Consider the following 57,671-nt stretch of genomic DNA (forward strand, 5'->3'; position numbering starts at 1 on the left):
CCTCCTGGGGCTCCCGCTCGGCGGACACGTCGCGCGGCACGACGCGGAAGCCGGCCCGGGTGAGCACGGACTCGATCCAGTCGGCCCACATCCGGTTCTCCGCCACATAGCTGAGCAGGAGATCGGCGGGCAGGGCGGGCCTGCGCCGGGTGAAGGCGTCGCGGATGCGCAGCCGTACCTCTTCGCCGACCGCCGGCATCGAGGTGACCTGCTGGCCGGTGATGACGGAGGTGAGCCGCTCGAAGGCGGAGAGGAGGGAGTTGGTGAGGCCCGCCTCGTCGCCGAAGGTGGCCAGCGTCTCCTCGTACGCGTAGTAGGGGCGGTACGGGATCTCCACCGCGCCCCAGTAGGCGGTGAGTTCGTCCCCCGAGAGGTCGCGCGGCAGCCGGTCGAACTTCAGCCGGGCCAGCGCCCGGCCGGCGTCGGCCTTCTCCTTCTCGCCCTCGTCGATGCGCATCGGGACGGGGAAGATCGAGATGGGGCGGCCGGTGTAGCGCTCGGAGATCTGCCGGGCGACCGAGGCGGCGCCGTCGATGGACTGGTCGCTGAGGGTGAAGCAGTCGACGAGCACGTCGGGCAGGTGGACGGTGCAGATGTCGGCGATGTCGCTGAGGCCGGTGCGGCTGTCGATGAGGACGTAGTCGTAGTTGGCCTTCATGTCGTCGCGCAGGGCGTCGAAGAAGTGGCCGCCGCCGAGGCGGTCGTAGAAGTTGTCCCAGTCGAAGGTGGAGACGGTCGCGGAGTACTCGCGGTTCTGCCGTCCGGCGGAGACGAAGTCGAGCGTGCCGCCCTGCGGGAACTCCCAGCCGAGCGCCTCCGGGGTGAGCGAGACCGCGTGCGGCTGGATCCGGGCGTAGTCCCGGTGCCAGTCGTCGGCCCGCTGCACGGGGCTGGTCGCGGCCCAGGCGTACTCGGTGATCAGGTCGATGACCCCGGTGGTGGCGCCGAGCGTCGAGGGGTCGAGGAACGGGTGGAAGAACCGGTGGAGTCCGGGGGCCTCCAGGTCCCAGTCGACGGCCAGTACCCGTTTGCCGTTGGCGGCGAGGATCCAGGCGGTGTTGGCCAGGGCCATGGTGCGCCCGGTACCGCCCTTGTACGAGTAGAAGGTGACGATGCGCCCGTCACGACTGGCCGTCATCCGTGTCCTCCGCATCCGTCGAAGCGTCATGTGTCCCGGGGATGTACTGGGTCTGCGCCATCGGTCCCATCAGCCGTGTCCGTTCGGTGGGGCCTCCGCCGCCGGTGGCGGGCAGATAGACGGCCGCGTGTCTCAGATACTGCTGGGCGGCCACCTCGACCACCTGCGGCAGGATCTGGCCGAAGGCCTCCATGCTCGGCACGCCCTTGGCGGCCGCGCGGCAGTAGGCCCGGCCCTGGCGCATCTTGGTGGGCATGGTCCGTTCGAGCTTGGCGGTGAGTTCGGCCTCCGCGGCTCTGCTCTCGTGGTCGTCGCGGTTCCACGGCACGACCATCGTCACCCAGGGGCGGTTCTCCGCGTCGAAGGCGGCGAGCCGCCGGCACCGGTCCTCGTCCTGGAGCGCCCAGCGGTCGACGAGCAGGATCTCCGGGGTGGTCGGTGGCTGTTTGCCGCCCGGCAGGCCGGCCTCCTCGTCGAAGGAGGCGATGGTGGCCTGGTAGTTGAGGGAGCGCACCAGGTCCTCGGCCACGTAGGCGAGGGGGCGCGCGGCGTCCGGGTGGTAGGGGTTCCAGTCCTGCGGGTTGTCGCCGTAGTAGTCGGCGTTGCGCCCCTCGGGCAGGTCGTGGCGGGTGGCGGCGGCGATGGTCACCTGCATGGGGCGGGGGCCGCCGGCGGCCATGCTGCCCGGTGAGCCGAAGGCGCTGGGCGCGAGCCGGTAGTCGACGGGGCGGCCGGTGCCGATCCGTACGGTGTCGGCGACGCTGACGATGCGTTTGGCGAGCTCGTACACCGCACGCTCGTACTCCTCGTTGAAGAGTTTGAGCTTGATCAGCCCGTACAGTCCGTCGCTGACGTAACGGTCCCCGAAATCACGGTGGTTGAACTGTAATCGCTCGGCGGGCCCCGGCAGCTGGCTGGGCGGCACCGGCACCCAGAGCGCCGGCACGATCGCCTCGGCCGGCTGGTTGGAGCGGGCCCGGTAGTGGATGGCGCGCTGGGCGAAGGCGTACCACTCCTTGCCGCACATCTCGCTGGCGAAGTAGCGCGGCGAGAACAGCGGTACGAACACCCGGCAGGTGGCGAGCACTTCACCGAGCCGTTCGGACCAGCCCTCGCCGGAGCGTATCTCGCGGTCGATGAAGCCCGCGGGGGCGCCCGCGGGCAGATCGGTCATGGCCATCACATGGCCACACAGATCCTGGAAGAGCCGCTCGACCCACATGTCGGGGTCGGTGCCACCGCCGTACCCCGGTGTGTGGGCATAACTCAAGAAGAAGTACGGCCGATGGTCCGCCGCTCGCTGCTGCGTCGTCGCGTGCACACGACCCCCGTCCTGTGTGAGCACCCGCACCCGAGGAGTGAAGAGAATGCGAGCGAATTCATCATTCCGGAGCGGACCTTGCTCCACCCCCATGACGTTCGGTCAATCAACGCCACTTTTCAGTCATCTGTTCACGCGCTCCGCCGACTACACTCCTGATCGAATGCGGTCTGCGGTCGTTCCTCCCGGTTGTTCCTTCCGGTTCTCCCGCATCCGCCCCTTCCCATCGAACCGGAATCCAGGATTCAGAATTCTTTTCGCATCAGGGCCAGAAGCCGTTTTCCGCCGACGGTGAGTTCGGCGGCGCCTTCCAGCGTGTCGAGCGCCTGCGGCACTCCGTCCCGGTACCGGGGATCGAATGCCGCGAGCGCCAGTCGTTCATAGGTGCCGGCCAGCAGCCGGGAAAACGGAACCAATTCCTCCTGCCAGGGCATTCGATGTTCCCAGGAGCCGTCCGCCGCGTAAAGATCCGTGACGTCCGCAAGTGCCCGGAATCTCGCCCGCCGCACTCCGCGCAGCAGAGTGAGCGCCAGCGTGTCCGCGCGCTCGTCCGCGCCGATTCCCAGGGCGCCGTATCCGTGCCGCCCCACGGAGGGCTCGCCCGGCACGGAGCCGGTGAGCGGGGTGAAGGTGAGCGGGCCGTCGGCGGAGTCCGCGCCGTACGCCGGAGCCCGCCGCTCGATCAGCTCCCACGCCCCGGTGAGCGCGGCACCCAGCCGGCCGGCCGCGGCCGCGCCGAGGGTGGCCGCCGCGGGTCCGGTGAAGCAGTCGCGGTACGGGTCGAGGTCGTCGATCACGAAGCCGCGGTCCGCGGCCGGGCCGCCGGGCAGGGCGAACGCGCGCACCGGCAGCCAGCCGGGCTCGGCCGCGGCCCGCCGCCGGACCCGTCGGATCCGCCGCTCGGCCGGTCCGGCGGCGGCCCCGGCCAGGAACCCGTCCCCGGCGGCGCACACCAGCACCGTGCCGTGCTCCCCCGGGCCGCCGACCGTCAGCCGGCCGAGGGTGGGCAGGACCAGCGCGCCGTCCCGGTAGGTCACCGGTGCGCGGAGATCGAGGCCGGCCCGCACGGCGGCGGCCGCGAGCAGCGCCCGCAGGCCGTCGGCGGCGGCGGTCGCCGCTCCCGGGCGCTCGTCGTACAGGGCGTCCAGCGAGTCCAGCAGCCAGCTGCGGCTGTACGGATGGGCGAGTACGGCGTCCAGCTCCCGGGCCCCTTCCTCCGAGCCCTCCAGCACGGCCGCCAGTTCCCACCCGGCCGCCCAGGGATCGCCGCCCCTGCCGTCCAGGTCCGCGTGCAGCCGGGCCAGGAGCGTGCGGGTGAGGTCCTCCTGGGCGGCGAGCAGTTCGGCGGGTTCGGCCACCGCCGGTGCCACGGCGTCCGCGGACGTGCGGGCCTCGATGCCGTGCACCAGGGCGGCGAGATCGTGGCAGTAGACCGACGGGTTGTCGAAACCCTCGCCGGAGCCGGCGGAGCTGTAGCGGTGGGTGTACAGGCCTCCCCCGCACGAACGTACGACGGGGCAGGCGCGGCAGGTCTCGCTGACGCCCGCCAGACCGAGCTGCCTCGCCCGCACCCCGGGGTGCGCCGCGACCTCGTCGAAGGAGTGCGCGAAGACGTCGAAGCCGGTGTCCGCCGCGCCCTCGTAGGCGCTCTTCAGCGAGTCCACCTGCTCCAGCCGGCCGTCGGTCTCGACGACGACGAGGTCGGTCGGGGCCAGGCCCAGCGACTCGGTGAGACTGGGGCCGCCGTTCAGCGTGGAGGCGACCGAGGAGAAGATCCGTACCGGCACCGGACGCCCCTGCTCCTGCCAGCGGTCGAAGACCGCGAGGAGCCAGTCGGCGTAGGCGGTGGGCGATCCGTCCGGACGGGGCGGCGGGTCGTCCCAGGTGGCGTGCGGCAGCAGGAAGTCGATGAGCGGCGGTTCGAGCTCCGTGAGGGCGTCGAGGACCGCGTGCGGGTCGTTCTCGATGTCGATGGTGCACAGGAGGCCGAGGTTGAGATGGCGGTAGCGCTCCTGCCGGAGCAGTTCGACGGCCTTGAGCACCAGGGGGTGGCTGCTGCGCCCGTCGGCGAAGCGGCGGTGCCGGTCGTTGGCCGCGCGGTCGCCGTCGAGGGAGATGCCCACCCTGACGTCGTACTCGCTGAAGAGGTCGAGATAGCGCGGACTGAGTTGCAGCCCGTTGGTGTGGATGCGCAGGTCGAGGGCGGCGATGCCGTCGAAGGCGGAGGTCAGCTCTTCGCAGATGCGGCGCAGCCGGGCGGGGCCCGCCAGTAGAGGCTCCCCTCCGTGCAGGATCACTGACACGGAGGGCAGTGCGTGTGTCTTGGCATGCTCAGCCAGGCGCTGAGCAGTCCGGAAGATGACGTCGTCAGAGATTGTTTTCGGACGGGTTCGCCAGCTCTGATCGGCATGTTCGTAGACATAGCAATGGTCACAGGCAAGATCACACCTGCTGTGAACCTTGAGGACTACTTCACGGAAAGGGACCAGAAGTCCTGTCATTCCACCAGTCTAGCCAGCCCGGAAGGGTGATCCGGCAGACCGGCTGCCCCGGAGGAGTGATCCGCAATAAGGGATCAGAGGGAGGAGTTGAAGGTGGATGCCTGGCTGGGGCGACCGGCGGAGGCTACATGCACCCGACCGAGCTTCCTGGCTGCTTCGCCACCACGCGCGTCGATCGCGGCGAGCGGCACACGACTCTTCTTCGCAACGGCGAAGGAGAGGGAGGATTCAGTGGTCTTCACGGCCGTCCTTGAGGGGATTCGTTCCGATGGAATAGTTCCGGACAGGAAACCAGTGTTGGTACCTGCACCATTGCAGTGCCCGGCGGCACGACTTTACTCTCATGGCCTCGGTTGGCAACTGAGGACGCCCACTTGGAACAAGAGCGTCACACGGGACCGGCCAGGATCAAACGGAACTATAGATTCCGCCAACAGAGTGACAACATAACCGCAGACGGGAGTGAACATGACGGCGATTCCCGGACCACTGCAGAGCATGGTCTTCAGGAACGCTGATCTGCCGGATCTCTTTCACCACACGGACGCCATCGCGATCGCGCGTCAGCGCGAGGCGGTCAACACCACCAGGTGGCAGCTCATCCTGCTGGTCACGGGCTCGGTTCCGGCCGCGCTGCCCTGGCGTGCGGAGGTCGCGGGCACGCTCCAACTCACGGACGGTGTGGCGGTGTTGGCCTACCTCGGGGTGCTGATCACGACCTACCTCACCTCCCGGCGGAAAGCAAAGTCGCATTGGCAACTGAATCGCTCCGCGGCGGAGTTCATCAAATCGATGTGCTGGCGCTACTCGGTGCATGGCTCACCTTTCGACACCGGCACACATCACCCCGAAGCGGTGTTCGCCAATCGGCTCGAGGAGGGGCTGCAGGAGCTCCGTAAGGTGGGCTGGTCCGATCCCCGGGACCGGACGGCGGATTCCGGCGGGCTCATCACCGAATCCATGCGCGCATTGCGGGACAAGGCATTCACCGTGCGCAAGGAGACCTATGTGCGCGACCGGCTGATCGAACAGCGCAGCTGGTACCGCAGACGCCAGGAGGTGTCGCGGCGCGCCACGCTCGCCTGGTCGACCACGATCGCCGCACTGACGGCGCTCGCCCTGCTCCTCGCCCTGCTCAGGGCGTTCTCGGTCGGCCAGTCCTTCGCCCTGACCGGGGTGCTCTCCGCCGCGGGCGCCGCCTGTCTCGCCTGGGTCGAGATGCGCCGCCACCATCCGCTGATCTCGGCCCACTCCCTGGTGGAGAAGGACCTGGAGTCCATGCAGGTGGCGATGGAGACCACACTGAACGAGCGGCAGTGGCCGCGAGCGGTGTTCGAGACCGAGCGCATCGTCTCCCCCCAGCACACCGACTGGCTCGCCCGGCATCAGATGTGACGGCCGCCCACCCCGGCCCCTGACGATCCATCAGGCGCGCTCGACCCCGTCGAGCCAGATCACCGTGACCGGGCGGCCCAGCCCCCGGGCGTACGTCACGATGTCGCCGGTGCCGCCGAGGCCGCGGGCGGGGCGGCCGTCCCACACGGCGAGCAGGCGGTCGCAGTGGTCGGCGATGTAGGCGCCGGCCGCGTAGTACGCCTCGTCGGTGGAGTGCGGGTAGTCCAGCCTGACCTCGCGGACGGCGCGGGCCTTGAGGGAACGGTAGCGGGCGAGTTCGGCCTCGTCGGCGAAGCAGGCCTCGTAGTCGCCGCTGGGGATGACCACCGTCAGCTCGGCGCCGTGGGCGAGGGCCAGGTCGGCGAAGAGCTGGTCCGCGCCCACCGCCAGGCTGGACAGTGCCTCCACCGATCCGTCGAAGCCGCGGAGTGCCGTGCGCATCGCCGCCAGCACGTGGTCGTGGACTTCCCTTGGAATGCTGCGGTGACCGGTCACTCCGATGCGTTTCACGGACCTGGAACCCCCTGGGGTGTCTGCCGGGGGTTCCCGGAGGGCATCCCTCCGGGAGGCGCAGCATCCGCCCCCGTTGCTCCTGCGTGACCGTCCGTGTCACATCCTCTCAAAAGCCGCGGGGTCAGCGGGAGCCCCCGCCCCGAATTCGGGCGGGGGCTCGGCGTGTTCGACTTGCGCTTTCGAGGATCGGCCGGTCCCCGGGGACGGGACCAGCCGCCCGGTGCGTCAGTAGACGCTGACGCCGTACGCGCTGAGCGCCTCGGTGACCGGCTGGAAGAACGTCGTACCGCCGGAGCTGCAGTTGCCGCTGCCGCCCGAGGTGAGGCCGATCGCCCTGGAGCCGGAGTAGAGCGGACCGCCGGAGTCGCCGGGCTCCGCGCACACGTTGGTCTTGATCATGCCGTAGACGACGTCTCCGCCGCCGTAGTTGACCGTGGCGTTGAGCGCGGAGACGGTGCCGCTGTGGATGCCGGTGGTGGAGCCGCGGCGGGTGACGGACATCCCGACCGTGGCGTTGGCCGCACTGGTGATGTCGACGCTGCCGACGGTGCCCTCGTGGGAGACGGCGGCGTTGTCGTAGCGCACCAGACCGTAGTCGTTGGTCGGGAAGCTGGAGCCGACCGTCGGTCCGATGTAGGTGGTGTTCGAGGAGTTGGTGTACCAGGGCGGGTTGCCGTCGGTGCAGTGACCGGCGGTCAGGAAGTAGTAGGTGCTGCCGCTGCGGACGTTGAATCCGAGGGAGCAGCGCCAGCCGGGTGCGTAGATGGCGTCACCGCCGGAGAGCAGCTTGCTGAACTTCCCGGAGGTGCGCTCGATGCGCAGGGCGCCCGCGTTGGAGCCCGCGGAGTCCTTGATCTGCTGGATCTCCGAAGCGGAGACGGTGCTGTCGACCGTGACCACGAGCTTCTTCGTCGCGGGGTCGACGTTCCAGGCCGTGCCTGCCACGTCGGCGCCGAGGACGGCTTCGCTCGCGGCGGAGAGCTGGTTCGCGCTGTACGTTCCGGTGGAGCTGGCCTGTGCGCTGGGGACGGCGAGTGCGGCGACTGCCACGAGGCCTGCGGCGATGGCGACGGCCCTGCTGCGTCTCGCGTTGCCGCTGAGGGGGGTGGTGCGCTTGATCCTCACTTGTTTCCTCCCGAGGGGAGTCGGGGGTCCGCCTGTGGGGTGGCCGGACCCGTGAGGCGCAGTCAGGTGAACGGCCGGTGTCCGGATTCCGGATGTGCCGTGCCCCTGACAAGCGCTGCTCGGGAGTATTCAAGGCGTCAACTTCCGGCGCAAGAGCGCCTTTTGGCCTGAGCTTGCGGCGTGGCGACTTGCGCCGCGCAGCCGTCCGGCCCCGGCGGATCAGTTCCACCGGGGCCGGACGCGGTCGGTACGGGGGCTGTTCAGCCGTCGGTCCGCAGGCGCTCCCCCGCCTTGACGGCGACGGAGAGGGTGTTGCCGGGCGGCGGGAAGGGGCAGATGAAGTGGTCCGCGAAGGCGCAGGGCGGCAGCAGCGCCCGGTTGAGGTCGACCGTCACCGAGCCGTCGGCGGCCGGGGCCGCGGGCCGCAGGAACCGGAAGTGGTAGCTGGTGTCCCCGCTGGTGGCGTCGGCGAAGACCGCCCAGAGCGAACCGTCGTCCTCGACGGCCACCTGGAGGGTGTGCCGGGCACCGTCGAGCTCGAAGGCGATCTCCCCGCCGAGACCGAGTCCGCGCTCGACCCCGTCGGCGTTCTCCACCTGGATGGTCCGGGAGGTGTCGTACGCGCGGAAGGTGCCCGGCACGGCCCAGCGAGGGTCGTACGGCGTGGCCGCGATGGCGCGGAAGGCCCGCCGCGCCGCGGAGTCCGGGTCGAAGTCCCGTACCGCCCAGAGCCCTTCGCGGCTCAGCACGACGAGCCTGCGCTCCCCGTGCGCGATCCGCGAGGTGTGGATCGGGCCACGGTCGGCGCCGAGCCGGACCTCGCCGGTGAGGGGCTTGCCGTCGGCACTCAGCCCGTCCTCGGGAGCGGCGGTGAGCACCACCTCGTCGCCGTCCTCCCGCCAGTGGCCCGGGACGGCCGGAATTCGACCTTCCGGGTAGTCGGAGAGCCAGTGGGTGCCGGTGAGGGAGAGCGGCCCGTACGGCGCGGCGACCGTGGCCGTCCGCTCCTCGTGCCAGTGGTTCCAGTCCCGTGCCGCCTGCTGCTGTGCGTCCGTGCTCATGCGGTCAACCTTTCCATACCGGCTCGGCGAGCCCGAGGTGCGACCGCAGCGTGGAGCCGGTGTACGCGGTGCGGAACACCCCCCGTTCCTGGAGGAGCGGGACGACCAGGTCGACGAAGTCGTCGAGGCCGCCGGGGGTGAGATGGGGAACGAGGACGAAGCCGTCGGCGGCTCCCGCGGCGACGTACCCGGCCAGCTCGGCCGCGACGGTCGACGGGCTGCCGACGAACGACTGCCGGCCCGTCGCCTCGATGACCGTCTGCCGGATGGACAGCCCCTTCTGCCGGGACAGCTCGCGCCAGCGCGCCGCGACCGCGAGCGGGTCGGCGACCCGGACCCGGCCCTGGACCAGCGCCGACGCGGGGTCGGGGTCGCTCTCGGGCAGCGGTCCCTCGGGATCGTACGAGGACAGGTCGCGGCCCCAGACCTGCTCCAGGGCCAGGATGGCGTTCTGCGGCGAGACCTGCTGCCGACGGATTCCGGCCGCCCGCTCCTGCGCCTCGGCGTCGGTGTCGCCGAGCACCACACCGACGCCGGGCATGATCTTCAGGTCGTCGGGCTCCCGGCCGTACGCCGCGAGCCGCCCCTTGACGTCGGCGTAGAAGGCGCGTCCCGCGTCCAGGGTGCCGTGCCGGGTGAAGACGACGTCGGCGGTGGACGCGGCGAACTCGCGGCCCTCCGGCGAGTCCCCCGCCTGGATCACGACGGGGTGCCCCTGCGGGGAGCGCGGGACGGTGAACTCGCCCTCGACGGAGAAGTGCGGGCCGTGGTGGGCGAAGGGGCGCGGGGTGCCGTCGGGTGTCCAGGAGTCCCACAGCCCGCGGGCGGTGGCGACGAACTCGGCGGCGCGGGTGTACCTGTCGGCCCGGTCGAGGTAGCCGCCGCGCCGGAAGTTCTCGCCGGTGAAGGCGTCGGACGAGGTGACGACGTTCCACCCGGCCCGGCCGGCACTGAGGTGGTCGAGGGTGGCGAGCCGGCGGGCCAGTTCGTACGGCTCGTTGAAGGTGGCGTTGACGGTGGCGGCGAGGCCGAGCCGGTCGGTGACGGCGGCCAGCGCGGCCAGCACCGTGAGGGACTCGGGGCGGCCGACCACGTCCAGGTCGTGGATGCGTCCGTTGTGCTCGCGCAGCCGCAGCCCCTCGGCGAGGAAGAAGAAGTCGAACAGCCCGCGCTCGGCCGTGCGCGCGAGGTGTTCGAAGGAGGAGAACTCGATCTGGCTGCGGGAGCGGGGGTCCGCCCACACGGTCGTGTTGTTCACTCCCGGGAAGTGCGCGGCGAGATGCAGCTGTTTCGGGGCGGTCGTCATGCCGGTTCTCCTTGGAGGGCGTACCGGTTGGCCGGCCGGGCCAGGCCGAGGTGCTCGCGCAGGGTGCCGCCGGGATAGAAGGTGCGGAAGAGGCTGCGGTGCTGGAGTAGTGCCACCGTGCCGTTGACGATCCGCTCCAGGTCGCGCTCGGGGGTGATCGGGGTGAGGTGGAAGCCGTCGACGGCTCCGGCGCGGTGCCACTGGGTGATCAGGTCGGCGAGGTCGACCGGGCCGCCGCGGTAGTACGTGCCGTGCCCGGCCAGCGGCGGGCCGCTCTCCAGTCCCGGCTCCGGGGGCGATTCCGCGTCGCCGAGGTCGACGGTGAGCGCGGCGAGCACCCGCAGTGTGCCGGGGTCGCGGCCGTGGGCCGCGGCCCGGCGGTGCACGTCGTCGCGGATCTCGGCGGTCCGCTCGGGTGTGGTGGCCCGGACGAGTACGACGTCGGCGTGGCGGGCGGCGGTCTCCCGGGCCGGGTCCGCCGTGCCGTCGACGACGGTCACCGGGCGCCCCTGCGGGGGCCGCGGCACGATCGCGGGCCCGCGGACTCTGAAGGCGGCGCCCTCGAAGTCGACGTGGTGCAGCTTGTCCCGGTCGACGAAGCGTCCGGTGGCGGCGTCCCGGATCTCGGCGTCGTCCTCCCAGCTGTCCCACAGGCGCGCGCCCACGTCGGCGGCCTCGCCGGCCTCCCGCCACAGGTCGGCGGCGGGCGCGGCGGGGCGGCGGCCGAACAGCCTTGCCTCGGCACCGGTCGTCGACACGTCCACGCTCCAGCCCGCCCGGCCGCGGCTGACCCAGTCCAGGGTGGCCACGGCGGACGACACGTGGAAGGGCTCGGTGTGGGTGGTGGTGACCGTCGGGACGAGCCCGATCCTGCGGGTGGCGGGCGCCACCCGGGAGAGCACGGCGAGCGCGTCGGGTCCCGGCCGGGCGAACGAGTCGCCGAGGGTGACGAAGTCGAGGGCGCCGTGCTCCGCGAGCCGGGCGAGGCCGGTGTAGTGCGCGGGGTCGTAGCGGGGCGGGCCGCCGATCTCGGCGGCCAGGTGGAGGGGGCGGAGCGGGGGCATGGCGGGCTCTTTCGGGAAGGTTCGGGAACGGCTGCGGGGCGTGGGGCCACGGAGCCTCGGATCACCGGGCGGCGCTGCGGACCGGTGATCCTCGTGGGGTGGGCTCGGACGGCGCGGATCGCGGGTGCGCCGGCCGGTCAGTCATCGGGGCCCGCGGCATCACCCGGGACGGCAAGGTCGCGCAGGAAGGTGAGGGCGGCGCGCGCGGTGGCGTCGTTCTGGCCGAAGGCCGGGCCGCCGGTGCGCGGCCGGGTGAAGGCGCCGCTCGTCCGCGCCGCGGTGTGCGGGCCGAGGGCGAAGCGGCGGGGGTACGGGCGCCCGTCGCGGTCCAGGACCCTGCCGTCGCCGGGGTCGACCGCGAGCAGCCCGGTGGCGGTGGCGCCGGCCCCGTCCTCGTACAGGGCCCGGAGCAGGGTGCTGCGGGTGTGCCGGGGGGACGGGTCGGGCAGCCGGGCCTCGACGAGCGCGCGGGCCTCGGTCCGCTCCCCCGGCACGGTGGCGGCGGACGCCCGGAACACGCCCCGCTCCTCGTCGGTCTCGACCGTCGTCCCGGCGCCGAGGAAACGGACGACGCCGGCCCGGGAGAGGGCGAGCAGCTGCCGCAGCCGGGGGCCGGGCGGCCCGGAGGCGAGGTAGCTGAAGAAGCCGTGCCACCACTCCCCGATGTCGCCGAACCGGGTCAACTGGCCGTACACGGAGAGCAGTCCGAGGAACACGGCGAGGTCCTCGCTGTGTCCGGAGTCGTGCCGGCGTTCGAGGTCGGCGGTGATGTAGGCGCGCGTCGCCTCCTGGAACGCACCGGAGGAGTGGTGGCGTATCCCGTCCAGCGGGTGGTCGAGCGCCGCCAGGTCGAGCCGGTCGGCGGGGTCGGGGACGGCCGCGGCGACCAGGGCGCGCAGATCGGCGCTGCCCGGTTCGGCGGCCGCGTACTTCTCCTCGAAGACGGTCCAGTCGGCCGTGGTGCGCTCGGGGCGGGAGGCGAAGAGCCGGTGGTAGTGGGCGTAGCCGAGCTCCTTGTCGACATGGGGCCAGATGTCGCGCCGGAAGTCGGACGGCTCCGGCCGGTTCAGGAGTTCCTCGGCCAGGTCGGGGCCGAAGAAGCGCGGCAGCGGCGGCCGCTCGCCGGGCCGGACGTATCCGATCTTCGAGTGGTACGGGACGCCGCGCCGCGATCCGACGTACAGGACGGGTTCCTCGCCGGAGGGCAGGTACGCACCGTCCTCGTACCGCCCGCCGCGGCCCTCGGTGAGCAGCACCATCAGGTCGATGAAGGCGAGTCCGAAGCCCCGGACGATGACGGGTTCGCCCGGGCGCAGGGCGCTCAGGTCGGTGTCGGCGGTGAAGTCGGGCGGCAGGTGGACGAGTCCGTGCCGGCCGGCGAAGCCGGAGAGCCGGCGCTGTTCGTCGTCCGGTTCGGCGTCCAGGTGGCCGAGGGCGAGGACCACCAGGTCGGCGGCGAGCGGTTCGGCGCGGCCCTCCAGGTGGACGGACTGGCGGCCGCCGCGCGGACCGGTGACGCGCAGGGCCCGGCCGCGGTGTTCGTGGACGGTGACCGTGGGCGGGAGTGCGGCGACGGACCGCTCGTACACCCAGCGGAGATAGGCGCCCTGCAGCCGGCGGCTCGGGAAGTCGGCGGCCCCGAGGCCCTCGACCTCGCCGCGCAGCGCGGGGTCGGCCGCGACATCCGGGCCCGGATCGGTCCGTCCCTCGCGCACGTCGGCCGCCCAGGCGTCGAGGGCGGGTCCCGGCCGGACGGGTCCCGCCAGGCGGACGGTCTCGTCGGTGAACATCGTGACGTCCTCGGCCATGGAGTTCATCCACAGCAGCGGTGACTGGTCGTGGCGCCAGATCCGGCCGCCGCCGGGCGGGAACGGGTCGACGAGATGGATGTCCAGCGGGCCGTCGTACAGGCCGGCTGCGTTGGCGGCGATGCGCTCGATGAGGCCGGTGCCGCGTGGTCCCGCGCCGATGACGACCAGCGTCGGTACGGCGTTCACCGGAGGTCACCGGTGGCGCGTGCGGTGGGCGGCCGGTCGGCATCGTTGTCTTCGAGGGGCGGGGCCGGCGGGATCGGGGGGAGGGGCGTGGTCTGCGCGGACATGCGGGGGCTCCGTGGATGCGGCGATCGAACACGGGGCGCGCCCTCGGCACGGAACACAACGGTGGTGCACAACGGGGACCGGGCCCCTCAGCCCGATCCGCCTCCGAGGTAAGCGCTGTTCACGGCGGGTTGTCAAGCCTGTCCACACTGTGAGCCGTACGTCTCAGGTCGGTTGACGGGCCACCGGATGCCTGTTCCACTTGGGCCATGTATTCGCAGCAGTGGCTGGTCAAGCGCTCCCACATCGACTTCGGTCGCGTGTGGTCCTGTTCCTGTTGAGCCGACGCCCTGCTTCGTCCCGCACTGCCGCTCGCGCCGTGACCGGCGCCTGAGCCCTTCTCCCCGCGTGCCCTCGCGTACACAACACAGCACCACCCTCCCCTCGCTCCAGGTGACGCAGGCTCAGCAGCTGCAGTCACACCCGCAGTCGCAGCAGTCACAGCCATCGCAGCAGTCGCCACAGTTGCTGCAGCAGTCACAGGCGTCGCAGCAGTCGCCGCAGTCGCACTGGCTGCACAGCCCCTCACGCCGCTGATGGCTCCAGGGGTCGTCGAAGGTGCCGCAGCACATCTGGCAGGTGCAGGCGAGCCCGGCCCACACCAGGCACCCCATGATGAGCCCGCGCCGGTCGCGCGGGGGCTCGGGCGGCGGCTGCGGCGGACCGAAGGGTGCCCCGGGGCCGGTGGGGGCGTACGGATTGCCCGGCGGCGGCCCGAACGACCCTGCCGGCCCGCCTTCTGACGGATGGCCGGCTCCGGTCAGGAGCCCGCCGCCCTGATGCGAACAGGCGTCCGTGGCGAACGCGCGGTCCACCGACCGCCGCAGTTCGTGCGCCAGCAGCACGTGGGCCAGCTTGCCGTCGGCGAACTCCGCGTCGCGCAGCGCCAGCCGTACGCCGCGCAGCGCGTCGTCGCACAGCCGCCGGGCCTCGGCGCGCGAGGTGCCGGTCGCGGTGAGCGGGTTCCAGGCACCCGACGCGGCGTCAGCTTCCTGGTCCTCCACGGCATCCAGCAGATGCGCGAGGCGCCCGAAGAGGCGGCCGGCCTCGGCCAGCGGGGCGGCGTTCTGCGGCTTGCCCGCGAGTACGGCGGTGTGCGCGAAGGCCGCGGCGGTGGCGGTCTCGGTGGGCTCGGTGACCGTCAGCAGCGGGGTGCCGGGCCCCGCGAGCAGCTCGATGCCGGTCTGCCGGTCGACGGCGTCGACGAGCACCGCGGTGTCGAAGCCGAGCTGTGCGCCGGTGCGCGCCCCGGCCCGGTCCCAGCCCGCGGCGACCCGGCGCGCGGCCGCGGCCACCGGCCGGCGCGCCAACAGGCCGTCCCGGTCGGCGACGTGGTCACGCACCTTGGCGGAGGCCAGCACCAGCGAGACGGCGGCCGCGAGCCTGGCGCCCTCGCCGCGCGCGACCGGCGCGGTGCGCATGGCACGGAGCGGGCAGGGTCCGGCGGTACGCCGCTGCGCGGGGGTGCGCTCGGTCTGAGCCTCCGTCAGGACCGAGACGATCAGACCGTCGTAGTTGGTGACGATCCGGGCGAACTGCCCGTGATCGGAGCGAAGTGCCAGACAGAGCCCGCAGAGATGGGCCATCCACTCGGCCTTGAGCCCCTCCGACAGGCGGTGAGCGCAGGGCCTGACTATTCCGAACACGGCCGTCCCCCGGGAGTCGTTCAGCTGTGCGCGGCGCTCGGGCGCCCGCGCGACGTGCATCGTATCGAGTGACCCGTTCACCCGTACGTCCCCCATGTCACCCGTACGGACCGGAGGACCATATTTTCTTATCTCCAGGGCCCTTATGCAGGAGGAGCCTTGACGAATCGCCACATCTTCTGCACCAGTACCGTCACGAATGCCCTGCGCGCCGCCTATCCCCTTGGCGCACGATCCGCATCATGGACGACCATAGGGATACGAAAGGCATGCGGAACGCCAAGGAACCGCGGTGAGAGGAGGCGTCCATGGGATCGGTGCGCAAGGCGAGTGCCTGGCTGGGCCTCGTAGAGGACAACGACGAGCGGTACTACGACGACGACGAGTACGCCGAAGGTGCACGGACCGGGACCGGTCAGGCCTGGGTGACCGATCCGCGGGTGCGGGTGGCATCGGAGGCGGCAGAGGAGACGGGCCGCCGGATCGCCACCGTGACCCCGGACAGCTTCCGGGACGCCCGGAGCATCGGAGAGCTCTTCCGGGACGGCGTCCCGGTGATCATGAACCTCACGTCCATGGACTCCGCCGACGCCAAGCGCGTCGTGGACTTCGCCGCAGGGCTGATCTTCGGACTGCGCGGGTCGATCGACCGCGTGGCCACCCGGGTCTTCCTGCTGACCCCCGCCGACACCCAGGTCGTCAACGGCGAAGCCGCCGGCCGGCCGGCCGACGGCTTCTTCAACCAGAGCTGAGCGGGGCGCTCACCGATCGGTCGGGCCGTCGTTCCGGTTCACCGGAACGCGTCCAGGCCGGTGAGCGCCTTGCCCAGTACCAGCTGGTGCATCTCCACGGTTCCTTCGTAGGTGAGCACCGACTCCAGATTCGTCGCGTGACGCATCACCGGGTACTCCAGTGAGATCCCGTTGGCGCCGAGGATCGTCCGCGAGGTGCGGCAGATCTCGATGGCCTCACGCACGTTGTTCAGCTTTCCGAAACTGACCTGCTCCGGGCGGAGCCTGCCCGCGTCCATCCGACGGCCCAGGTGGTGGGCGAGCAGGATGCCCTTGTGCAGTTCGACGGCCATGTCGGCGAGCTTGGCCTGGGTGAGCTGGAAGCCGCCGATCGGCTTCCCGAACTGCTCACGGGTCCTCGCGTAGTCGACGGCTGCCTCGAAGCTGGCCCGGGCGGCTCCCATGGCTCCCCAGACGATGCCGTAGCGGGCGTGGCTGAGACAGCTGAGAGGGCCGCGCAGCCCGGTGACGCCGGGCAGTACGGCATCGCCGGGCAGCCGCACCTCGTCCAGGATCAGCTCACTGGTGACCGAGGCGCGCAGCGACCACTTGTGCCGGATCTCGGGGGCGGAGAAGCCGGGGGCGTCGGTCGGCACCACGAATCCGCGGATGCCGCTGCCCGCACTCCCCTCGTCGGTCTGCGCCCAGACGACGGCCACCCCGGCGACCGAGCCGTTGGTGATCCACATCTTGCGGCCGCTGAGCACCCAGTCCTCGCCGTCGCGCTTGGCGTACGTGCGCATGCCGGCCGGGTCGGAGCCGTGGTCGGGTTCGGTGAGGCCGAAGCAGCCGATGATCTCGCCGGCCGCCATGCCGGGCAGCCACTGCCGCTTCTGCTCCTCGGAGCCGAAGCGGTGGATGGCGTACATGGCGAGGGAGCCCTGTACGGAGACGAGGGAGCGGATCCCGGAGTCGGCGGCCTCCAGCTCCAGGCAGGCCAGTCCGTACTGGACCGCGGTCGCGCCCGCGCAGCCGTACCCCTGGAGGGACATGCCCAGGGCCCCGAGCGAACCGAGCTCGCGGGCCAGCTCGCGGATGCCGGGCAGCTCGCCGTTCTCGTACCACTCGGCGATGTGCGGCAGGACCCGGTCACCGGCCCAGGCCCGGACGGTGTCACGGATCGCGAGGTCGTCGGCGCCCAGGAGATCGTCGATGCCGATCGGGTCGCGGGGGTCGAAGGGCGGGAGTTTCGAGGACGGAGCGGTGGACACGAGGGGGTACCTCCGGCGGCTCGCACGGTACTGAGGTCGGTGGGGAACGGGTCGGTGGGAACACCAAAAACTAGCAGTGTTAGTTACGACGCCGTGCCGACGTTACGACTCAGTGTGCCGCGCGTCCAGAGCCCGTCGCCTCGGCCGGCCGGCGCCGCGCGGGCAGCCGCAGCAGCACCTCGGCCCGCTCCCGGTCCGGCAGCTCGCGCGGCTGCGGGAGCTCGTGGTGGCCGACCGCGTCACGCTGCCCGGGCACCTCCTGGCCGGCAGCGGACTCCGCGGGCTCGCAGATCAGCGGCGGGCACTCCATCACCCGCGGCAGCTTCAGCGCGGCGAGCGCCCCCAGCAGCAGCAGCCCGGCGCTGACCAGCAGTGTGATGTGCAGTCCGCCGATGAAGGCGTCCCGGGCCGTGGAGCGCAGCACGGTGCCCAGCGGACCGCCGAGCTGGGCGGCGACCTGGTAGGCCTCGCCGAGCGAGTGGGAGGCGGCGGCGCCCGCCGACGCGGGGACGCCCTCCTTGGGCAGCCCGGCCAGACCGGGGGTGTACGCGGCGTTCATGACGCTGCCGAGCAGAGCGATCCCCATGCCGGCGCCCAGCTGGTAGGAGGTCTCCCCTATCGCCGCCGCGCCTCCGGCCCGGTCGGCGGGGGCCTCGCTGAGCATCGACTCGTACGCCCCGAAGAGCGTGGACTGCAGGCCGAAGCCCAGGATGACGAAGGAGGCGGTCAGCAGGCCGGGCCGGTCGTGCTGGCCCATCGCGGTCAGCATCAGCACCGCGACGGCCGTCAGGACGAAGCCCCAGCCGACCATCCGGCGCGGCCCGATCCTGCGCAGCGTGTACGAGCCGGTGGCGCCCGCGGCCATGGCGGCGAAGGTGAGCGGCAGCAGCCGCAGACCGGTCTCCAGCGGGCTGAGGTCCAGAACGAGCTGGAGGTACTGGACGGCGATCAGCTCCAGGCCGACCAGGGCCAGCATGGCGAGGACGATGCAGCCCACCGCGGTGGAGAACGCGGGCCGGGCGAACATCCCGATGTCGATCAGCGGATGGGTCCGCCGCCTCTGCCGACGGACGAACGCGGTCAGCAGCGCGGCCCCGGCCAGCAGCGGCACCAGGGTGCCGGGACCGAGCAGCCCCTCGCCGGTCCCCGCCCGCTTCACGCCGAGGACCATGCCGAGCACCCCGGCGGCGGCCATCAGCGCGCCGAACACGTCCCAGGGTCCGTCGGCGCTGCCGCGGGACTCGGGGAGCAGCACCCGGGCGACCGGCAGGATCAGGGCCATCAGCGGGATGTTGATCAGGAAGACCGAACCCCACCAGAAGTGTTCGACGAGAAAGCCGCCGATGACCGGGCCGGTGGCGGCGCCGACGGCGGCGACGGCGGTCCACACGCCGATCGCCACGGCCCGCTCGCGGCGGTCGGGGAAGACCTGCCGCAGGATCGACAGGGTCGCCGGCATGATCATGGCGCCGCCGACGCCGAGCATGGCCCGCGCCGCTATGAGCACGCCCGCGCTGTCGGCCAGGGCGGCGACGGCGGAGGCGACCCCGAAGAGCGCGTAGCCGAGCAGCAGGATGCGCCGCCGCCCGACGCGGTCACCGAGGGTGCCGAAGAGGATCAGCAGGGAGGCACAGACCAGCGGGTAGGCGTCGACGATCCACAGCAGCCCGACGGCACTGGGCCGCAGGTCCTCGGTGACGGCGGGGACGGCGACGTGCAGCACCGTGGCGTCGAGCGCCACGAGCAGCAGACTGAGGCAGAGAACGACCAGGACGACCCATCGATTGGCTCCGTCGGCGGCTGCGCGCAGGCGGATTCGGGCTGTGGTCGTCCCGGACATGCATCTACCTCCCAAAAGGTCCCTCGCGCTCGGCAGGCCCCCCGGGGATCCAGCGTCCGCTGTCCCTCCGGGCCCGGCATCGACGGGCGAGTGATGCGCCAGCGTACGCGAGTTCGGCAGGGCCACACGTGGCCCATCTCATACCCCGTCGCGCCGTCGAGTGTGGCGTACGCCACTGCGGGCGCTCGCCCCGGGCCCCCTCATGGCCACCGCCTCGACCTGCGACGACCGGCCGGTGGGCCGCTGGGACACGGGTCCCCGGAGCGTTCACCGGGGTTCGCGGGGCCCGCGTCGGGTCCCCGCCGAAGGCGTCCAGTAACCGGACCGATACCGTCCGTTCGGCCCCGCGGGAGCCCGGGGCAATAGCACTTCGCCATCCGGTGCGCTTTTCCTTCAATCACCGAATTCGCTTGGGGAACGGCCGCCGAGTAAATGCGGGGGAAGCGCCCCGGGATTCTCCGGGCCGCGGGAAAATGCAACCGGACTGAGACATAGTCCACATCACATCGTCATCACAAAGCGGCCGGATCGACCGGGCCACCCACTCACTCGCTGTAACGTCGATTGGGTGCGTACCGACATCTTTGCCCGTCTGGACCGGGAGCCGGAACCGCCGAAGATAGAGACACCGCGGATGAGCCGTCACCGCATCGCTCTCTTCGGCGGGACGTTGGCGTTCTATGTGGCCATCGTCGTTGCCGTGCTCATGTCGTCCTGGCTGGTGACCCTCGACTGGAAGGTCATGCTCTTCCGGCCGTACCAGCAGTGGCCGGGCATCCACGCCTTCCTCGACTACTACGTCGTCCTCGGCCAGCGCGGACCGACGGCGGTCATGGTCGCCTGCTGGCTGGGCTGGCGCTCCTGGCGGCAGCACACCCTGCGGCCCCTGCTCACGCTGGGCGCCTCACTGCTGCTGCTCAACGTGACGGTGGGCGCGGTCAAGATCGGCCTCGGCCGGCTCGGACCGCACTACGCCACCCAGATCGGCTCGGCGGAGCTCTTCGCCGGCGGCGATATATTTCCCTCCGGCCACACCGCCAACGCCGTCGTGACCTGGGGAATCCTCGCCTACCTGGCGGCCACCCCGAGGGCCAGGCGGTACCTGTCGGCCATGTCGGCGATCGTCTCGCTCGGCGTCGGTCTGACCACGGTCTACCTCGGCACGCACTGGCTCAGCGACGTGGTCCTCGGCTGGGCGGCGGGACTGCTGATCCTGCTGGGCCTGCCCTGGGTGGAACCGCTGATCACCCGGGCCGAGAACTGGATCTTCGCCGCCCGCGAGCGCCTGGGCGCGCGCGGCGGGGCCCCTGCCCCGGCACCCGTCGCGGCGGACACCCCCCGGCCCGTGCCGGCCGCCGTGCCCTCCGTGGGCGAGGCGGCGGCGCAGAGCGAGGCCCGGGAGCCGGTCAGTGCGAGCGGACCCCCCACGGCCGTGGTCACGGCCGTCACCGGCCGCCCGCGCGCCCACAGCACGCCTCCGGCACACCAGGGCCATCCGGCGCGCTCCGAGCGGACACCGGTCACCCCGGCCGGCAGCCGCCGCCCGCCGCACGCGGACCGCACCCCGCGCGGCGGTACGGCTCCGGCCCGGCCGGTGGCCGGCGGCTGACCGCACAGCCTCGCGGGAGCGGCGCGCACCACCCCGTACAGCACGAAGGCCCCGACTCCGGTCGGGGCCTTCGCCGTGCGTCGGGGGCGGGGAGTCTCAGCCGGTCCAGCAGCGCCTGACGACGCCCCCGTCGACCTCGAAGTTGATGCGGCCGCCCAGGAACTCCATGGTGATGACGGTGCCCGGCGGCAGGGCTCGGACCGTGGTCCAGCCGCGCTCCCGGGCCCGCCGTTCGGCGGTCTCGGCGGCGAGGCCGACGTATGCGCCGGTGGCGTCGTCGGGCTGGGCGGAAGGAGTCGGTATGGGTGCCATGCCTCTCACCGTAGGCGGCCGCGCGCGGCGGCGGAAGCCGGGGCACCACCCCGCCGCAGCGCATCCTCACGTACCTCGCCGGTCACACTTGTGTCACAGGATCACCACAGGCGAACCCTTCGAACTTCTTCACCCGAACGTGCGATTCAGCATGGGACACACAGTAATCACACAGGACCGGAAACGATCATCGGCAGGGGTCGGAATGGGCCGGAAAACAAGCGGAATACTCACTACCGGGTGACGTCGAATTTTCGCCGCAATGACCCCCCGTAAATGAACACACCACCGGGAATTCACCCTTCCTTATCGCACCCTTATCCGGAGGTGACGATATCCACACCATCGCACCACCCCGCCGCTCCGGGCACCGGTCCGCCCGTATAGCGGACACCCGGATCATCCGCATTCCGGCACCGGCACCGCCCCTGGCAACCGCCCCGGCACGCGCGCACAGCGCGTCCGCCGGGGCCCGGCACACAGGCGGACACCGCCCCCTTCACGCGCAAGTGCGACTCCCTGGCATTCAGGGACGTGTCCACGCATATCGGGTGTGGCCGTCGTGCCCGGTTCGATTCTGTTCCCCTTCTCGCGTGACCCCGGCAGCGGCTCACCCGTTGTGTCCTTCATGAGCCGGGAACCGCCCGGCGCACGTACCGAGTTCGAGGAGCCACCCGTGCCGCGCATGCTCGACGTCAGCGAGGACGTACGCGCCGAGATCGGCGACGCCGAAGCCGACCGGCTGCTCGTCGGCGACAACGCCCCCGGCAGTTACGACTGCACCTCCTGCCGCACCCCCGGCGACTCCGAGCAGGAGCGCACCAGCACGGTGCTGTTCGTCGGCGACGAGACGGCCGTCCTCGCCTTCGCCCACGCGACCTGCATCCCCTCCCAGGTCGTCCAGGTCGCCGAGGAGCAGCTGCAGGGGGCCGTCCGCAGCATCACCGGCGGCGAGCAGGAGGAACAGGACCGGCTCACGCCCGATCAGGCGGTCCTGGGCATCACCAGCGGCCTCGTCCTGATCGACGACGAGCTGCACCCCGCCCTGGTCGTCGAGCCGACCGGGGCGATCGCCCGCCCCGGCACGGACGGCAGTGGCGGTGACGAGTTCCTCCAGCTGCTCCTGGAGCAGGGATTCCACCCGGTGCAGCGGATGGACCAGGTGCCCGAGGTGCTGCACGGCTGGTCGATCCTGCTGGCCATGGGGCAGCTGCACGCCGTGCTCCAGCCCGGCACGGGCGGCGGCTCCCCGGTGGCCTGGTGGCAGGCGCACGCGCCCCTCCAGGTCACCGAGGGCTGGCGGACGGCGGCCAACAAGTCGCAGACCGTGCTGGTCTACGCCGCACCGGCCGGCTCGATCGGCCAGCAGCCCCGCGAGGACCTGCTGCGCGACGCCCTGGAGAAGGCCGCGGCCGGCGGAATCCTGGTCGCCGCGGCGATGCCGCTGGCCGGGACCTGATCATGTCCGTGCACCCCGTGCACCCGCGGCGAACAGCTATTTCTCCCGCGGGACCGCATCCGACGGACGGCGGGGTCGTTGGCACATACGTGCACTCATACGACCCCTCCCACCAGCGTCCGAGCCCGATCCCTGCGATGCGTCCCGCGCAGGACCCATCGGGCGGCCCGTCCCACACCCCGATCTACGACGCGCTGTACTCCGAGTACCGCAGGTCGTTCCGGGCGTTGCCAGGTGACCGGAGCGGCGAGGAGAGTCTGGGCCTGCCGGCCTTCGGGGCCGGGCTCTTCGGCTCCCGGACCTCCCTGAGCAGCCACTCGGGGCACGGCGGGACGGGCAGCACGGCCGGTGGCACGGGCGGGCACGGCAGCGGGCCGAGCACCCACACCGGGAGCCTCGGCTCGTGGCAGCGCGTCGGACGGCACGCCGGACGCGTCCAGCCTGCGGCGCTGCCGCCGGGCTCACGGGGAGCCTGACCGCACGCAAGAGCCCCTGACCGCTCGTACACCGAGTGGTCAGGGGCTCCGTCGTGTCCGGGGCTCCTGGAGCCCCTGAGACGCCGTGACGCCGTCCCTGGCGCTCACGCGCCGGGCGGCGTCACCGGTCGGCTACTTGTTGCGGCCGCGCTTCTCGCGGACCCGCACCGAGATGTGGATCGGGGTGCCCTCGAAGCCGAACTCCTCGCGCAGCCGGCGCTCGACGAAGCGGCGGTAACCGTGCTCCAGGAAGCCGGACGCGAAGAGCACGAAGCGCGGCGGCTTGGTGCCCGCCTGGGTGCCGAAGAGGATGCGCGGCTGCTTGCCGCCGCGGACGGGGTGCGGGTGGGAGGCGACGATCTCGCCGAGGAAGGCGTTGAGCCGACCCGTCGGGACGCGGGTCTCCCAGCCGTCCAGGGCGGTCTCGATCGCCGGGACCAGCTTCTCCATGTGCCGGCCGGTGAGGGCCGAGACGTTGACCCGGGGGGCCCACGCGACCTGCGCGAGCTCCGTCTCGATCTCGCGCTCCAGGTAGTAGCGGCGCTCCTCGTCGAGGGTGTCCCACTTGTTGAAGGCGACGACGATCGCGCGTCCGGCCTCGACGGCCATGGTCACGATGCGCTGGTCCTGCACGCTGATCGACTCGCTGGAGTCGATCAGGATGACGGCGACCTCGGCCTTCTCCACGGCGGCGGCGGTACGCAGCGAGGCGTAGTAGTCCGCGCCCTCCTGGAGGTGGACGCGGCGCCGGATGCCGGCCGTGTCGATGAACTTCCAGGTGATGCCGCCGAGCGTGATCAGCTCGTCGACCGGGTCACGGGTGGTGCCGGCCAGCTCGTTGACGACGACGCGGTCCTCGTTCGCCACCTTGTTCAGCAGCGAGGACTTGCCGACGTTCGGGCGGCCGATCAGTGCGATGCGGCGCGGTCCGCCGAGCGCGGTGCCGAACGACTGGGCCGGGGCCTCGGGAAGCGCCTCCAGGACGGCGTCCAGCATGTCGCCGGTGCCGCGGCCGTGCAGCGAGGAGACGGGGTGCGGCTGGCCGAGACCGAGCGACCAGAGCGCGGTGGCGTCCGCCTCGCCGCTCTGCCCGTCGACCTTGTTGGCGCAGAGCACGACCGGCTTGCCGGAGCGCCGCAGCAGCTTGACGACGGCTTCGTCGGTGTCGGTGGCGCCGACCGTGGAGTCGACGACGAAGACGACCGCGTCGGCCATCTCGATCGCGTACTCGGCCTGGGCGGCCACGGAGGCGTCCAGACCGAGGACGTCCTGCTCCCAGCCGCCGGTGTCGACGACCTTGAAGCGGCGGCCCGCCCACTCGGCCTCGTAGCTGACGCGGTCACGGGTGACGCCCGGCTTGTCCTGGACGACGGCCTCACGACGGCCGATGATCCGGTTGACCAGCGTCGACTTGCCGACGTTGGGGCGGCCGACGACGGCGAGAGCGGGGAGCGGTCCATGACCGGCCTCGCCAATGGCGCCCTCGACGTCCTCGGGGTCGAACCCCTCCTGCGCGGCGAGCTCCATGAACTCCGCGTACTCGGCATCGCCAAGTGCTCCGTGCTCGTGGTCCGAGCCGCCGGAGTGAATCTGGTCGTTCATGAAGTCCGTTCCTCTTTGCATCATCATCGATGGACCACGCAGCACGCGGTCCACTACTCAAGTCTTACCCGGTGCGCCCGGTGAGGCGCCCGGCCTGCTCCAGGTGGCCGGTCAGCCGCCCCTGGATCCGCACGGTCGCCTCGTCCAGCGCCCTGCGCGTCCGACGGCCGCTGCCGCCCACCACGCCCTCTTGCGCCGCGAATGCCTCACCGAAGACGACATCGACGCGGCTGCGCAGCGGAGGCAGTGCCGATATCAACCGTCCGCGGCGCTCCGTGCTTCCCAGTACGGCCACGGGCACGATCGGCGCTCCGCTGCGTACCGCGAAATACGCGAGCCCGGCGCGCAGCGAGGCGAAGTTCCCTTCGCCCCTGGTGCCCTCGGGGAAGATCCCGAGCACCCCGCCGTCCTCCAGCACGCCGAGGGCGTGGGTGATGGCGGTGCGATCGACGGTCGTGCGGTCCACCTTCAGCTGACCGATTCCGCGCAGGAACGGGTCCAGGGGGCCGACGAACGCCTCTTTCTTGATCAGGAAGTGGACGGGCCGGGGCGCGGTGCCCATCAGCATCGGCCCGTCGATGTTGTGCGAGTGGTTCACCGCGAGTATGACGGGTCCGGAGGCGGGGACCCGCCACGCGCCGAGGACACGGGGCTTGAAGAGCCCGTACATCAGCCCGATCCCGATGCCGCGCCCGACCGCCGCTCCGCGCAGCGTGGGTGCGCCCGTGGCAGGTGTCACTTCGCGGCCTGCTTCTCCCCGACGAGGGTGACGACGCACTCGATGACCTGCTGGAGGGTCAGCTCGGTGGTGTCCACCTCGACCGCGTCGTCCGCCTTGGCCAGGGGCGAGGTCTTGCGGCCGGAGTCCGCGGCGTCCCGCTTGATCAGCGCCTCCTTGGTGGCGGCGAGATCGGAGCCCTTGACCTCACCGCTGCGGCGGGCGGCACGCGCCTCGGGCGACGCGGTCAGGAAGATCTTGATGTCGGCGTCGGGCAGCACGGTGGTGCCGATGTCGCGGCCCTCGACCACGATGCCCTTCTCCGCCCCGGCGGCGATGGTGCGCTGGAGCTCGGTGATCCGGGTGCGCACCTCGGGGACGGCGCTGACGGCGCTGACCTTGGAGGTGACCTCCTGGGTACGGATCGGGCCGGCGGCGTCCTCGCCGTCGACGGTGATCGTGGGGCCGGTGGGGTCGGTGCCGGAGACGATGACCGGCTTGGCGGCCGCCGTCGCCACCTCCGTCGCGTCGTGGACGTCGATGCCGTTGTTCAGCATCCACCAGGTGATCGCCCGGTACTGGGCACCGGTGTCCAGGTAGCTGAGGCCGAGCTGGGCGGCGACGGCCTTGGACGTGCTGGACTTGCCGGTGCCGGAGGGGCCGTCGATGGCGACGATCACTGCGGCCGGGGCGGTCCGGGCGGCGGTGCTTACGGTTTCCACGGTGGTGGACACCTTCCTGGTACACGGGGTGGGCGGGACGGGGACGCGCGAACCCGCCCCGCACAAGGTTACCGAGTGTCGGCGTGCTCCCGACCACCCCTGTGGACAAGTGCCTCCCGGCCCGGTGCCCCAAGGGCTACTGCCGGATCGACCAGCCGCGCTCGCGCAGGGCGTCGCTCAGCGCGGGGGCCGCACTCGGCTCGACCATGAGCTGGACCAGACCCGCCTGCTGACCGGTCGCGTGCTCGATCCGCACGTCCTCGACGTTGACCCCGGCCCGGCCCGCGTCGGCGAAGATCCCGGCCAGCTCGCCGGGGCGGTCGCTGATGAGGACGGCCACGATCTCGTACGAGGAGGGGGCGGCGCCGTGCTTGCCGGGGACCCTGACGCGGCCGGCGTTGCCGCGGCGCAGGACGTCCTGGATCCCCTCGGTGCCCGCGCGCCGCTTGTCCTCGTCGGCGGACTGGAGCCCGCGCAGGGCGGTGACGGTCTCGTCGAGGTCGGCGGCGACCCCGGCGAGGACGTCGGCGACGGGTCCGGGGTTGGCGGACAGGATCTCCACCCACATCCGCGGGTCGGATGCCGCGATCCTGGTGACGTCCCTGATGCCCTGCCCGCACAGGCGCACCGCGGTCTCGTCGGCCTCCTCCAGCCGGGCGGCGACCATCGACGAGATCAGCTGCGGGGTGTGGGAGACGAGGGCGACGGCCCGGTCGTGGGCGTCGGCGTCCATGACGACCGGGACGGCGCGGCAGAGCGCGACGAGCTCCAGGGCGAGGTTCAGCACCTCGGTGTCGGTGTCACGGGTGGGCGTGAGCACCCAGGGGCGGCCCTCGAAGAGGTCGGCGGTGCCCGCGAGCGGGCCCGAGCGCTCCTTGCCGGCCATGGGGTGCGTACCGATGTAGGGGGTGAGGTCGACGCCGAGCGCCTCCAGCTCGCGGCGCGGGCCGCCCTTGACGCTCGCGACGTCGAGGTAGCCGCGGGCGACACCGTCGCTCATGGCGGCGGCCAGCACGGTCGCGGTGTGGGCCGGCGGCACGGCGACGATCGCCAGGTCGACGCGGCCCTCGGGCGGTGTGTCCGTGCCGGCGCCGAGGGCGGCCGCCGTGCGGGCCGACTCCGGGTCGTGGTCGACGAGGTGGACCGTGATGCCGCGCCCGGAGAGGGCGAGGGCTGCGGAGGTGCCGACGAGGCCCGTTCCGATGACGACGGCGGTTCTCACTGGGCGATGTCCTTGCGGAGGGCGGCGGTGGCGCCGAGGTAGACGTGGGCGATCTCGGACTTGGCGAGATACGTCTCGACATGGGCGAGGATCCGCACCACCCGGGGCATGGCACCTTCGATGTCCAGCTCCTGGGCGCAGATCAGCGGTACGTCGACGATACCGATCCCGCGCGCCGCGGCGGCCGGGAAGTCGCAGTGCAGATCGGGGGTGGCCGTGAACCAGATGCTGATCAGGTCGTCGGGGACCAGGCTGTTGCGTTCGAGGACGGCGGTGAGCAGGGCGCTGACCTGCTCGTCCATGTGTCCGGCCTCGTCCCGCTCCAGCTGGACGGCTCCGCGGACCGCTCGTACCGCCACGTCGTGCTCCTTGCCTGTGCCTGCCGCATCTGCGCTTGTGTTTCAGCGTAGAGGGGCGGTGCCTTCCGCTGCCGGGCCGCCCTGTCCGTGAGACGCGGCGACGGCATGCGCGCGGGCGCGGGTGCCGTGGTGCGGTCCCCCGCACCCGCGCCCGGCGGCACGGTTCAGAGCTGCTGCTCCCGGATCAGGTCCTCGATCGAGCCGCCCTGGGGCACCTCACCGGCCGGAGTCAGTTTGTCGACAGTCTTCGGCAGCGACCTGGCGATCTCGTCCGCGGCCTGCTCGGTGGAGACCCCGGCGTCCTGAGCGACCTTCCGGAGCGTCTCGTCCGGCAGGGCCTCGGCGATCTGCGCGCCGCTGACCGGCTTGTTCTCGCCGGTGCCGACCCACGACTGCGCCTGGTCGACGAGCCCGGACTTCGTGAGCATGCCGATCAGCCCTTCGAGTGCGTTGCCGCTGCCGCCGCTCCCGCCCTTGGCCCCGCCCAGCGCTCCGAGCAGTGAGCCGAGGATGTTCCCGGCGCCACCGGCGCCACCGCTCTGACCACTGCCGCCCAGCAGACCGCCGAGCAGGCTACCGAGATCGTTTCCCGCCATGGTTCCGCCTTCCGAAAGGGGATGATTCATCGACAATGTCGGCCAGATCCGGAGCCGCTGCCACTCGGACGCGACGGCCCCCTCGCGTACCCTCCCCGCATGATCACTCCCGGCGACGAGGCCCTGGTGCGCGACCACACGGTCTACTCCTGTGTGATGGGCTCGCGGGCGTTCGGTCTGGCCACGGACGCCAGCGACACCGACCGGCGCGGGGTGTTCCTCGCCCCGACCCCGCTGTTCTGGCGGTTCGACAAGCCTCCGACGCATGTCGAGGGGCCGGCCGACGAGCAGTTCTCCTGGGAGCTGGAGCGGTTCTGCGAGCTGGCGCTGCGGGCCAATCCGAACGTGCTGGAGTGCCTGCACTCGCCCCTGGTGGAGCGGATCGACGCGACCGGCCGGGAACTCCTCTCGTTGCGCGGGGCCTTCCTGTCCCGGCAGGCCCATCAGACCTTCGTCCGGTACGCGCTGGGGCAGCGCCGCAAGCTGGAGGCCGATGTCCGGCAGTACGGGGCGCCGCGCTGGAAGCACGCGATGCACCTGCTCCGGCTGCTGACGAGCTGCCGGGACCTGCTGCGCACCGGCGAGCTCATCATCGAGGTGGGGTCCGCCAGGGAGGAGCTGCTGGCGGTCAAGCGGGGCGAGGTGGCCTGGCCGGAGGTGGAGCGGCGGATGACCCGGCTGGCGACGGAGGGCGACGAGGCGGCCGCCGTCTCCCCGCTGCCGGAGCTGCCGAACCGGGCACGGATCGAGGACTTCCTGATCCGTGCCCGGCGGGCGTCGGCCCTGGCGGTGTCACCGGCCGGTGAGGGCCCTACGGGCTGAACCCGGCAGCCGCGACCGGCCGGCGGCCGCCCCTCAGACCGCTGCCGCCTGCACAGCCGCCGGTTCCGGGACCGCCCGCGGGGCGAGCCGGGCGCGTACCACCAGGTCGTGCAGCGCGTCGAACGCGCCCGGAGCATCCGGGAGCCCCGAGCCGGCCTGCGCCTCGTCGAGCACCCGGTGCAGCGACTCCACGTCCCGGGCCGCGGTGGGACCGTCCACCCCGTCCGCTCCCCCGTGCTCGGCCGCGGCCTTGGCCGTGATCAGTCCGGGGAGGTAGGACGGCGCCGCCACCCGGTCGAGGAGCGAGGGCAGATGGGCCAGCACCTCGCCGTCGCGCATCAGGTGGATGCCGGTGAGCAGCGCCCGGAAGGTGTACAGGAGCGGCTTCAGTTCACCGGTCTTCTCGAAGAGCCGCCACTGGGTGCCGGCGAACCCCCGGTAGTGGTGGGCGTGGTTACGGGTCAGGACGCCGGGGGCCAGCGCCACCAGTTCCGCGTGCGCGGCCGTCGTGTGCACGACCAGGGGCGAGAGCAGCTGTTCCAGCACGTAGCCGTTCGGCTTCAGCATCAGCCGGACGAACTTGCGGAGGTCATGGGTGACCAGGTCCATCTCCACCCCGTCGTCGCTGTCCCACATCCGCGAGCGGGTCTCCTCGGGCTCCCGGAGCCCGACGAGGTCCTCGGCGGGCAGGATGTGGACCCCCCGCAGGTCCACATCCGAGTCCCGGGAGGGGAACCCGTACAGATGCGCCCCGGAGACCGTGGCGAACAGCAGCGGGTGGCGTTCCCCGGCGATGACGGGGGCGAGGTCCGTGACCGGCAGTCCGGCCTCCTGGAGGCCGGTGATGTCGTGGCGCATGGCTCAAGCGTCCCAGAGCGCCGCCAGCGACAGGAGATCGCTCCGGTACTCGATCCGCTCGGACCACTCCTTGGGCCAGGCCGCCGAGCCGAGGTGCGCGCCGGCCAGGGCGCCGGTCAGGCAGCCGAGCGAGTCCGAGTCGCCCCGGGTGCACGCGGCCCGGCGCAGGGCGGTGACGGGTTCGTCGGGGAAGAGCAGGAAGCAGTGCAGGGCGGTGGCGATGGCCTCCTCGGCGATCCAGCCGTCTCCGGTGCTCTCGCAGGGGTCGGTCTCCGGCGACGGGTGGCGCAGGGCGTCCTGGACCCGGGCCAGGGCGGTCAGGCACTCGTCCCAGCCGCGCTGGATGTACTGCTCCGGGGTGGAGTCGCCCGCGTAGCGCCAGAGGTCCCCGAGCCAGCGGGTGAGGTAGCGGCTGCTGTTCTCGTAGGCGTAGCTGCGCAGCTGACCGATCAGGCCCATCGGCTCGGCACCCTGCGCCAGCAGGTACACCGCGCGGGCGGTCAGGTCGGAAGCGGCGAGCGCGGTCGGGTGTCCGTGGGTGAGGGCGGCCTGGAGCTGGGCGGCGCCGGCGCGCTGTTCCTCGCTGAGGCCGGGGACGAGGCCGACGGGAGCGACGCGCATGTTGGCGCCGCAGCCCTTGGAGCCGGTCTGGCTGGCCTCCTGCCAGAGCCGGTCGCTGTCGAGCAGCCGGCAGGCGGTCATGCAGGTGCGGCCGGGGGCGCGGTTGTTGTCGGGTGAGTGGTACCAGGCGACGAACTCGTCGCGCACCGGCCGCACGAGGCGCAGCGGGGTGAGCAGTCCGCTGTCCGTGGCGGTGCGGATTCCGCGGCCGAGGGCCAGGGTCATCTGGGTGTCGTCGGTGACGATCGCCGGCTTCGGCAGCCGCATCTGGCGCCACGGCCCGCACTTGGCGAGGATCGAGGGGACGTTGTTGAACTCGGTCGGGAAGCCCAGTGCGTCGCCGAGCGCGAGCCCGGTGAGCGCGCCGGTGGCGGCCTGTTTGGTGAGGGTCCTGGTCACGATCATGCGCTTCTTCCTTCCGGTCGCAGGAGTGGGGGGTGCAGGGCGGTCGCGGCACCCGCCCGGTACAGGGCGGCCGGTTTCCCCCGTCCGCCGGTGCGGCGCGGCGATCCTTCCGAGGCCTGGACGAAGCCGGGCGTGGTGAGGACCTTGCGCCGGAAGTTGGGCCGGTCCAGCTCGACGCCCCAGACCGTCTCGTACACCTGCTGGAGCTCTCCCAGGGTGAATTCGGGCGGGCAGAACGCGGTGGCCAGGCAGGTGTACTCGAGTTTGGCGCCGATCCTGGTGCGGGCGTGGCCGAGAATGCGGTCGTGGTCGAAGGCGAGCGTGCCGAGGTGTCCGGCGTCCCACCACTGGGCGCTGGCCGCGTCGCCGCCGCCGCGCGGTTCGGGCAGGTCGGGGACGAGGGCGGCGTAGGCGACGGAGACGACCCGCATCCTCGGGTCTCGGTCCGGTTCGCTGTAGGTGCGCAACTGCTCCAGGTGGAGGGCCGAGACGGTGTCCTCGGTCAGTCCGGTCTCCTCGGCCAGTTCCCTGCGGGCGGCGGTCCCGGCGGACTCCCGGGGCAGCACGAAGCCGCCGGGCAGTGCCCAGCGGCCCTTGTACGGATCCTCGCCGCGTTCGACGAGCAGGACGTGCAGCCGCGACTCGCGGACCGTGAAGACGGCGAGGTCGACGGTGACGGCGAAGGGTTCGAAGGCGTGCGGGTCGTACCCCTCGGGGGCGGTGGCGTCGCTCATCGTCGCTCCGGGAGGGGTGCGGCGAAGTCCCAGCCGGCGGCGAGCAGCGCGTCGACGGCCGCGACGGCGGCGGTCAGCCGGTCCTGACGGCTGCCGGTGATCTCGGTGAACGTGCGTCCGGTACGGGTGAGTTCGGCGCGGAAGCGGTCGGTCATCCAGGGCCGCAGCTCCTCGCCGTCGCGCAGTCCGTCGTCCTCGAAGGCGACGCCCTCGTGGTCGGTGAGGAGCCACAGGTGGTGGGTGACCCGGTCGGCCGTCCGCTCGACCAGGGGGTTGCGGCCGCCGACGTACCGCTCGTGCCACACGGTCGTGGCGAAGGAGTCCGTGTCGCAGACGAGCAGCGGCGAACCGGCGCGGGCGGCGGCCTCCTCGCGGGCGTTCTGGGTCTCGGCGATGAGGGGGAAGTCATGGGTGGTGAAGGAGACGTCCTCCCACTGGGCCCCGGGCCACCGGGCGCGCAGCGCGGCCAGCTTCTGTTCGCTGAACTCGCGTCCGTACTCGGCGACATAGCCGGTGTGCGCCCAGATGCCGCCGCGCCGGCGGTAGTGGCCCGCGAGGTCGCGGGCCAGGGTGGTGGTGCCGGTGGACTCGGCTCCGAGGACGACGACCCGGCGGGCGAGCGCGGCCCGGACCGGCGGTTCGAGGAAGTCCCAGCAGCCGGCCGGATCCGCGCGCACGGCGGTGCCGGAGACCGGGAAGACGCTGCGTGCGGGGTCGACGCAGACGGACTCGGCGCCGAAGCGGCGGGCGAGTTCGTCCCCGTACGACTCCGAGGTGAAGACGGCGTCCACGGGTTCGGGCACGGCTCCGGTGAAGACCGCCATGTGGGCGTCCCAGACCGCCGGGTCGTGGAGATCCATCCGGGTGTCGTCCACGGCACCCACCACCGTCACGTCCGGGTGCACCTCGCGCATCCACGCGACCCGGTCGGCGAGCGGTACGGATTCCACCGAGGAGGCGCAGACCAGCACGGTCAGCCGCTCGCAGCGGTCCTGGGCGGTGCGGACGAGGTGGTGGTGGCCGGCGTGCGGGGGGTAGAACTTCCCGAGCACCAGCCCGTGTCCGAAGGGCTTCATGCCACGGCCTCCACGGGTTCCTGCGGGCGGACGGCGAGGTCCCGGGTCCAGTTGCGCAGGCCGATCAGGCACAGCGTCAGGAACCCGGCGTACAGCAGCGAGGTCAGGTAGAGCTCCTTGTACGCGTACAGCGGGATGTACACGAGGTCGGCGGCGATCCACAGCCACCACGACTCGACGAGCTTCCGGCACTGCCCGTACGTCGCCGCGAGGGACAGCGCGGTCGTCAGCGCGTCCCAGAAGGGCACGGTCGAGTCGGTGGCCCGGCCGAGCAGCACGGTCAGGGCGAGGGTCCCCACCGCCCCTGCCGCGAGCAGCCCGGTCCACTCGGTGCGGGTGGTGCGCCGCACCGGCAGTCCGTCCGTCCCTGGTCCACCCCCGTGGGTCCAGGTCCACCAGCCGTACGCGGCAAGGACGATGAAGACGATCTGGAGACCCGCGTCCGCGTAGAGCCCGGACTGGGTGAACAGCAGGATGAAGAAGACGTTGTTGGCGATGCCGATCGGCCAGTTGGCGAGGTGCTGGCGGGCCACGAGCCAGACGCACAGCGCCCCGCTGCCGAAGCCCAGCACCTCGGTCCAGCTGACCGGGGTGTCCAGGACCGTCACCAGGGGTTGCTGCAGGGGATCGAGTACGTCCGCGAGACTCACGCCCGCCTCCTTAATAGTCACTCTGACTATAAAGGCAGAACGGGGGCAGCAAAAGGCCCGCGGCCGGTTCCTGTTCGAAAGTCGGAGGTCGGGAATCGACCACCGGGAACAGGGAACCGGCCGCGGGCCGTGAAGCGGTGAGCGGGGTGGTCTACAGACCGACCTCGCGCATCAGCATGCCCACTTCGGTGTTGGTGAGCCGGCGCAGCCAGCCCGACTTCTGGTCGCCCAGCGGGATCGGTCCGAAGGACGTGCGCACGAGCCGTTCGACGGGGAAGCCGGCCTCGGCCAGCATCCGGCGGACGATGTGCTTGCGGCCCTCGTGGAGGGTGACCTCGACGAGGTAGTTCTTGCCGGTGTTCTCGACGACGCGGAAGTGGTCGGCGCGGGCGTACCCGTCCTCCAGCTGGATGCCGTCCTTGAGCCGCTTGCCCAGGTCGCGCGGGAGCGGGCCCTGGATGGCCGCGAGGTAGGTCTTCTTCACGCCGTACTTCGGGTGGGTGAGACGGTGGGCCAGCTCGCCGTGGTTGGTGAGCATGATGATGCCCTCGGTCTCGGTGTCCAGCCGGCCGACGTGGAAGAGACGCGTCTCACGGTTGGTGACGTAGTCGCCGAGGCACTGGCGGCCGTCCGGGTCCTCCATGGAGGAGACGACACCGGCCGGCTTGTTCAGCGCGAAGAAGAGGTACGACTGGGTGGCGACGGTCAGGCCGTCGACCTTGATCTCGTCGTGGTGGACGTCGACGCGCATGCCCTGCTCGACGACGATCTCACCGTTCACCTCGACGCGGGACTGCTCGATGAGCTCCTCGCACGCGCGGCGCGAGCCCATGCCGGCCCGGGCGAGGACCTTCTGCAGCCGCTCGCCCTCCTGCTCGGCGCCCGGGTGGGTCTTGGGCGTGTTGATCTCGGGCTTGTTCGCGTACCTGTCACGGTTGCGCTGCTCGATCTTGGCGTCGAGCTCGCGCGGGCGGGCCTGGGCGCCGTACGGGGTACGCCGCGGACCGCCGCTCCTGGCGGAGCCGGGCGTCGCCGCCTTCGGGCCGCCCTTGGCACCGCCGCGGGCCGACGCGCCGCGGCCCTTGCGGGTGCCGCCGTCGCCGCCCGGCTTGTCGTTGCCCACGTCGTAGCGGCGCTCCTCGGGGCGGGGCCGGCGGGGGCGCTGCTCCTGGTTGTCGTCGCGCCCGGAGCCGGACACGCGGGGGCTCGGGTTGCTGTTCCGGCCGGTGCCGCTGTTGTTCCTGCCGCCCGCGCCGCCGCTCCTGCCGCCCGCGCCGCCGCTGCTCCTGCCGCCGCCGCTGCCGCCGCTGCTCCTGCCGCCCGCGCCGCCGCCGCTCCTGCCGCCGCCGCTGCCGCTTCCGCTGTTCCTGCCACTGCTTCGCATCAAAAATCCGTCTTGTCGTCTGCGTGAGTATCCGGGGTGTCCGGTGCGTCCGGATCGAACGACGGCACACCCTCTAGCGTCTCAGCCTCGATCGCGTCCGCCTCGGGGAGGAAGGGCGCGAGCTCCGGGAGCTCATCCAGGCCACGCAGGCCCATCCGCTCCAGAAAGTAGTTCGTCGTCCTGTACAGGATCGCACCTGTTTCGGGTTCCGCGCCCGCTTCCTCTACCAGACCCCTCTGCAGCAGGGTCCGCATGACCCCGTCACAGTTCACTCCACGCACCGCGGAAACCCTCGAACGGCTCACCGGCTGGCGGTACGCGACGACCGCCAGGGTCTCCAGCGCGGCCTGGGTGAGACGGGCGTGCTGGCCGTCCAGGACGAAGCCCTCGACCGCCGCCGCGTACTCCGGGCGGGTGTAGAAGCGCCAGCCGCCCGCGACCAGCCTGAGGTCGAAACCGCGGCGCTGCACGGTGTACTCGTCGGCCAGCTCCCGCAGCGCGTCCGCGACGGCCCGCCGGGGCCGCTCCAGCACCTTGGCCAGGTGCTCCTCGGTGGCGGGCTCGTCGACGACCATGAGGACGGCCTCCAGGGCCGGCTTGAGATCGAGCTCCGCGACGGTGGAACCGGTGACGTCCTGCTCGCTCATGCCTTCACGTCCCTCTGCGCGTCCCGCACGTCCTGTGCCTCCTGGTCGAACTCGTCCGTCACGGCCGGCTCCGCTCCCTCTCCCCCGGCCCAGCGCACCATGAGCTCGCCGAGCGCCTCGTCCTGGTCCAGGGCGACGGCCTTCTCCCGGTAGAGCTCCAGCAGCGCCAGGAACCGTGCGACGACGGTGAGGGTGTCCGGGGCGTCCGCGGTCAGCTCCCGGAAGCTGATCTCGCCCGCCTCCCGCAGCCGCTCCACCACGATCCCGGCCTGCTCGCGCACGCTGACCAGCGGGGCGTGGATGTGGTCGATGTAGACCTGGGGCCTGGGCTTCGGCTGCATCGCCTTCACGGCGAGCCGGGCGAAGCCCTCGGCCCCGATGCTGATGACGACGTCGGGCAGCAGTTCCGCGTGGTGCGGTTCCAGTCCGACGGTACGGGGGAAGCGCCGGCCCTCGGATTCGAGGCGGGCGCTGAAGATCTCGGCGATGCGCTTGTACGCGCGGTACTGGAGCAGTCGCGCGAAGAGCAGGTCCCTTGCCTCCAGGAGCGCCAGGTCGCCCTCGTCCTCCACCTCGGCGGAGGGCAGCAGCCGGGCCGCCTTCAGGTCGAGGAGGGTCGCGGCGACCACGAGGAACTCGGTGGTCTGGTCGAGGTCCCAGTCGGGCCCCATGGCCCGGATGTGGGCCATGAACTCGTCGGTGACCTTGGACAGGGCGACCTCGGTCACATCCAGCTTGTGCTTGGAGATGAGCTGGAGCAGGAGATCGAACGGCCCCTCGAAGTTCGCCAGCCGAACGGTGAAACGCCCGTCGTCGGGAGTGGGGGCGGGAGCGGGAGCGGGGGCTACCGCCGCAGGGGCCTCGTCGACCACAGGCGCCTCGTCCACCACCGGCGCCTCGTCCACCACCGGCGCCTCGTCGACCGCAGGCGCGTCGTCCACCACCGGAGCCGGGAGGACGTCCCCCGGCCCGCGGCCCAGTGGGCGGCGGGAGGTGCGGGCGGGCTGGTCGGGCGTCGGCATGGAGTTCCAGGGTGCGGCGGGACACGGTCGGCGGGCGGCGGCCCGTACGGGAGGGCCGGACCGCCGGACGGCGGCGGACCCTCTCCGGCAGGCTACCGGCGCCGCACCGCTCAGCGGCCGCGCAGCCGCCGTACGAGGATGCTCGCGTCGCCCCGCGACTCCAGGTCCGCGAGGACCACCGCGACCGCCTCACGGACGATGCGTCCGCGGTCGACGGCCAGTCCGTGCTCGCCGCGCAGCACGAGACGCGCGTGTTCGAGGTCCATCAGCTCCTCGGCGGAGACGTAGACCGTGATCTTCTCGTCGTGGCGCTCCCGGCCGCTGGGCCTGCGGTTCGCGCCGCGCCCGCCACCACGCCTGCGCTGCTGCTGCACGACGGGTGCGGGAACCGGTTCCTGCGAGGACGGCGGCTGCGGGCGGCGGCCGGCCTGTGCGGCCACCGCGACCCGGTCGTTCTCGCCGCCGCGGCTGCGCGAGTCACCGGCGTCGGCGTCCGCCGCGGAGTGTTCCTCCTGCGCGGCGGGGGCTGCACCGGCGGGGGCCTCGGAGCCCTCTCCGGACGCCTCGGTCCCGGCCTCGGCCTCACCGGCCGGAGCCGGCACCCGGGTCTCGCCGTTCGCCTTGCGCCGCCGCTCCGCGGGGGACGAGGACTGCAGCCCCATCCCCCCGGTGGTACGGAACAGTTCGTCGGCCCCGGGCAGACTCACTCGGCGTGACACCGGGCGAGCACCTCCCTGGCGAGCTGGCGATAGGCGGCGGCACCGACCGAGTTGGAGGCGTACGTGGTGATGGGCTCACCGGCGACCGTGGTCTCCGGGAAGCGGACCGTGCGCCCGATGACCGTGTGGTAGACGTGGTCGTCGAAGGCCTCGACGACGCGCGCGAGGACCTCGCGGCTGTGCACCGTACGGGAGTCGTACATGGTGGCGAGGATGCCGTCGAGCTCCAGTTCCGGGTTGAGCCGCTCCTGGACCTTCTCGATGGTCTCGGTGAGCAGCGCCACCCCGCGCAGCGCGAAGAACTCGCACTCGAGCGGCACTATCACCTTGTGCGCGGCGGTCAGCGCGTTCACGGTGAGCAGGCCGAGCGAGGGCTGGCAGTCGATCACGATGTAGTCGTAGTCGGCCATCAGCGGCTTCAGGGCGCGCTGCAGCGTGGACTCCCGGGCGACCTCGCTGACCAGCTGGACCTCGGCGGCCGACAGGTCGATGTTGCTCGGCAGCAGGTCCATGTTGGGCACGGCGGTCTTCAGGAGGACCTCGTCGGCCGCCATGCCCCGCTCCATGAGCAGGTTGTAGACGGTGAGGTCGAGCTCCATCGGGTTGACGCCGAGGCCGACGGACAGGGCCCCCTGCGGGTCGAAGTCGACGAGCAGGACGCGCCGGCCGTACTCCGCGAGCGCGGCACCCAGGTTGATGGTCGACGTGGTCTTGCCCACGCCGCCCTTCTGGTTGCACATAGCGATGATCTTCGCGGGGCCGTGATCGGTCAGCGGGCCCGGGATGGGGAAGTAGGGCAGGGGGCGGCCGGTCGGGCCGATCCGCTCGCGGCGCTGCCGGGCGGCGTCGGGCGCGAGGGTGGCCGCGTACTCCGGATCGGGCTCGTACTCGGCGTCTGGGTCGTAGAAGTGCCCCTGGGGCGCTTCGTCGAAGTCGGCGAAGTGGGCGGTGTCCCGGCCACTCTCGTTGCCGGCCATGGCGTTCACGTGTAGGCCGTCCATCATCTGGGGGGCTGTCGTCATGTGCTGGTGGGTGGCGAAGGTGCGGACAGCGACGGAGCCGACAGCCTCCAGCCCGTTCGGGCTCTGGCCCCGCGCCGGCATCCCTGGATGAACACCCCCGGGAGTAAATGTCGACTCATTCACAAGTCGTCTTACCTCCTTGGACGTGACCAGGAAACTTATCGATAGGTCAGCGTGGCACCATGCCGACGATTGGCGACTCTATGGCGTGTCACCGGTCCGCAGCAACACAATCCGCCGGACCCGGCCCGTTGTGTCGGCAATCGAACACCCCGCTGTCAAGGGCGCGCAGCCCTTCGGGCGCACTTTTCGCGGGGGCACGAATCGGTTAAAGGGTTACGTTCGAGACGAGTTGCGCGCGGCCCCGGGAAGGCCCGACACGCGTCCGGCCGGACCTTGCTCGGCAAGGTCCGGCCGGACGCGTGAGGTTGACGATCGGTGTTGACCCGTCAGCCGAGAAGCGTGCTCAGTTCGACGTGGTCGAGACCGTGCGCCTCGGCGACCTCGCGGTAAACGACCTGCCCGTCATGGGTGTTGAGGCCCTTGGCGAGTGCGGCGTCACGGCGCAGCGCCTCGGCCCAGCCACGGTTCGCGAGCTCCACGATGTAGGGCAGCGTCGCGTTGGTGAGGGCGTACGTGGACGTGTTCGGGACCGCGCCCGGCATGTTGGCGACGCAGTAGAAGACCGAGTCGTGAACCATGAAGGTCGGCTCGGCGTGCGTCGTCGGGTGCGAGTCCTCGAAGCAGCCACCCTGATCAATTGCAATGTCGACAAGTACACTTCCGGGCTTCATCTTGGCGACGAGCTCGTTGGTGACCAGCTTCGGGGCCTTCGCGCCGGGGATCAGCACGGCGCCCACGACGAGGTCCGCCTCGACGACGGCCTTCTCCAGTTCGAAGGCGTTGGAGACGACGGTCTGCACCTTGGTGCCGAAGATCTTGTCGGCCTCGCGGAGCTTGTTGATGTCCCTGTCGAGCAGCGTGACGTGGAATCCGAGACCGACGGCGATCTGCGTGGCGTTCCAGCCGGAGACGCCGCCGCCGATGACGACGGCCCGGCCGGCCGCCGTGCCGGGCACACCGCCGGGCAGCACGCCGCGGCCGCCGACCGAGCGCATCAGGTGGTACGCGCCGACCTGCGGGGCCAGCCGGCCCGCGACCTCGGACATCGGGGCGAGCAGCGGCAGCGCGCGGTTCGCGGTCTCGACGGTCTCGTAGGCGATGGCGGTGGTGCCGGACTCCAGCAGCGCGTCCGTGCACGCGCGGGAGGCGGCGAGGTGCAGGTACGTGAAGAGGGTCTGGTCCTTGCGGAGGCGGTGGTACTCCTCGGCGACCGGCTCCTTGACCTTCAGCAGCAGGTCGGCGGTGGCCCAGACCTCGTCGGCGGTGGGCAGGATCTGCGCCCCGGCGGCGACGTACTCCAGGTCCGTGATGGAGGAGCCGGCCCCGGCGTTCTCCTCGACGACGACCTGGTGGCCGTGGCGGACGAGCTCGTGCACACCGGCAGGCGTGATCGCCACGCGGAACTCGTTGTTCTTGACTTCGCGGGGGATGCCGACCTTCACGTCGATCACGGTCCTTGGCTCAGAGGGTTATCCGGGCATAGCCATACATACCCGGATAGACACAGCGTAAATGGAGACACCGCGAAGACCCGCGGCAGAGCCAGTCTAATGAAGGGCTTCCCGCTGTCTAGCCTTACAAAGCATTAATTTTCTGTCGATGGACTACGGATTTCGTAGGCTGCGCTCTCCTCGCCCAGCAATCTCTCGGCCGCACCCCTGTGCAGACCCGCGGCCGCGGGGTCTCCGAGCCGGTCCAGCGTGTCGGCCAGCCGGAGCTCCAGAGCGGCCTGCAGCCGCAGGTCCTTGGCCTGCCGCGCCCATTCCACGGCCTCCCGGCAGGTCTGCAGCGACTCCTGCGGACGGCCCGCGTACTCCTGGACCCGGGCGACCTCGCTGAGCGCCCGCGCCTGGGCCGGCAGGTCGCCGAGCCTGCGGTAGCCGGCCGCCGCGGCCCGCCAGCTCCGCAGCGCCTCCCCGTACCGGCCGGCGTAGGTGTGGACGGTGCCGATCCGCCCGTACAGCCGCGCCTCGTCGGCCCGCTCCCCCTGGGTGAGCCGCTGGGCGAGCGCCCGCCCGTACCAGTCGGAGGCCCGGTGGAAGTCGCCCAGCTCGGCGTAGGCACCGCCTACGGATTCCATCGCGCGGCCGGTGGCGTACGGGTCCTTCGCGGCCCGTCCGGCGTCCAGCGCGGCCCGGTAGCGCGCCAGCGCCTCCCGGGTCCGGCCGGTCCCGGCGTCGAGATCCGCGAGGTTGAGCAGAGCGGCCGCCCGCTCCCGGGGCAGCTCGCGCCGCTCCGCCACGGCCAGCACCAGACCGTGCAGTCCGTAGAGATCGGGCGCGGCCGCCTCGGTGCCCTCGTGCGCGGCCAGCGCCCGTACCAGGGCGGCCACCAACCGCCTTGCCAGGGTGTCGAGTTCACCGTCCTCGACGGCGATCCTGGCGGAGGCGAGCAGCGCGGGCCGGCGGCTGCGCAGCCATGCGGCGGCGGCCTCGGGAGCCGGGAACCGCAAGGAGCGCGGCAGCCCGGCCAGCTTGCGCCGGGCCGGGGAGCCTTCGGGTTCGGTGACCGCCCGGCAGGACTGGAGCAGCCGCACGGTGCGCTCCAGCATCCGGGCGCGGGCGAGCTGGATCTCGGCCGGGCGGTCCCGGTCCTCCAGCAGCGCCCGCAGCAGCCCGGCGAGGCAGCCGGGCACCTCGTACTGCGGCTCCTCGGCCCCGTCGGCCCGCAGCAGGCCCAGCGTCACGAAGTCGTCGAGGGTGGTCCGGGCGGCCGAGACGGAGCAGCCGGCCAGCGCCGATGCGGTGTGGGCGTCGGCGAGCCCGGCCGGGGCGAGGGAGAGCAGACGCAGTATCCGGGCGGCGGTCGGCGGCAGCGAGTCGTGGACCAGCCGGAACGCACGGGCCAGCGGGCGGGCGCCGGTGGGCTGCTCGGCGTCGTCCGGCAGCTCCCGCAGCTGTTTGGTGACGTCGGCCACCGAGGCCGTCGGCCGGGTGGCGAGCCAGCCGCCGATCATGACCAGTGCGGCGGGCTGGCCCCCGCACTCCTCGGCCAGGGTCTCGGCCGTCAGCGGGTCGACGGTGATCCTGACCTGGCCGATGGCACGGGCGAGCAGCTGGACGGCGGAGGCCGCGTCCAGGCCGCCGAGGGTGCAGGGCCGGACACCGGGGATGCCGGTCAGCGGGCCCTGGGAGGTGGCGACGACGAGGCAGTCCGGGTTGTCCGGCAGCAGCGGGTCGACCTGTTCGGCGTCGGGTGCGTCGTCGAGCAGCAGCAGGACGCGGCGTACGGCGAGCGCCTCGCGGACCATCTCGGTGAGTTCGTCCGCGTCCGCGCCGGGCGGTCCGGCCACGCCGAGGCCGCCGAGGAGTTCGCGCGCGGCGCGGTCGGCGGGTACGGGGGTGCCGTCGGGTTCGGTGAGCCGGACGCGGATCAGCCCGTCGGGGTAGTCACCGGTGCCGAGCAGCCTGCGGGTGAGTTCACCGGCCAGCGCGGTGCGGCCGGAGCCGGGGCGTCCCGCGATCAGCAGGACCCGGGCCCGGCCGCTCTTGCGCCCGGCCATGGTGTCCAGTCCGGCACGCTCGATATCGGCCCGGAGTTCCTTCAACTCTCGCTCGCGCCCGAAGAATTGGACTGGCTCGACGGTGTCCGGCTCCTCGGTCCCCGCTGCCTCGGCCGGGCCGCTGGTGTCCACCGCCTGATCCGTCACGGGCCACGCTCCACTTCGCTGCACGCGTCGCCCGCCGGGACTCCGGTCAGGGCGTTCCGAGCGTAGTTCAGGCGGGTGGGCGAATCGGGTGGAGCGCGGCGGAGACGTCCCCCGATCGGATCAGCATTTCTTCCGATCGGGGGACGTCCGGGAGGGTGCGCACAGGGTCCCGCGGACGGTTCCGCGGGGTCCCCGACGGTCCGTCAGGCCTCGAACGGGCGGGCGGGCCAGGGGGCCTCCGCGGGCCGCAGCGCGTCGGTCCCGTCGCCCGCGCGCGCGGCGGCCAGTGCCAGCACCCCCACCACCAGGCAGCTGTTGTGCAGGTCCCCGGCGAGCACGCCCCGCACGAGGTCCTGGAGCGGCACCCGGGCCACCTCCATGTCGGCCTCCTCCTCGGAGACCTCGAAGCGCTCCCCGTCCGCCTCGGAGATGTTCCGGGCGAGGAAGATCCGTACGGCTTCGTCGCAGCCGCCGGGCGTGGTGTAGATGTCGGTCAGCACCCGCCAGTCCTCGGCCTTGACGTACGCCTCCTCGTAGAGCTCGCGCTGCGCGGCGTGCAGCGGGTTCTCGCCGGGGACGTCGAGCAGTCCGGCCGGGATCTCCCACAGCTTGTGGCGCACCGGGTGGCGGTACTGGCGCAGCACGAGGACGCGGTCCTCGTCGTCGAGCGCGAGCACGGCGACCGAGCCGGGGTGGACCTGGTAGTCGCGGCGCACGACCGTGCCGTCGGGCATCTCCACGTCATCGGTGCGGACGCTGGTCTTGTTGCCCCGGAACGGAGTCACGGTCGCGGTGACCGGCCACTCCTCGGGCGTGTCCTGGAAACCCATCTACGTCCTCCCACAAAAAACAGTGACCGGGGTACCCGTCCTCGAAGGACGGGTACCCCGGTCAACCGTAACGCCTGCGCGGGTGCTGTTACTTAACCGGCTCGGCGCCCGTCTTGCGGGCGACGGCCGCCTTCACCAGGCCCGCGAAGAGCGGGTGCGGGCGGGTCGGGCGGGAGCGCAGCTCCGGGTGCGCCTGGGTGGCGACCAGGTAGGGGTGGACCTCGCGCGGGTATTCGACGTACTCGACGAGCTTGTTGTCCGGGGAGGTGCCGGAGAAGACCAGTCCGGCCTTCTTCTCCAGCTCGGCGCGGTAGGCGTTGTTGACCTCGTAGCGGTGGCGGTGGCGCTCGTCCACGTACGGCAGGTCGTCATAGGCCTCGCGGACCAGCGAGCCCTCGGCGAGCTTCGCCGGGTACAGGCCGAGCCGCATGGTGCCGCCCAGGTCGCCCGCGCCCTCGACGTACGCCAGCTGCTCCTCCATCGTCGAGATGACGGGGTGGGAGGTGGCGGCGTCGAACTCGGTGGAGTTGGCGTCGGGGATCTCGGCGAGGTTGCGCGCCGCCTCGATCACGATGCACTGCAGGCCGAGGCAGAGGCCGAGCAGCGGCACCTTGTTCTCACGGGCGTACTGGATGGCGCCGACCTTGCCGATGACACCGCGCTCGCCGAAGCCGCCGGGGATGCAGACCGCGTCGACGTCGCCGAGGGCCTTCTGGGCACCGGCCGGGGTCTTGCAGTCGTCGGAGGCGACCCACTTGACCTTGACCCGGGCCTTGTTGGCGAAGCCGCCGGCCCGGATGGCCTCGGTGACCGAGAGGTACGCGTCGGGCAGGTCGATGTACTTGCCGACCAGGGCGACGGTGACCTCGTGGTCGGGGTTGTGGACGCGGTCCAGCAGGTCGTCCCAGGTGGTCCAGTCGACATCGCGGAACGGCAGGTCGAGCTTGCGCACGACGTAGGCGTCCAGACCCTCGGTGTGCAGCACCTTGGGGATGTCGTAGATCGACTTGGCGTCCACACAGGCCACCACGGCGGCCTCGTCGACGTCGCACATCAGCGAGATCTTGCGCTTGATGGCGGTCGGTACGTCACGGTCGGCGCGGAGCACGATGGCATCCGGCTGAATACCGATGTTGCGCAGCGCGGCGACCGAGTGCTGGGTGGGCTTCGTCTTGAGCTCGCCGGACGGGCCGATGTAGGGCAGCAGCGAGATGTGCACGACGAAGACGTTGTCCCGGCCGACCTCGTGGCGGACCTGGCGGACGGTCTCCAGGAACGGCAGCGACTCGATGTCGCCGACCGTGCCGCCGACCTCGGTGATGACGACGTCGACGTCGTCGGTGGCCATGCGGCGGATGCGGTGCTTGATCTCGTTGGTGATGTGCGGGATCACCTGGACCGTGTCGCCGAGGTACTCGCCGCGCCGCTCCTTCGCGATGACCTGCGAGTACACCTGGCCGGTGGTGACGTTGGCGGTGCCGTCGAGGTCGACGTCGAGGAAGCGCTCGTAGTGCCCGATGTCCAGGTCGGTCTCGGCGCCGTCGTTGGTGACGAACACCTCACCGTGCTGGAAGGGGTTCATCGTGCCCGGGTCGACGTTCAGGTACGGGTCGAGCTTCTGCATGGTGACCCGAAGGCCGCGCGCCTTGAGCAGGGCACCGAGGCTGGAGGCAGTCAGACCCTTGCCGAGGGAAGAGGCGACACCCCCGGTGACGAAGATGTGCTTGGTCGTCGTGGATGTGGGCTGCATAGCCAAAGGGGGCTCCCGTGGTCGCGATCGTGAGGTGCGTACCGGCGTTGCCGTCCGGAGATTCCGGAGGTGCCGTCGCTGCGGTTCGGGGGCCTCGTCTGCTGTTGCGGACGACCACCGGTCCACGGGCTACCAGGGTAACAGCGACGAGGGGAGCCTGCTTCCGGCCACTCCCGGCACACCCTGCACACAGGATCACCGCACGTCTCTCACGCCCCACCCGTTCGGCTCATCTCTGTTGCCGAGAGCGTCGCGCGGATCACCCGGGTGCGTCGTATCCTGCTCGGACACTCGCTCCGGGCGAGGTAAGAGCTCGCAGGTTCCCCCACATCAACCCCTTGCAACGACCTCTTGACCCGCAGTAAGCGCCCTACGGGGCGACATGGCCGTTCGACTGGAGATGCACGTGGCCGGGCGCATCGAGGATTACGCACTCATCGGAGACATGCAGACCGCCGCCCTGGTCTGCCGGGACGGCACAGCCGACTGGCTGTGCCTGCCCCGCTTCGATTCACACGCCGTCTTCGCGGGACTGCTGGGCACCGAGGAGCACGGCTTCTGGCGCCTGGGACCGGCACATCCGGAGGGCACGGAGCCCCCGGTGGCCGACCGCCGCCGTTATCGCGGGGACTCACTCATCCTGGAATCGGAGTGGGACACGCCGCGCGGCACGGTCAGAGTGACCGATTTCATGCCGCCGCGTGACGGCGCTCCGCAGCTGATCCGGATCGTGGAGGGAATCAGCGGCCGGGTGCCGGTGCGCTCGCAGCTGCGCATGCGGTTCAGCTACGGGCGCGTCACCCCATGGGTGCACAAGGTGGACGGCCGTACGGTCGCCGTCGCCGGCCCCGACTCGGTCTGGTTCGACACCCCGGCGGAGACGTACGGCGAGAACCTGACGACGTACGCGGACTACACCGTCGCCCCCGGCGACCGGATCGCGTTCACCATCAGCTGGCAGCCCTCGCACCGCGAGCCGCCCGCGGTCCCGGACCCGGAGGGCTCACTGGAGGCCACCGCGGACTTCTGGCGCGAGTGGGTCGAGCAGTGTACGTACCACGGCCCCTACCGCGAGGCCGTGGTCCGCTCGCTGATCACCCTGAAGGCCCTGACGTACGCGCCGACCGGCGGCATCGTCGCCGCGCCGACCACCTCGCTGCCGGAGGACATCGGCGGCTCCCGCAACTGGGACTACCGCTACACCTGGCTGCGCGACGCCGCGATCACCCTGTCCTCGCTGCTGCGCACCGGCTACCGCGAGGAGGCCCGGGCCTGGCGCGAATGGCTGCTGCGGGCGGTCGCGGGCGACCCCGAGAACCTCCAGATCATGTACGGCATCGCGGGCGAGCGGGAACTCGGCGAGGCCGAGCTGGAGTGGCTGCCCGGTTACGAGAACTCCGGCCCGGTCCGGGTCGGCAACGGCGCCGCGGGCCAGCTCCAGCTGGATGTGTACGGCGAGGTCACCGAGGCGCTGCACCTGGCGCACATGACGGGGCTGACCCGCAACGACTACGCGACCGGTCTCCAGCTCAAGCTGATCGAGTACCTGGAGAAGCACTGGGACGAGCCGGACGAGGGCATCTGGGAGGTGCGCGGTCCGCGCCGGCACTTCGTGCACTCCAAGGTGATGGCCTGGGTCGCGGTCGACCGGACGATCAAGCTGATCGAGTCCGGCGACACGGACGGACCGCTGGAGAAGTGGCGCGAGCTGCGCGACGACATCCACCGCGACGTGTGCGAGCGGGGCTACGACAAGGAGCGCAACACCTTCACCCAGTCCTACGGGTCGAAGGAACTGGACGCCTCGCTGCTGCTGATCCCGCAGATGGGCTTCCTGCCACCCGACGACAAGCGGGTCATCGGCACGATCGAGGCGATCCAGCGGGAGCTGTCCACCGAGGACGGCTTCGTGCTCCGGTACCCCACCTCGGGCGAGAACGCGGGCGTGGACGGTCTGGAGGGCGACGAGGGCGCGTTCCTGGCGTGTTCGTTCTGGCTGGCGGACGACCTGGCGATGATCGGCCGGGTCGACGAGGCCCGACAGCTCTTCGAGCGCCTGCTCTCGCTCCGCAACGACCTGGGCCTGCTGGCCGAGGAGTGGGACGCGCGGCTGCAGCGCCAGGTGGGCAACTTCCCGCAGGCCTTCAGCCATGTGCCGCTGATCGACACGGCACTGCGGCTGACGGCGAGCGGGGCGTACGTGGGCTGAGCGGCCGGACCGCGGCGGGCCGCAAGGTCCGCCGCGGAACGCCGCCGTCAGCCGGTCTGCGGCCCCGGGCCCGTCTCGACCGGGCGGAGCTCCGACGGCAGCCCCCACTCGCTCCAGGACCCGTCGTACACCGCGTTCTCGCGGTATCCGGCCAGCTCCGCCCCCAGCGTCAGCACGCAGGCGGTGACACCCGATCCGCAGCTGAAGTACAGCCGCTCCCGGTCGCCGGCCAGAGCACCGAACGCGGCGCGCAGCTCGGCGGCCGGCAGCATCCGGCCGTCCCGCTGGATCTCGCCGAACGGCAGATTGACCGCGCCGGGCATATGGCCGCCGCGCAGCCCCGCGCGCGGCTCGGGAGCCGTACCGGCGAACCGTTCCCGGGCCCTCGCGTCGAAGACCGCGGCCGCCGGGTCGGCCAGGGCCGCCGCCACCTCGTCGGCTCCGGCGAACAGCCCCGTACGCGGCCTCGCGGTGAAGTCACCGCGCTCCGCGGCGCCCGGCGCGCCGCTCTCCACCGGCAGTCCGGCGGCCGTCCAGCCGGGCAGGCCCCCGTCGAGCACCGCGACCCGGTCGAAGCCCATCGCCCGGAGCATCCACCAGGCCCGGGCGCTGGAGTAGATGCCCACCGCGTCGTAGACGACGACCGTGTCGCCGTCGTCGAGGCCGAGGGCGCGCAGCTCCTCGGTGAACCGGGCGGCACCGGGCATCGTGTGGGGCAGCGGACCCGAGTGGTCGGAGAGCGCGCCGTCGATGTCGAACGGGCGCGCCCCCGCGATCCGCCGGGCGCTCCCCCGGTTCGCGCCGACCGAGGCGTCCAGCACCAGCAGCCCCGGCGCCCCGAGCCGCGCGGCGAGCCAGTCGGCGCCGACCAGCGGCCCGGGCAGGGCGGCGCCGTGCGGCCGGCCCCCGCCCGCCCGGTGACCGTCCCCGTCCTCGCTCCCGTCTCCGTCCCCGTACGACAGCACCTCGTCGTCCACGCTTCGTCCCCCTCGTCCCGGTACCGGATTTTCAAGATCGCAGCGGGCTCCGGTCCTGTCAACGGCCCACCGCCCCGGCGGAGCCGTCGGCGCCCCGGGCCGGTACCTTCCTGACCAGGGCGACCGCGACGGGGCGGCCGCCCGCCCGATCCGACCGAAGTGCGAGGCCAGAGCCAGTGGAGACCCAAGGCGGCATCACCGTGCAGCGTGCCCTTGAGCTTCCCGGGCTGCGCAGCGGGCTCCCCGAGGTGGTGGCGGGCTCCGACCGGCTCGGCCGCACCGTGCGCTGGGTGCACGCGGGCGAGGTCCCCAACATCGCCTCGCTGCTCAAGGGCGGCGAGCTGCTCCTCACCACCGGTCTCGGCCTCGGCACCCGCCCGGCCGAACAGCGCGCCTTCGTCCGCCGGCTCGCCGACCGCGGCATCGCCGCCCTCGTCGTGGAGCTCGGCCCGCGCTTCAGCAGACTGCCGGCGTCGATCGTGGACGCGGCGCGCGCGGCGGGGCTGCCGCTGGTCCAGCTGCACCGCGAGGTGCCGTTCGTGACGGTGACGGAGGAGATCCACACCGAGATCGTCAACGGGCACTACGCCCTCCTGCAGCGGGCCGAGGAGGTGCACCGGCGCTGCACCGTGGCGCTGCTCGGTGGCGGCGGGGTGCCCCAGGTGCTCGGCATCCTGGCGGACTTCACCGCCAATCCGGTCTTCCTGGAGACGGCCGACGGCCAGTTGCTGTACGCGGCGGGCACCGAGTCCGGACCGGTCTCCGCCGACCCGCTCCAGGTCTGGGACGGGATGCGCGGCGGCCGGGCGGCCCGCGAGTCGCCGCCCGCGAGCGCGCTGCTGGTGGATGTGCCCGGCGGCGGGCCGGGGGCCGGTTCGGTGCGGGCCAGACTGGTCCTGCTGGCCGTGGACGGTCCGCTGGTGACGGTGCACCGGATGGCGGCGGAGCGGGCGGCGGGCCTCCTCGCGGTGGTGCTGATGCAGGCCCGCCAGGAGGAGGAGCTCGCGGCGCGCGGCCGCGGTGACTTCCTGACCGATCTCGCGGAGGGGCGCATCACCCCCGAGGACGCCCCGGCGCAGGCCCGGGTGCTGGGCTTCAAGCCGGGCGAGATGCCGCTGCTGCCCGTGGTGATGCGGCTGGCCCCGGAGCTCTCCCCCTCCGGCAACTGGGCGCTGCTGGCGCGCGCGGTCCTGGAGGAGCTGTCCTCGGTGGGCGTGCCCGTGCTGCTCGGGGTGCGGCCGGTGGAGGGCCGGGTGCCGCTGCTGCTGGGGCTGCGCACCGAGTCGGAGCGTACGGCGGTGGCCGACCGGGTCGCCGCGGCGCTGCGGGCCGGGGTGGAGCGGGCCGGTCTGGAACGGGCGGGCTCCCATCCGCCGGTCGTGGTGGTCGGTGTGCCGGGTGGTTGGGGGGCGGCCGGGGCCGGGCTGCGGCACGCGGCGGAGACGGCTACGGCGGCGCAGGGGCTCGACGACCGGCCCTGGTACGACGCGCGGCGCCTCGACATCGATCTGCTGCTGTGGCGGCTGCGGGACCATCCGGACCTGGCGGCGTTCGTCGAGCGGGCGATCGGCCCGCTGCGCGATCACGACCGCACCTCGCGCCCGCCGCTGCTGCCCACGCTGGAGACGTATCTGGCCCATGCGGGCCGCAAGGCGGAGACGGCCCGCGAACTGCACCTGAACCGTCAGACGCTGTACAACCGGCTGGCCCGCATCGGTGAACTCCTCGGCACCGACCTGGACGACCCGCAGGCCGTCCTGGCGCTGAGCCTGGCCCTGCGCGCCCGCCGCCACACCACCTAGGTACTGACGGCTCTCAGTGGCTGCGAGCCGTCCCGAGCGGCTGGACCAACTCGTCGTACACACTCAGCACTTGGGCGATCGTGTCGTCCTCGGTCGGCCAACTCGCCGCCTGCCGGGGCCCGGCGGCCGCCAGCCGCTCCCGTGCCGCCGGATCGCCGAGCAGCCGGGACACCGTCCGGGCGAGCGCCTCCGCGTTCCCGTACGGGACCAGTTCGGCCGCGTCGCCCACGAGTTCGGGGATCCCGCCGACCGCGGTGGCGACCAGCGGCACCCCGATCCGCAGCGCCTCCTGGGCCAGCACCGAACGGGCCTCCCAGCGGCTGGACAGCACGACCAGGTCGGCGACGGCCAGGAGTTCGGCGATGTCGGTACGGGTGCCGATCAGCGAGACGGGCAGGTCCTCGGCCTTGATCCGGCGCCGCAGCGCCGCCCGCTCCCGCCCCTCGCCCGCGACGACCAGCAGGGGTACGGGGTCCAGCCGGCGCCACGCGCGTGCCGCGTCGAGCAGCGTGCCGTACCCGTGCTGCGGTACGAGACTGCCCACCGCCATGATCAACGGCCTTTCCACCGCGCCGAGTTCGGCCCTCAGCTTGCCGTCGGGGGCGGCCGCAGGGACACGCGGCGCGGGAGAGGCGACGGGCGCGAGGCGGGCGTCGCGCGCGCCGCGCCGCCTGGCCCGGTCGACCAGGTCGGACGACGCGCCGAGCACAACGGACGCCGCCCGGGCGGCCCTTCGCTCCAGCAGGTGCAGCAGCCGGCGACGGGCGCCCTCGGCATGGGCCCGGGTGTGCCAGGTGACGACGAGCGGGACGCGGCGGCCGCCGAGCGCCAGAGCGGCCCGCACGGCGGCGTGCAGTCCGTGCGCGTGCACGACGTCCGCACCGGCGCAGGCGGCGCGCAGCGCGCCGACGGCGGCGGGGTCACTGCGCCGCGGCACGGGCACGAAGCCGGCCCCCGTGGCGGAGAACTCGTAGACGCGGTCCAGAGCGGCCGGCGCGCAGACGGTGACCTGCACGCCTCGCGCGACCAGTCCGGCGGCCAGCGATCCGACGTGGGCGCTGCTGCCCGCGCTGCCGCCGCCGAGCACTTGGACCGTACGCAGCTGTGACACGTTGAATGGCTCCCGGGGCTCCGGAGTCGGCGGCAAGAAGGCCCCGCGATCGGTGGCGTCGGGCCCTCTCCGTACACCGCCAAGGATGCCAGTCCGTACGCACGTTCCGGCACGGCCGAACCGTTACGCCGGTACGCACCGCGACAAACCGGGCGTGGCGCACCACCCGCACGGGTGAAATCGCGGAGCTCCGGGCAGCCCCCGGACACCGCGGTCACCTCCGCACGGACGCTATCCGTCCGCCCGCGCCGTGGCCAGCAGTTCCTCCGCGTGCGCCCGGGCCGTCTCGGAGTCCTCCTGGCCCGCGAGCATCCGGGACAGCTCCCGCACCCGGTCCTCGCCCTCCAGGACGGTGACACCGCTCCTGGTGACCGAGCCGTCCACGGTCTTCTCGACCAGCAGCTGCCGGTCGGCGAACGCGGCGACCTGGGGCAGGTGCGTGACGACCACGACCTGCGCCGACCTGGCGAGCTTGGCCAGCCTGCGGCCGACCTCGACGGCCGCCTTGCCGCCGACGCCCGCGTCCACCTCGTCGAAGAGGTAGGTGGGTACCGGGTCGGACCCGGCGAAGACCACCTCGACGGCGAGCATCACCCGCGACAGCTCACCGCCCGAGGCGCCCTTGGCGATCGGCCGGGGCTGGGCGCCGGGGTGCGGGGCCAGCAGCAGTTCGACCTCGTCGGCGCCGGACGGGCCGTAGGCCACGTTGCGTCCGCCGATCTCGATGCCGGACGCCTCGTCGGCCGCCTCGGTCTGCCGGATGTCGAAGGAGACCCGGGCGTGCGGCATGGCGAGGGAGGCGAGTTCCGCGGTCACCGCTTCGGCGAACAGCGCGGCGGCCGCCGTGCGGGCGTCCGTCAGTGCCTGGCCGAGGCCGGAGAGTTCGGTGCGCAGCGCGTCCCGCTCCGCGGTGAGTTCGCCGATCCGGTCGTCGTCGCCCTCCAGCTCGGTGAGCCGGGCGGCCCCGTCCTCGGCCCAGGCCAGGACGGCGGCGATGTCCGTGCCGTACTTGCGGGTGAGACCGGTGAGCGCGGCCCGCCGCTCCTCCACCGCGGCGAGCCGCAGCGGATCGGAGTCCAGCTGGTCCGCGTACCCGGACAGTTCGCCGGAGACGTCGGCGAGCAGGATGGAGATCTCGCCGACCCGGTCGGCGAGCGCGGCGAGGGCCGGGTCGTGGGCGCGGACCCCGTCCAGGGCCTGCCGGGCCGCTGCCACGACGGTCGTCGCGTCGACGGCCTCCTGGTCCTCCGGGTTGCCGGCCAGCGCGGTGTGCGCGAGGGCGGCGGCGGAGGCGAGCGCGTCGGCGTGACCGAGCCGCTGCGCCTCGGCGGCGAGCTCGGTGTCCTCGCCGGGCAGCGGTTCGACGCCGGCGACCTCGTTCAGCCCGAAGCGCAGCAGATCGGCTTCCTGGGCGCGCTCGCGGGCGCGCGTCGTCAGCTCGTCGAGTTCACCGGCGACCTCGCGCAGCCGCCGGTAGGCCGCCGCGTACTTGGCGTGGGGTCCGGCGACGCCGTCGCCCGCGTACCGGTCCAGGGCCTGCCGCTGCCGGGCCGGCTTGAGCAGCCCCTGCTGGTCGGTCTGGCCGTGCACGGCGACGAGTTCGTCGGCGAGTTCGGCCAGCACGCCGACCGGCACGGATCTGCCGCCGAGATGGGCCCGGGAGCGTCCTTCCGCGGAAACGGTACGGCTGATGAGCAGCGCACCGTCCTCGATCTCGGCCCCGGCCTCCTCGGCCCGCAGTGCCGCGGCGTCGCCCTCGGCCACCGTGATCCGGCCCTCGACGACGGCGGCCTTGGCACCGATCCGCACCAGGGCGGGGTCGGCACGTCCGCCGAGCAGCAGCCCCAGGCTGGTGACGACCATGGTCTTGCCCGCGCCGGTCTCACCGGTCACCGCGGTGAAACCGGGTGACAGCTCCACCACCGCGTCGTCGATGACTCCGAGCGACCGTATCCGCATCTCCTCCAACACGGACATGACCATACGAGGTTTCGTGGCCCGCGCGCACACGGGCCGGGGTCACGGAGCCGGATCGAGTGGTGCGCCGCGCTCCCGTGACCCCCGGCCCGGGGTCAGTGCGGTGCGCCCCGCCACCCCGACACCGGCAGGGCGAACTTGGCGACCAGCCGGTCCGTGAAGGACGCCTGGTGCAGCCGGGCCAGCCGGACGGGCACGGCGCCGCGCCGTACCTCGACGCGCGCGCCGGCGGGCAGTTCCACGGTCCTGCGCCCGTCGCACCACAGCACCCCGTGCGGGGTGTGCGGCTGGACCTCGACGGCGAGCACCGAGGTCGGTGACGTCACCAGCGGCTTGGCGAACAGGGCGTGGGCGCTGATCGGGACCATGAGGAGTGCCTCGACCTCGGGCCAGACGACGGGACCGCCGGCCGAGAAGGCGTACGCGGTCGAGCCGGTGGGCGTCGCGCACACGATGCCGTCGCAGCCGAACCCGGTCACCGGCCGGCCGTCGATCTCCAGCACGACCTCCAGCATCCGCTCGGGCGACACCTTCTGCACGGCGGCCTCGTTGAGCGCCCAGTCGGTGTGCACGACGGTGCCGTTGCTGTGCACGAGGACGTCGATCGTCATGCGTTCCTCGACGGTGTACGCCCGGGTGACGACCCGGTCGACGACCTTGTCGAGGTCGTCGCGCTCGGCCTCGGCGAGGAAGCCGACCCGGCCGAGGTTGACGCCGAGCATCGGCACGCCGGAGGCGCGCGAGAGTTCGGCGCCGCGCAGCAGCGTCCCGTCGCCGCCGAGAACGATCAGCAGCTCGCAGCCGTTGACCGCCTCGGGCGTGGCATCGGTGACGGTCTCGACGGACGGCGGCAGCGGCAGATCGGCCGCCTCATGGGCCAGGACCCGCACGCCCAGGCCGCTGCGGAGCAGCCCCTGGACGACGAGCTCGGCGCTGCGGATCGCGGCCGGCCGGCCGGTGTGCGCCAAAAGAAAGACTGTTCGTGCCGCATTCGTCGTCAACGAGGCCCCTCCGCCACTGCACGGTCGACATCCGCGGGATCCAGTTCAGGTGCTCCGGCCCGCAGCCACAGAAAGTACTCGACATTCCCCGACGGCCCGGGCAACGGGCTCGCCGTCACACCCCGGACCCCCAGGCCCAGCGCCCAGGCCCGGCGGGCCACCTCCCGGACCGCCTCGGCGCGCAGCTCCGGGCTGCGCACCACTCCGCCGCTGCCGAGCCGCTCCTTGCCGACCTCGAACTGCGGCTTGACCATGAGGACCAGGTCGGCGTCCGGGGCGGCGCAGCGCGCCAGGGCGGGCAGGACGAGCCCGAGCGGGATGAACGACAGATCGCCCACCACCAGGTCCACGGCCTCCCCGTCGATCGCCTCCAGGGTCAGTTCCCGCACGTTGGTACGGTCCTTGACGGTGACGCGTTCATCGGACTGGAGCGACCAGGCGAGCTGCCCGTAGCCGACGTCCACGGCCAGGACGCGGGCGGCTCCGGCGCGCAGCAGCACATCGGTGAACCCGCCGGTCGACGCCCCGGCGTCCAGCGCCCGCCGTCCCGCGACCTCCAGCCCGAGCGGGACGAAGGCGGCGAGGGCGCCCGCCAGTTTGTGGCCGCCCCGCGAGACGTACTCGGGGTCGCTGTCGTCCTTGGTGACGACGACGGCGGCACTCGTCTCGACCTGGGTGGCCGGTTTGGTCGCGGTGTTGCCGCCGACGGTCACCCGTCCTGCGGCGATCAGCTGGCTCGCATGCTCGCGCGAGCGGGCCAGCTTTCGGCGCACCAGCTCGGCGTCGAGGCGGCGACGGGCCACTCCTGCCACGTTCGGTTCAGCTCCTGTTGTTGTACGAGTTGTTGTACGAGGGCGTCGGTGCGGGCACCGGCGCGGGTCCGGGCCGGGCGTCCAGCGCGGTCAGCGCGTCGCGCAGGGCCCCGTGCACATCCTCGTACACCTCGATGTGTCCGTCCGCCGGGAGGTGGTCCGCATCGGCCAGACGCTCCAGCCGCGCGTCCACCTCGGCGTGGCCCGTGGGCGTGCGTACGACGCCGAGGGGCGCGGGGTCCGCGGGCAGGTGCGGCACGGGGGCCGACGGCTCCTGCGGGGCGTCCTGCGCCGTCTGCGCGGGCGCGGTTCCGGCGGCCGTGTCCGGCCCCGGCATCGAGTCGCTCATGCGGGAAACGCTACCTCGAAGGGCTGCGGTACCGTCGATCACGATGGCGACCATGGCGGAGTGCCGCAGCGCACTCGAAAGACTTTCCGACAACCTCGCGGGGGCCGACGGCGACGTGCGCAGCGCGGCCGCGCTCGACCGTTCGCTCAGCTGCCACATCAAGGACCTCGACGTCACGTTCACCGGCCGCCTGGCCGGCGGCCGGATCCAGGTCCTGGACACGGTCGAGGGCCCGCCCGCGCAGAAGGCGGAGATCCGCCTCGCGATGACCGGGGACGACCTGGTGGCGATGGTGGACGGCGAGCTGAACTTCGCCAAGGCCTGGGGCTCGGGCCGAGTCCGCCTGGAGGCCGGCTTCCGCGACCTCCTGAAACTCAGATCCCTGCTGTGAGGGCCACAACCAGCCCGTCCGGCGGCTGAGGACACCTCTTCAAGCCCGTCGGGCGATGGAGGACAAGGCGCGGTCGCAGGTCACACTCCCCCGGACACCGCCGCCCGCACCGACCGCTTCCGCGCGGCCGGCACCACCAGCGGCGTCCCCGTCTCCGGGTCGGGGATCACCTGGCACCGCAGCCCGAACACCCGCTCCACGAGCTCCGCGGTGACGATCTCTCCCGGCGCGCCCTCCGCGACCACCTCGCCCTCCCGCATGGCGATCAGGTGTGTCGCGTAGCGGGCGGCGTGGTTCAGGTCGTGCAGGACCGCCACCAGCGTGCGGCCCTGCGTCTCGTGCAGCTCCGCACACAGGTCGAGGACGTCGATCTGGTGCTGGATGTCGAGGTACGTCGTCGGCTCGTCCAGCAGCAGCAGCGGCGTCTGCTGCGCGAGCGCCATCGCTATCCAGACGCGCTGGCGCTGACCGCCGGACAATTCGTCGACATAGCGATCACCCAGCGCACCGACACCGGTCGCCGCCATCGATTCCTCGACAATGCGTTCGTCCTCGGGCGACCACTGCCGCAGCAGCCCCTGGTGCGGGTAGCGTCCCCGGGCCACGAGGTCCGCCACCGTGATGCCGTCCGGTGCGATCGAGGACTGGGGCAGCAGGCCGAGGGTCCGGGCGACCTTCTTGGCGGGCAGGCTGTGGATCGTCTGCCCGTCGAGCAGCACCCGGCCCCGGGTCGGCTTCAGCATCCGGGAGAGCGCCCGCAGCAGCGTCGACTTCCCGCAGGCGTTGGGGCCGACGATCACGGTGAACGAGTGGTCGGGGATCTCGACCGAGAGGTTCTCCGCGATGACCCGCTGGTCGTAGCCGAGGGTCACCGAGTCCGCGGTGAGGCGCTGCATGGTCGTACTCCGGGGGTGGGTCGAGTCGGGGGAAGGGGGTACGGCATCGGAACGGGATTCGGAGCCGGAGGCAGAGGCTGTGGCGGAGCCGGATTCGGAAGGGGAGCCGGGAGTCATATCCGCCCCGCCTTGCGCTCGGTCACCAGGAGCCACACCAGATAGCAGCCACCGAGCACTCCGGTGACCACACCGACGGGAAGCTGCCGGTCGCCGAACGCCTCCATCGCGATCCAGTCGGCGACGAGTAGCAGCGCCGCCCCCATGAAGGTCGCGGCGACCAGGTTGGGGCCGGTCGAGCGGGTCAGCCTGCGGGCCAGCTGCGGGGCGCTGAGCGAGACGAACGCGATCGGCCCGGCGGCGGCCGTGGCGACGGCCACGAGCAGCACGGCGGAGCCCATCAGGACGAGCCGGGTCCGCTCCACCCGTACACCGAGCGCGTACGCCGCGTCGTCGCCCATCTCCAGCATCCGCAGCGCGGGCCCGTGCCCGAACACCAGCGGGAGGAGCAGGCCGCAGACCACGAGCAGCGGCCAGACCTGCGCCCAGTCCCGGCCGTCGAGCGATCCGGTCATCCAGACGACCGCACGGGTCGCGTCGACGAGGTTGGCCTTGGTGATGAGGTACTGGGTGGCAGCGGTGAGCATGGCGGCCGCGCCGATGCCGACCAGGACGAGCCGGAAGCCGTGCACCCCGCGTCTCCACGCCAGCAGGTAGACGGCGACGCCGGTGAGCAGACCGCCGACGACCGCACCGCCCGCGACCGCCGCCGCCCCGCCCTGGAAGAGGACGATCACGGTCAGCGCGCCCACGGTGGCGCCCTGGCCGAAGCCGAGCACGTCGGGGCTGCCGAGCGGGTTGCGGGAGATGGTCTGGAAGACGGCGCCACCGGCACCGAGCGCCGCACCGACGAGGAGCCCGACCAGCACCCGCGGCAGGCGCAGGTCCGTGACGATGAACTCCTGCTGGAAGGTGCCGTGTCCGAAGAGTGTGGTGACGACCTCGCCCGGCGTCATCGAGAAGTCGCCGCTGCCGATGAGGACGACCGCCGCCCCGGCTGCGACGACCGCGAGCACCAGCACGACCAGGGCCGCCCGGACGTTCATCCGGAACGAGTAGCCTCCGGCGGTCCGCACGGCCCTCACCGAACGGGCGGCCCCCGCCGCCGCCTTCGTGTCCGCCGTCTCCTGGGTGGCCTTCACAGCTGGGACATCCTCTTGCGTCGTACGAGGTGGATGAAGACGGGACCGCCGAGCAGCGCGGTGACGATGCCGACCTGCAGTTCGGACGGCCTGGCGATGACCCGGCCGACCACGTCCGCGCCGAGCAGCAGCACCGGGGAGAGCACGGCCGCGTACGGCAGGATCCACCGCATGTCGGGACCGGTGATCGCCCGCACCAGGTGCGGGATCATCAGCCCGATGAAGACGATCGGGCCGCACGCGGCCGTCGCCGCCCCGCACAGCAGAGTGACGGCGAGCATGGCGAGGACCCGGGTCCGGGTCAGATGGGCGCCGAGGGACCGTGCGGTGTCGTCGCCCATCTCCAGGGCGTTGAGCGGCCGCGCGATGAACAGGGTGAGGAGCACACCGAGCGCGATGAAGGGCCACACCTTGCCGAGCGTCTCCGTGTTCGCGGAGGCCAGCGAGCCGACGGTCCAGAACCGCAGCCGGTCCAGCGCCGCCGAGTCCAGCAGCTGCACCGCGTTGACGTAGCCGTACAGCGCGGCGGTGACCGCCGTCCCGGCGAGC

52 protein-coding genes (2 of these 52 only partly in view) are annotated in these 57,671 nt (G+C 72.2%); 9 read left to right on the forward strand and 43 right to left on the reverse strand.

All coding sequences use genetic code 11. The annotated features are described in order from the left end of the window. From fxsT to fxsA, 4 genes are all read right to left on the reverse strand, one after another. On the reverse strand, positions 1–1,138 hold the 5' end (the start) of the coding sequence (fxsT, locus tag OG408_RS08735) for an FxSxx-COOH system tetratricopeptide repeat protein (RefSeq protein WP_326669225.1). The gene continues 2,798 nt to the left of window position 1, outside the view; the window shows 1,138 of its 3,936 coding nt (coding positions 1–1,138); the start codon lies at positions 1,136–1,138; its stop codon lies beyond the left edge, outside the window. Then, complete coding sequence (fsxC, locus tag OG408_RS08740; protein ID WP_266786037.1) at positions 1,122–2,483, reverse strand: FxsC protein; 1,362 nt, start codon at positions 2,481–2,483, stop codon at positions 1,122–1,124. The genes fxsT and fsxC overlap by 17 nt, the downstream gene beginning before the upstream one ends. A 221-nt stretch (positions 2,484–2,704) precedes the next feature. Beyond that, positions 2,705–4,960: a radical SAM/SPASM protein FxsBH, inactivated beta-hydroxylase extension form gene (gene fxsBH, locus OG408_RS08745; RefSeq protein WP_326669227.1), complete on the reverse strand. Its 2,256-nt coding sequence runs from the start codon at positions 4,958–4,960 to the stop codon at positions 2,705–2,707. Between the two features lie 74 nt (positions 4,961–5,034). Next, complete coding sequence (gene fxsA / locus OG408_RS08750) at positions 5,035–5,202, reverse strand: FxSxx-COOH cyclophane-containing RiPP peptide (protein WP_219571751.1); 168 nt, start codon at positions 5,200–5,202, stop codon at positions 5,035–5,037. Between the two features lie 226 nt (positions 5,203–5,428). Between fxsA and OG408_RS08755 the strand changes: the two genes are divergently transcribed. Further along, on the forward strand, positions 5,429–6,355 hold the full coding sequence (locus OG408_RS08755) for a DUF4231 domain-containing protein (protein ID WP_266777069.1): 927 nt from the start codon (positions 5,429–5,431) through the stop codon (positions 6,353–6,355). 30 nt (positions 6,356–6,385) lie between these two features. On the opposite strand, the gene OG408_RS08760 is transcribed toward OG408_RS08755, so the two are convergent. From OG408_RS08760 to OG408_RS08790, 7 genes are all read right to left on the reverse strand, one after another. Next, a complete protein-coding gene (locus OG408_RS08760) occupies positions 6,386–6,865 on the reverse strand; it encodes a hypothetical protein (RefSeq protein WP_266777070.1) in 480 nt (159 codons plus the stop codon). 228 nt (positions 6,866–7,093) lie between these two features. Further along, complete coding sequence (locus tag OG408_RS08765) at positions 7,094–7,993, reverse strand: S1 family peptidase (protein WP_266777071.1); 900 nt, start codon at positions 7,991–7,993, stop codon at positions 7,094–7,096. A 260-nt stretch (positions 7,994–8,253) separates the two neighbouring features. Beyond that, positions 8,254–9,054 carry a DUF1684 domain-containing protein gene (locus OG408_RS08770; RefSeq protein WP_326669230.1) on the reverse strand — a complete coding sequence of 267 codons (801 nt, stop codon included), beginning with the start codon at positions 9,052–9,054 and terminating at the stop codon, positions 8,254–8,256. A 4-nt stretch (positions 9,055–9,058) separates the two neighbouring features. Next, a complete protein-coding gene (locus tag OG408_RS08775; RefSeq protein WP_266777073.1) occupies positions 9,059–10,360 on the reverse strand; it encodes an NtaA/DmoA family FMN-dependent monooxygenase in 1,302 nt (433 codons plus the stop codon). Continuing rightward, positions 10,357–11,424 (reverse strand): LLM class flavin-dependent oxidoreductase, encoded by a 1,068-nt coding sequence (locus tag OG408_RS08780; protein WP_326669232.1) that lies wholly within the window; start codon positions 11,422–11,424, stop codon positions 10,357–10,359. Before OG408_RS08780 ends, OG408_RS08775 begins: the two co-directional genes overlap by 4 nt. A 137-nt stretch (positions 11,425–11,561) precedes the next feature. Beyond that, positions 11,562–13,421 (reverse strand): FAD/NAD(P)-binding protein, encoded by a 1,860-nt coding sequence (locus OG408_RS08785; RefSeq protein ID WP_285568348.1) that lies wholly within the window; start codon positions 13,419–13,421, stop codon positions 11,562–11,564. Between the two features lie 506 nt (positions 13,422–13,927). Beyond that, positions 13,928–15,169 (reverse strand): DUF5685 family protein, encoded by a 1,242-nt coding sequence (locus OG408_RS08790; protein WP_442806126.1) that lies wholly within the window; start codon positions 15,167–15,169, stop codon positions 13,928–13,930. Between the two features lie 308 nt (positions 15,170–15,477). Here OG408_RS08790 and OG408_RS08795 point away from each other — a divergent pair, with 308 nt between their 5' ends. Beyond that, on the forward strand, positions 15,478–15,921 hold the full coding sequence (locus tag OG408_RS08795) for a cell division protein SepF (RefSeq protein WP_311313243.1): 444 nt from the start codon (positions 15,478–15,480) through the stop codon (positions 15,919–15,921). A 38-nt stretch (positions 15,922–15,959) separates the two neighbouring features. Here the strand turns inward: OG408_RS08795 and OG408_RS08800 are convergent, their stop codons facing one another. Together OG408_RS08800 and OG408_RS08805 are read right to left on the reverse strand one after the other, a co-directional pair. Next, a complete protein-coding gene (locus tag OG408_RS08800) occupies positions 15,960–17,171 on the reverse strand; it encodes an acyl-CoA dehydrogenase family protein (protein WP_266777078.1) in 1,212 nt (403 codons plus the stop codon). 109 nt (positions 17,172–17,280) lie between these two features. Then, positions 17,281–19,011: an MFS transporter gene (locus OG408_RS08805; RefSeq protein WP_326669241.1), complete on the reverse strand. Its 1,731-nt coding sequence runs from the start codon at positions 19,009–19,011 to the stop codon at positions 17,281–17,283. A gap of 568 nt (positions 19,012–19,579) precedes the next feature. On the opposite strand from OG408_RS08805, the gene OG408_RS08810 reads away from it, so the two are divergent. Beyond that, positions 19,580–20,620 carry a phosphatase PAP2 family protein gene (locus OG408_RS08810; RefSeq protein WP_326669243.1) on the forward strand — a complete coding sequence of 347 codons (1,041 nt, stop codon included), beginning with the start codon at positions 19,580–19,582 and terminating at the stop codon, positions 20,618–20,620. A gap of 96 nt (positions 20,621–20,716) precedes the next feature. On the opposite strand, the gene OG408_RS08815 is transcribed toward OG408_RS08810, so the two are convergent. Continuing rightward, on the reverse strand, positions 20,717–20,932 hold the full coding sequence (locus tag OG408_RS08815) for an I78 family peptidase inhibitor (RefSeq protein WP_266777081.1): 216 nt from the start codon (positions 20,930–20,932) through the stop codon (positions 20,717–20,719). Between the two features lie 676 nt (positions 20,933–21,608). On the opposite strand from OG408_RS08815, the gene OG408_RS08820 reads away from it, so the two are divergent. After that, the gene (locus OG408_RS08820; protein WP_266777082.1) at positions 21,609–22,391 is read left to right on the forward strand and encodes a hypothetical protein; all 783 of its coding nucleotides are present in this window, start codon (positions 21,609–21,611) and stop codon (positions 22,389–22,391) included. Between the two features lie 137 nt (positions 22,392–22,528). Then, on the forward strand, positions 22,529–22,867 hold the full coding sequence (locus OG408_RS08825; RefSeq protein WP_266777083.1) for a hypothetical protein: 339 nt from the start codon (positions 22,529–22,531) through the stop codon (positions 22,865–22,867). 132 nt (positions 22,868–22,999) lie between these two features. Here OG408_RS08825 and der read toward each other — a convergent pair whose 3' ends face one another. The 6 genes from der to OG408_RS08855 all read right to left on the reverse strand — a co-directional run bounded on the left by der (position 23,000) and on the right by OG408_RS08855 (position 28,086). Continuing rightward, positions 23,000–24,469 carry a ribosome biogenesis GTPase Der gene (der, locus tag OG408_RS08830; protein WP_266777084.1) on the reverse strand — a complete coding sequence of 490 codons (1,470 nt, stop codon included), beginning with the start codon at positions 24,467–24,469 and terminating at the stop codon, positions 23,000–23,002. Positions 24,470–24,533: 64 nt separating this feature from the next. After that, positions 24,534–25,208: a lysophospholipid acyltransferase family protein gene (locus OG408_RS08835; RefSeq protein WP_266777085.1), complete on the reverse strand. Its 675-nt coding sequence runs from the start codon at positions 25,206–25,208 to the stop codon at positions 24,534–24,536. Further along, the gene (gene cmk, locus OG408_RS08840; protein WP_266777086.1) at positions 25,205–25,921 is read right to left on the reverse strand and encodes a (d)CMP kinase; all 717 of its coding nucleotides are present in this window, start codon (positions 25,919–25,921) and stop codon (positions 25,205–25,207) included. The genes OG408_RS08835 and cmk overlap by 4 nt, the downstream gene beginning before the upstream one ends. Before the next feature lie 124 nt (positions 25,922–26,045). After that, positions 26,046–27,131 carry a prephenate dehydrogenase gene (locus tag OG408_RS08845; protein ID WP_266777087.1) on the reverse strand — a complete coding sequence of 362 codons (1,086 nt, stop codon included), beginning with the start codon at positions 27,129–27,131 and terminating at the stop codon, positions 26,046–26,048. Next, on the reverse strand, positions 27,128–27,490 hold the full coding sequence (aroH, locus tag OG408_RS08850; RefSeq protein ID WP_266777088.1) for a chorismate mutase: 363 nt from the start codon (positions 27,488–27,490) through the stop codon (positions 27,128–27,130). The genes OG408_RS08845 and aroH overlap by 4 nt, the downstream gene beginning before the upstream one ends. 164 nt (positions 27,491–27,654) lie before the next feature. Then, entirely contained in the window at positions 27,655–28,086 is a 432-nt protein-coding gene (locus tag OG408_RS08855) for a YidB family protein (RefSeq protein ID WP_266777089.1), read from the reverse strand. A gap of 99 nt (positions 28,087–28,185) precedes the next feature. Here OG408_RS08855 and OG408_RS08860 point away from each other — a divergent pair, with 99 nt between their 5' ends. Further along, entirely contained in the window at positions 28,186–28,908 is a 723-nt protein-coding gene (locus OG408_RS08860; RefSeq protein ID WP_326669250.1) for a nucleotidyltransferase domain-containing protein, read from the forward strand. A 33-nt stretch (positions 28,909–28,941) separates the two neighbouring features. Here OG408_RS08860 and OG408_RS08865 read toward each other — a convergent pair whose 3' ends face one another. From OG408_RS08865 to OG408_RS08930, 14 genes are all read right to left on the reverse strand, one after another. Continuing rightward, positions 28,942–29,766: a nucleotidyltransferase domain-containing protein gene (locus tag OG408_RS08865; protein ID WP_266777091.1), complete on the reverse strand. Its 825-nt coding sequence runs from the start codon at positions 29,764–29,766 to the stop codon at positions 28,942–28,944. 3 nt (positions 29,767–29,769) lie between these two features. Beyond that, positions 29,770–30,792, reverse strand: a complete 1,023-nt coding sequence (locus OG408_RS08870) for an ADP-ribosylglycohydrolase family protein (RefSeq protein ID WP_266777092.1) — start codon at positions 30,790–30,792, stop codon at positions 29,770–29,772. Further along, the gene (locus OG408_RS08875) at positions 30,789–31,526 is read right to left on the reverse strand and encodes an NUDIX hydrolase (RefSeq protein WP_266777093.1); all 738 of its coding nucleotides are present in this window, start codon (positions 31,524–31,526) and stop codon (positions 30,789–30,791) included. The genes OG408_RS08870 and OG408_RS08875 overlap by 4 nt, the downstream gene beginning before the upstream one ends. Continuing rightward, complete coding sequence (locus OG408_RS08880) at positions 31,523–32,602, reverse strand: AAA family ATPase (RefSeq protein ID WP_326669254.1); 1,080 nt, start codon at positions 32,600–32,602, stop codon at positions 31,523–31,525. The genes OG408_RS08875 and OG408_RS08880 overlap by 4 nt, the downstream gene beginning before the upstream one ends. After that, complete coding sequence (gene pnuC / locus OG408_RS08885) at positions 32,599–33,252, reverse strand: nicotinamide riboside transporter PnuC (RefSeq protein ID WP_266777095.1); 654 nt, start codon at positions 33,250–33,252, stop codon at positions 32,599–32,601. Before pnuC ends, OG408_RS08880 begins: the two co-directional genes overlap by 4 nt. Positions 33,253–33,403: 151 nt before the next feature. Continuing rightward, a complete protein-coding gene (locus OG408_RS08890; RefSeq protein WP_285568371.1) occupies positions 33,404–34,636 on the reverse strand; it encodes a pseudouridine synthase in 1,233 nt (410 codons plus the stop codon). Then, complete coding sequence (scpB, locus tag OG408_RS08895; protein ID WP_266777097.1) at positions 34,636–35,283, reverse strand: SMC-Scp complex subunit ScpB; 648 nt, start codon at positions 35,281–35,283, stop codon at positions 34,636–34,638. The genes OG408_RS08890 and scpB overlap by 1 nt, the downstream gene beginning before the upstream one ends. Then, entirely contained in the window at positions 35,280–36,305 is a 1,026-nt protein-coding gene (locus OG408_RS08900; RefSeq protein WP_326669257.1) for a segregation and condensation protein A, read from the reverse strand. Before OG408_RS08900 ends, scpB begins: the two co-directional genes overlap by 4 nt. Before the next feature lie 110 nt (positions 36,306–36,415). After that, positions 36,416–37,012, reverse strand: a complete 597-nt coding sequence (locus tag OG408_RS08905; RefSeq protein WP_266786039.1) for a hypothetical protein — start codon at positions 37,010–37,012, stop codon at positions 36,416–36,418. After that, positions 37,009–38,127 (reverse strand): ParA family protein, encoded by a 1,119-nt coding sequence (locus tag OG408_RS08910; protein ID WP_323177982.1) that lies wholly within the window; start codon positions 38,125–38,127, stop codon positions 37,009–37,011. The genes OG408_RS08905 and OG408_RS08910 overlap by 4 nt, the downstream gene beginning before the upstream one ends. A 368-nt stretch (positions 38,128–38,495) precedes the next feature. Next, entirely contained in the window at positions 38,496–39,611 is a 1,116-nt protein-coding gene (gene ald, locus OG408_RS08915; RefSeq protein WP_326674499.1) for an alanine dehydrogenase, read from the reverse strand. Between the two features lie 143 nt (positions 39,612–39,754). Further along, positions 39,755–41,818 (reverse strand): tetratricopeptide repeat protein, encoded by a 2,064-nt coding sequence (locus OG408_RS08920; protein ID WP_326669260.1) that lies wholly within the window; start codon positions 41,816–41,818, stop codon positions 39,755–39,757. Positions 41,819–42,021: 203 nt separating this feature from the next. Next, positions 42,022–42,648: an NUDIX domain-containing protein gene (locus OG408_RS08925; RefSeq protein WP_266777100.1), complete on the reverse strand. Its 627-nt coding sequence runs from the start codon at positions 42,646–42,648 to the stop codon at positions 42,022–42,024. A gap of 88 nt (positions 42,649–42,736) precedes the next feature. After that, positions 42,737–44,398, reverse strand: a complete 1,662-nt coding sequence (locus OG408_RS08930; RefSeq protein ID WP_266777101.1) for a CTP synthase — start codon at positions 44,396–44,398, stop codon at positions 42,737–42,739. A gap of 406 nt (positions 44,399–44,804) precedes the next feature. Here OG408_RS08930 and OG408_RS08935 point away from each other — a divergent pair, with 406 nt between their 5' ends. Continuing rightward, entirely contained in the window at positions 44,805–46,607 is a 1,803-nt protein-coding gene (locus tag OG408_RS08935; RefSeq protein ID WP_266786046.1) for a glycoside hydrolase family 15 protein, read from the forward strand. 47 nt (positions 46,608–46,654) lie between these two features. On the opposite strand, the gene OG408_RS08940 is transcribed toward OG408_RS08935, so the two are convergent. Beyond that, on the reverse strand, positions 46,655–47,491 hold the full coding sequence (locus tag OG408_RS08940; RefSeq protein WP_266786048.1) for a sulfurtransferase: 837 nt from the start codon (positions 47,489–47,491) through the stop codon (positions 46,655–46,657). A 269-nt stretch (positions 47,492–47,760) separates the two neighbouring features. Here OG408_RS08940 and OG408_RS08945 point away from each other — a divergent pair, with 269 nt between their 5' ends. Continuing rightward, on the forward strand, positions 47,761–49,386 hold the full coding sequence (locus OG408_RS08945) for a PucR family transcriptional regulator (protein ID WP_266777102.1): 1,626 nt from the start codon (positions 47,761–47,763) through the stop codon (positions 49,384–49,386). A 13-nt stretch (positions 49,387–49,399) separates the two neighbouring features. Here the strand turns inward: OG408_RS08945 and OG408_RS08950 are convergent, their stop codons facing one another. The 5 genes from OG408_RS08950 to OG408_RS08970 all read right to left on the reverse strand — a co-directional run bounded on the left by OG408_RS08950 (position 49,400) and on the right by OG408_RS08970 (position 54,636). Continuing rightward, complete coding sequence (locus tag OG408_RS08950) at positions 49,400–50,497, reverse strand: glycosyltransferase family 4 protein (RefSeq protein WP_326669261.1); 1,098 nt, start codon at positions 50,495–50,497, stop codon at positions 49,400–49,402. Between the two features lie 231 nt (positions 50,498–50,728). Then, on the reverse strand, positions 50,729–52,474 hold the full coding sequence (gene recN / locus OG408_RS08955) for a DNA repair protein RecN (protein WP_266777104.1): 1,746 nt from the start codon (positions 52,472–52,474) through the stop codon (positions 50,729–50,731). A gap of 95 nt (positions 52,475–52,569) precedes the next feature. Continuing rightward, positions 52,570–53,475 carry an NAD kinase gene (locus tag OG408_RS08960; RefSeq protein ID WP_266777105.1) on the reverse strand — a complete coding sequence of 302 codons (906 nt, stop codon included), beginning with the start codon at positions 53,473–53,475 and terminating at the stop codon, positions 52,570–52,572. Then, on the reverse strand, positions 53,472–54,287 hold the full coding sequence (locus tag OG408_RS08965; RefSeq protein WP_266777106.1) for a TlyA family RNA methyltransferase: 816 nt from the start codon (positions 54,285–54,287) through the stop codon (positions 53,472–53,474). The genes OG408_RS08960 and OG408_RS08965 overlap by 4 nt, the downstream gene beginning before the upstream one ends. Positions 54,288–54,294: 7 nt before the next feature. Further along, positions 54,295–54,636, reverse strand: a complete 342-nt coding sequence (locus OG408_RS08970) for a hypothetical protein (protein WP_266777107.1) — start codon at positions 54,634–54,636, stop codon at positions 54,295–54,297. A gap of 43 nt (positions 54,637–54,679) precedes the next feature. Here OG408_RS08970 and OG408_RS08975 point away from each other — a divergent pair, with 43 nt between their 5' ends. Then, positions 54,680–55,027, forward strand: coding sequence for an SCP2 sterol-binding domain-containing protein (locus OG408_RS08975; protein WP_285568388.1), 348 nt, complete (start codon positions 54,680–54,682; stop codon positions 55,025–55,027). Positions 55,028–55,107: 80 nt separating this feature from the next. On the opposite strand, the gene OG408_RS08980 is transcribed toward OG408_RS08975, so the two are convergent. From OG408_RS08980 to OG408_RS08990, 3 genes are all read right to left on the reverse strand, one after another. Continuing rightward, positions 55,108–55,923 carry an ABC transporter ATP-binding protein gene (locus tag OG408_RS08980; protein WP_326669263.1) on the reverse strand — a complete coding sequence of 272 codons (816 nt, stop codon included), beginning with the start codon at positions 55,921–55,923 and terminating at the stop codon, positions 55,108–55,110. A 113-nt stretch (positions 55,924–56,036) separates the two neighbouring features. After that, on the reverse strand, positions 56,037–57,026 hold the full coding sequence (locus OG408_RS08985) for a FecCD family ABC transporter permease (RefSeq protein WP_266786050.1): 990 nt from the start codon (positions 57,024–57,026) through the stop codon (positions 56,037–56,039). Positions 57,027–57,118: 92 nt separating this feature from the next. Next, positions 57,119–57,671 carry the 3' portion of a FecCD family ABC transporter permease gene (locus OG408_RS08990; protein ID WP_266786052.1) on the reverse strand. It continues 407 nt past the right edge of the window, so the window shows 553 of its 960 coding nt (coding positions 408–960); its start codon lies off the right edge, out of view; the stop codon is at positions 57,119–57,121.

Source organism: Streptomyces sp. NBC_01257 (assembly GCF_035917255.1).
In the GTDB taxonomy this organism is placed as follows: Bacteria; Actinomycetota; Actinomycetes; order Streptomycetales; family Streptomycetaceae; genus Streptomyces.

Coding starts and splice junctions, on each gene's coding strand:
- fxsBH (WP_326669227.1), bottom strand. CDS start 4,960: ATGACAGGACTTCTGGTCCCTTTCCGTGAAGTAGTCCTCAAGGTTCAC.
- OG408_RS08755 (WP_266777069.1), top strand. CDS start 5,429: ATGACGGCGATTCCCGGACCACTGCAGAGCATGGTCTTCAGGAACGCT.
- OG408_RS08770 (WP_326669230.1), bottom strand. CDS start 9,054: ATGAGCACGGACGCACAGCAGCAGGCGGCACGGGACTGGAACCACTGG.
- OG408_RS08775 (WP_266777073.1), bottom strand. CDS start 10,360: ATGACGACCGCCCCGAAACAGCTGCATCTCGCCGCGCACTTCCCGGGA.
- OG408_RS08780 (WP_326669232.1), bottom strand. CDS start 11,424: ATGCCCCCGCTCCGCCCCCTCCACCTGGCCGCCGAGATCGGCGGCCCG.
- OG408_RS08795 (WP_311313243.1), top strand. CDS start 15,478: ATGGGATCGGTGCGCAAGGCGAGTGCCTGGCTGGGCCTCGTAGAGGAC.
- OG408_RS08805 (WP_326669241.1), bottom strand. CDS start 19,011: ATGTCCGGGACGACCACAGCCCGAATCCGCCTGCGCGCAGCCGCCGAC.
- OG408_RS08815 (WP_266777081.1), bottom strand. CDS start 20,932: ATGGCACCCATACCGACTCCTTCCGCCCAGCCCGACGACGCCACCGGC.
- OG408_RS08825 (WP_266777083.1), top strand. CDS start 22,529: ATGCGTCCCGCGCAGGACCCATCGGGCGGCCCGTCCCACACCCCGATC.
- der (WP_266777084.1), bottom strand. CDS start 24,469: ATGAACGACCAGATTCACTCCGGCGGCTCGGACCACGAGCACGGAGCA.
- OG408_RS08855 (WP_266777089.1), bottom strand. CDS start 28,086: ATGGCGGGAAACGATCTCGGTAGCCTGCTCGGCGGTCTGCTGGGCGGC.
- OG408_RS08860 (WP_326669250.1), top strand. CDS start 28,186: ATGATCACTCCCGGCGACGAGGCCCTGGTGCGCGACCACACGGTCTAC.
- OG408_RS08865 (WP_266777091.1), bottom strand. CDS start 29,766: ATGCGCCACGACATCACCGGCCTCCAGGAGGCCGGACTGCCGGTCACG.
- OG408_RS08870 (WP_266777092.1), bottom strand. CDS start 30,792: ATGATCGTGACCAGGACCCTCACCAAACAGGCCGCCACCGGCGCGCTC.
- OG408_RS08875 (WP_266777093.1), bottom strand. CDS start 31,526: ATGAGCGACGCCACCGCCCCCGAGGGGTACGACCCGCACGCCTTCGAA.
- OG408_RS08880 (WP_326669254.1), bottom strand. CDS start 32,602: ATGAAGCCCTTCGGACACGGGCTGGTGCTCGGGAAGTTCTACCCCCCG.
- OG408_RS08890 (WP_285568371.1), bottom strand. CDS start 34,636: ATGCGAAGCAGTGGCAGGAACAGCGGAAGCGGCAGCGGCGGCGGCAGG.
- scpB (WP_266777097.1), bottom strand. CDS start 35,283: ATGAGCGAGCAGGACGTCACCGGTTCCACCGTCGCGGAGCTCGATCTC.
- OG408_RS08900 (WP_326669257.1), bottom strand. CDS start 36,305: ATGCCGACGCCCGACCAGCCCGCCCGCACCTCCCGCCGCCCACTGGGC.
- OG408_RS08910 (WP_323177982.1), bottom strand. CDS start 38,127: ATGCCGGCGCGGGGCCAGAGCCCGAACGGGCTGGAGGCTGTCGGCTCC.
- OG408_RS08925 (WP_266777100.1), bottom strand. CDS start 42,648: ATGGGTTTCCAGGACACGCCCGAGGAGTGGCCGGTCACCGCGACCGTG.
- OG408_RS08930 (WP_266777101.1), bottom strand. CDS start 44,398: ATGCAGCCCACATCCACGACGACCAAGCACATCTTCGTCACCGGGGGT.
- recN (WP_266777104.1), bottom strand. CDS start 52,474: ATGTCCGTGTTGGAGGAGATGCGGATACGGTCGCTCGGAGTCATCGAC.
- OG408_RS08970 (WP_266777107.1), bottom strand. CDS start 54,636: ATGAGCGACTCGATGCCGGGGCCGGACACGGCCGCCGGAACCGCGCCC.
- OG408_RS08975 (WP_285568388.1), top strand. CDS start 54,680: ATGGCGACCATGGCGGAGTGCCGCAGCGCACTCGAAAGACTTTCCGAC.
- OG408_RS08980 (WP_326669263.1), bottom strand. CDS start 55,923: ATGCAGCGCCTCACCGCGGACTCGGTGACCCTCGGCTACGACCAGCGG.
- OG408_RS08985 (WP_266786050.1), bottom strand. CDS start 57,026: ATGAACGTCCGGGCGGCCCTGGTCGTGCTGGTGCTCGCGGTCGTCGCA.